Below are 55,579 nucleotides of genomic sequence, written 5' to 3' on the forward strand. Positions count from 1 at the left end.
CAGAAATAACATCATCATATTCTACGGACGGCAAATTTTCTTCACTAGTTTTAGCAACTCGTTTTACTAAAGAGTCAAACTTACGCTGTTCCCAATCGTCAGTAAAGCCCTTAAACCGCAGTTTTGGTTTTGTTTTACTCATGTGAACCTCCCGAAAGAAGTGCCTTCAAGGACTCGATAACCTCTTTGCTATCCTCAGTTACTGCTAGTTCATCGACTAGCTTAAGCAATTCAGCTTCTTCTTTTTGAATGTCCGCTTCAACATCAACGATATCTCGATTAACCTGAACCAAGTCAATTGGCTCTTCTTCCTCAAATGTATCTACATAACGTGGAATATTAAGGTTAAAGTCATTTTCACGAATTTCATCCATGGAAGCGACATGAGCATATTTTTCAACATCTTCACGTTTCAGATACGTTGAAACAATTTTTTCAATATCTTCCGCACGCAGTTTATTGCTGTTCTTTTGCTTTTCAAATCCCTTAGAAGCATCAATAAACAAGACATCATCGTTTTTACGGTTTTTTTCCAAGACCATAATGATTGTCGGAATACTCGTATTAGTAAAGATATTTGAAGGCAATCCAATCACCGCAGAAATATGGCGATTTTCCAACAAAGCTTGACGAATTCGTCCCTCTGCGGCACCACGGAACAAAATTCCATGAGGCAAGACGATGGCCATCCGCCCGTCAGAATTCAAGTGATATAGACTATGCAATAAAAATGCGTAATCAGCCTTTCCCTTTGGTGCCACACCATACTTAAAACGCGGATCGTCTTCTCGATTTTCAGCATCCCACTTTTGTGAATATGGGGGGTTAGCCATAACCGCATCAAACATACGTGGTGTATCAATACCATCGACCGCACCATCCGGCCAATCGCTTGCCAAAGTGTCACTATTTCGCAGGTTAATATCGTTATACTCAACCCCGTGCATCATTAAGTTCATCCGGGCCAAGTTATAAGTTGTTGTAATCAATTCTTGTCCATAATATTTAATGGCACCTTGAACACCCGCATTTTTCATATATGAAGCGGTGGTAATCAAAAGTGAACCAGATCCCATTGTTGGATCATACAAACTATAATTTTCTTTGTCTTCACGACCAGCTGTCAAAATCCGCGCCATAATATCTGAAACTTGGTGTGGCGTATAGAATTCTCCCGCCTTAGCCCCAGAATTTGCAGCAAACATTCCAATCAGGTATTCATACAGATCACCCAAAACGTCAGCATCAGCATCCAACTCAATTTCATCCATCAAGTTGATCCAATCAATCATCGTGGCTGTTCGCGTTTGAGTATTAGCGCCCAAACGAGATGAAGTTAAATCAAGATCTGAAAAGATACCTTCATAATCAGGTTTTGCTTCAGGGCTAATCCCTTGATTAAATCGATTCAAGGCATCAGATACCATCGTGATATTAAACTTATCAACATCAATGGCTTCCTTCCAGTCAGAAAACATGTCACCAGGCTGTAGCACGTAACCGAGCTTTGCCTGCATAAAACTAGCGGCTTTCTCACTATCTTGAGACCAGACACTCTCCCAAGTTTCATTTCCAAGAACAGAATCAAGCCAATTTTGTGCCTTTTCAGACAAGAACTTATAAAACATGATTCCAAAAATATAGTTTTTATATTCTGATGGCTCAATCTTTCCACGCGTTTCGTTCAAAGTTTTCCAAATTAATGCTTGTCGCTCTGCAGTTAATGCCATTTTTTTACTCCGATTTTTATTGTAGGGTCTTAAAGAATGCTAGCAATGACTCTTCAAAATCAGAAATTTTAAAGAATGACATTTGCTGTGCGGTCTCAATTTCGTTCATGCGTTGCTTTAGCTTAGGATTATCATTTAGTCCAACACCCGGTAAGTAGTCCTCATAACAGGCTAACAACGTGTTGCCCGGAATGCCCCAACCATCCCCCCAGCGCCGAATTGCTAACTCTTGATTTAAACTTCGAATATTTTGCCGAACCATTTCCAAGCTTTCAGTATCAAACGGCTCAGTATACTTACCCTGTTCAATACCATTAATAATTTCTTCCAGCTCAGCTTTATTATCGCCATCCAAAGCATTGATATGTTTTTCAATCTCTTGGCGAGTTTCCTGCTTATGGGTTGCCATATATTCGTTCAGCAATTCAACCAGACGATCATAATCGATAATGACGTGTTTATATAGGCCCATTGCAATATCCAAATCGGTTAAATCAGGGCGTTCTTTTTGTGGAATGAGCTTTATAGTATCGTACAAACGGGCCTGTAAAGAACTGAAATGATCGGTACCTGTCAAATTTATAGCAATTTCTTCGCCAGTTGGATCTTGGTTGTCATCAAGAACCGGAACGGTATCACCGATTTCATAACCTTGCTGTACCAACCTTTGAACTTTACGATTTACCTTTTCTGCGATATGAACAAACTCGATCTTTTCTTTCATCAAATCGGGGATCTGACTGAAATCATCACCTGCTAAAGCCTTCAAGATTTCTATTTTTGGAATCAATTTTTTGATTTCTTCAGCAATATCAGGTGCAAAAGGACCAGGAACAACTCTCCCTTTCTCTTTCCCACCTTGGGTATAGATTACCAAGGCCTCTTCGACCAATTTTTTCATTAACGTCCCGTTACGATAAAAACGAACTTTTCCATACGGCTTTGCATTTTGATCAATCGTACGGTTAGTACGGGACATGGCTTGGATTAATAGTCCTTCTTTTAAGACCTTATCCATGTAAATCGTGTTAACGTATTTAGAATCAAACCCCGTTAATAATTGATCCGAAACAATAATCAAGTCTAAACGTTGTGGTGTTTTTTCTTCCTGTTCAGGGGATAACTTTTGATTATATGGTTTCTTATGCGCAATTCGTTTTGTTAAATCGTTCAAATAAAAACGCTCAGAGTCCTTATCATTAAGAAAATTACGGGTATCATAAAATGTCGAATACTCACGCATTGCTTGTTTAAGTTCTTCTTGTAAGCCAGAAGAACCTTCCTCATTTGTTTCATCGCGCGAATAAGTAATAGCCACACGCAGTTCCGGTGCCAGCTCCTTAAACAGCTTATAGTAAGCCACCACTGCCTTTTTCCCAGAAACAGCAAAAATCCCATGGAATTGATTAGGTTTACGGATTCCCATTGCTACCGGTCCGGAATGATTTTTCCGCCAGTTATCTCGAATATCTTTAACGACCAGTTCCATATATGGGCGCGAATTATAAACTTCTTTTTCGAACTCTTTATCAGTAAGATGTTTAGCTTCAGCGTTCTTCTCAAAGTTTGACGTGTAATATGACACATCAAAACCAAGGACATTTTGATCACCAATTGCATCTTTAATTGTATACTGGTGCAATCGCTCACCAAATACATCAGCCGTAGTCTTATTATGACTAGTCTTAACACCATTCTCGACGTCACTATAAAAGTTTGGCGTTCCAGTAAAACCAAACCATGTCGTTTTTGGCATTGCTTTTTTAATTCGGTCAACTGCGTCACCGCTAGCTGAGCGATGAGCTTCATCCATCAGGATAACCATCCGCTCATCCGATTGAAGACCAGCTTTAATTGCTTTATCCAATCCTTGGACAGTAATTAAATAGATGTTAGAAGACTTATTTTTCTTCTTTAATGCACTCTTGAGTTCATGTCCCCTCACAACCTGGATCCGCTTTTCAAACGTTTTATAGGCAAATGATTTAAAGTTATCAGCTGTTTGGTTAACTAAATCCACACGGTCGACAATGAACAGGACATTTCGAACCCGAGGCATTGATGCCAATAATTGAGCAACTTTAAAAGAAGTGACAGTTTTACCACTACCTGTGGTATGCCAAACGTAACCCCCTTCTTTTTCGACAACACCATTGTTTTCCATCACTCGCATTCGATCCATAATGGCCCGAGTAGCCTGAATTTGATAAGAACGCATCACCATCAAATTATCGTTATCAGCATCAGGAATCATATTGGTTGTTACTAACCGATGCAAGGCTGGAATTCCCATAACTTCATGGGCAAAAACCATGGCATCCGTTACATCTTGTCCTTGTTCATCACGCCACCCAAAAACAAAAGACTTATTGTACTCGTCCGTGTTCTTTGGTCGAGCAAAGTAATGCGCAGAATGTTGCGACAAAATGAACATTACTTGTACGAAAGAAAAGAGACCAGTATACATACCGTCCATGTCATACTTACGAAACTGTTCAAAAGCTGCAAAGGCGTTGTCTCGCGATTCATCCTTCAATTCTGCTTGAGCCACTGGTAACCCATTAATCAAAAGAACAATATCAGTGCGTCGATTCTTAGCCAACGAATTTGTCAAATTAGGAAAAGTAATTTGATTGACAACCTCATATCGTGAACGTCCTCCAGCAATTTCATCTTCGTAAAAAATCTCAATTTCTAATTGCGTTCCATCATCACGAACCAAGGGTAAGGTACCCACACCTCCAGCCCCTGCTAACAATAGCTGAGCATCATAGGGCGTCTTGTTGTGGTTCAGTTCCAACTTTAAATGTTCAAATTCATTGTCGGTCAGTGGAACCCCAGCTAACTTAGTCCAGTTGTTTTCGTTTAGAATATTACGCCAATTTTCTTCCAATACATCTACCGTACGGTTGGACAAATCCTCACGGTAAACCCATCCTTTTGTACTAGTAAGTTTCTCAATCAGCGCCTTCTCAAATTTTGCTTCTGACATAGCTCTCTTCCCTTGCATTTTTTAGAATGAATTTGTCTTAAAAAGTGTTCTCTAGACAATTCTAGCAAGAATGTTTACATTATAAAAGAATATCTTTCACAAGATAAAAACAGACAATAAAAATCTAATTTACAAACAAAAAAGCGATGAAATCATCGCTTTTCATTTTCCTATGTAAAATAAGCATAATATGAAAGTTTAGAATGATGCTTGATAATTAGTTGGTGATAGAGTCAAGTTGCCAAAACTTTTCCCATCGATCTTAAAAAATTTCACATCACTTTCATTCATTTTTACCTTGTCAACATTATATAGACGATAAAGCACATAATTTTCTGGATGCGTTCTAGCAAAGTCAACTTCGTTACTACTAATGTAAAATGGTGTTTCTTCACCTTGCTTCGTAGTTTTTACTTCGATATACAGCTCATTACCGTCTTCATCAAAAGATAAAATGTCGTAGCCCAAACCATCGCCTTGGGTAACTGAAACATGTTCGATTTTCTCCACTAGTTCTGGATGGTCATGTAGTCTTTCCTTTTCAAATTTCAGCACCGCTTTTTCGCCAAAAAAGCCAAGTTCACTATTATTTTGCTGACCTTGTGCATAATCAAGTTTCCGCCCTTGCCTTTTGCTCACTCCTCTATTTGGTGTTTTTTCTTTTGTTGCTGGTGCTTCCGTTTCGACCAAATCAACTTCGGTCAGATCTTTAGCGGTTTTCTTATCAGCTTTATCTAAATACAAAGTCTGTCGATCGTTTACAGACAAAATATATTCAACACTTTGCTCAATATTTGTATCATCAATCAAACTGTTCTTGACCGCTTTCAGGCTAGCCAACATATCCGCCAAATCTTGCTTCATAATTTCATTAGATGGTAAATGTTTAGCCGAATATTCAATACTAAATATGTTTCCTAACTCATACCCAGTAACTAAAGTATTGGATTCAGAAGGACCTAACAAATTAATATCACTGTCTGTCATGTGTCCATTCTGAACTGTTAAAGTATTTTGGAAAATTTTTGCTACATCTTTAATTCTCTTTTTAGCGTTCCTTCCATAAGTTTCATGAAAAAAAAGTCCACCCTTGATTCAATGACAAGTAAACCCGACTCATATCCGATGAAAATAAATAAACAATATAAAATCCACGAACCGCCGACCGAGTAATGTCTGTATCAAACACTCCTATCCACGGTGCTGTTGCCCAGTTTCCCTTTCCAGCAGAACCAAAAGACACGATATTTTCTGTGAAAAGGCCTTCTGCATCTTCTGAAAAACCATTTCTCAAAAGCTTAGCTAACGCATTATTTTTAATTGGCTGCGATTTTTCGTCTAAATATTCATTGAGAACCGTTTCGATTGTATTCCGAATTGTCATAATATTTCCTATACAATTTTTTTATTCATTGTATAACAAATAAGAATGAGTGCAAACAATCCTATTCACTCCCTCACCTTTGCCTTCATGTACAGCACCAGTTTATTGGCATCCTCTGGGCTGAGGTAAGCAACTTCGTATGCTTTATCGTCGCGGTGGTACATGATTTGTTCTTGATCGATATACCATTTTTGAATATTTGGCAGTAAGTGATTTGTTAATTCTGAAAAGCCGAATTCATTATTTGTGGCCAATGCAATTTGAGTATGGAGGATGGCATGCTCAATTAAATTGCAATAGACCAATCGACGTCGCTCCTGTGGTGCAAAGGGATATTTGTCCTCGCGGATTGAGTCCGGACTATAGAGATTATGGTAACGATTCGCATCGATATGGTGGCAGTACAAGCCCTCATCGTAGCGAGAAAAGTCGCCATTCTTTAACTCATCGGATTTGCCTGCAATAAAGGCCTCGTATGACGTTTCAGAATAATAGTCATCCTTGGCTGGCCCATACTTCATCAGTAGGTCTGCCACCGTATCCGAATAGTTCTTGTTCAACAATTTGAGATAGTCTTTTACGGTCGTTGTCATCGTCTTTCTCCTTTATCCACCTAGCTTTCCTGCCCCTATCCTACTACTCTGGCACGCTTTTTTGTATTCCTTTCGTTTGAAAGTCTCACTTCCTAGTGAGACTTTTTTAGACCAATTTTTTGTCTTTGTTCGTTTTCATCAATTTTTAATCGATAGTTTTTGATTAAAATACGATTAGAAATAACAACTACTTTGCAATTAATTATTAATTTTCTCTTGACAGTCTCATTTTTATTATTTATGCTGTTCTCAACAAGTTGGCAATTGCCAATTCAATCACAAAAACGATGATCGGAAATTTTAGTTGGATTTGTTTTCACAGAAAAGCTGGATGTTAATTCGTGAGAACCGGCCAAACAAACCAACTAAATCGTGCCCGTGAGTTAGCTCTCGAACTGAGTAGAAAGCGTCGGTGTCAGGCCCGTTACCGCCACAAGTTTTTTTGACTTGGCAAGCTAGGAGTGTGTGAACCTCCTAGAAATTGAGGTGGTACCACGCGCAAACGTCCTCTTGTATCTTCGGATACGAGAGGACGTTTTTTTTGTGAAAAAGAAGGAGTAGGACAATGACAGACAATCAAACAGCATTTTTTCAAAATCAATTTTATGGCAAAAGTATTTTAAAAGAGACCGACTTAACCACTAGCGAGCTCAACTTCTTAGTTGATTACGGTCTGCATTTGAAGACATTAGCCAAGCAAAACATCCACACCAAACTGTTGGATGGCAAAAACATCGCCTTAGTCTTCGAGAAGAACTCAACACGAACCCGGTCAGCCTTCACCACGGCCGCCAATGAACTGGGTGCCCACCCCGTCTTTCTGGGCAAGGACGACATCCACCTCTTCCACAAGGAATCAGTCGAAGACACGGCTAAGGTACTGGGCGGCATGTATGACGCCATTGAATTCCGGGGTTACCGCCAATCTAGCGTGGAAGCGCTCGCCGAATACTCCGGCGTCCCCGTTTGGAACGGCTTGACCGATGACTGGCACCCAACCCAAACGATTCCGGACCTTATCACCATCAAGGAAAACTTTGGCAAATTAGCCGGTTTGAAAGTTGCCTACCTGGGTGATGGCCGTAATAACGTGGCCCACTCCCTCCTAGTTGGCTGCGCCATGGCTGGCGTTAATATCGCCATCGTTAGTCCCGCTAGTCTTCAACCTGATCCAGCAGTTGTCGCTACCGCGCAAGGCTACGCCAAGGAAACTGGGGCCACGATTACCATTACCGCCGACCAGGCGGCGGGCTTGAAGGATGCAAACGTCGTCACCACCGATGTGTGGGTTTCGATGGGTGAGGATAACTGGCAGGAACGAATCGAACTGCTCCTCCCTTACCAAGTCAACATGGATGCCTTGGCCATGACCGGTCACCTTGACGATGGCCAACTAATCGTCCTCCACTGCCTTCCCGCCTTCCATGATTTGCGGACAGAAGTTGGCAAGGAAGTCTACGTCAAATACGGCCTGAAGGAAATGGAAATTACCGATGAGGTTTTCCAAAGCAAATATGGACGCCAATTTGACGAAGCCGAAAACCGCAAGCACGGTATCAAAGCAATCATGGCCGCCACGCTTGGCAGCCAATTTATCCCCAAAATTTAATTTCACGAGAGCGGTCTGCTGCAAGACCGCTACCATCCCAATCATTCCAAACAATCCTCGAAAGGAAGTCCCGCTATGAACGCTGCCATCTCTGGTGTGACCGGCTATGCCGGCATGCAACTCTACGCCCTGCTCCAAGAACACCCCGAAATTGAAACCATCAACGTCTACCAACACGACTTAGAAGACGCCATCCCCCTCATCGAGTTGAATCCGCGCTTGCACCTCACTAGCCCCCAGCTCGCCTACCCTTACGACAGCCAGGCCATTATGGATGACAACGACTTGATCTTCTTTGCCACCCCAGCCGGTGTCACCAGCGAGCTAGCCGATCCGTATTTGGCAGCGGACTTCCCAGTGATTGACCTTTCCGGCGACTTTCGCCTGAAGGACCCGATTGAATACCAGAAGTGGTACAAGAAAACGCCGGCCGACCAGGCGGCCCTCTCAGCTGCTTACTACGGCCTGACCGACATCTATGAAAATCCCGGCGCCCGTTACGTGGCCAACCCCGGCTGCTATGCCACCGCGACCCTCCTCGGCTTGGCACCAGCGGTGATGTGCGACTTAATTGAGCCCGATAGTATTGTTGTCGATGCCAAATCCGGCCTATCCGGTGCCGGCAAAGCCCTAACTCAATCGGCTCACTTTAGCCAAGCCAATGAAAATCTTCAGGTTTACAAGGCCAACCAACACAAGCACATCCCCGAAATTTTAGCCGAACTAAAAAAGTGGAACCCCAAGGTTAAGCAGCTGCAATTCATGACGACCCTGGTTCCCATCGACCGCGGTATCATGTCGACCATCTACGCCAAGGTCAAGCCCGGCGTAACCTCTAATACGGTTCTGGCTCACTACCACGATTTGTATAAGGACAACCCTTTCATTGAAGTCACCGGTGAGACTTTGCCCGACATCAAAGCCGTCCTCGGCACTAATGATTGCAAGATTGGCCTGGTTCTCAATCCGACGACCGGCTACCTGATGATTGTTTCCGTCATTGACAACATGCTCAAGGGTGCCGCCGGCCAGGCCGTACAAAACATGAACCAACTCTTTAACTTCCCGGTCACAACTGGATTAGCCCTGACCCCCGTCGCTTTTTAAATACTTTATCAACTTGAATGTCTATATATAGGAGAAAACTGATGCAAGAAATTGACTTTACCTGGCCCGCCGGCTTCCAAACCGGGGCCACCCACGCCGGCTTTAAAGAAAACGACCAACTCGACATGGCTTGGTTAGTCTCAGACATGCCGGCTGCCGCTGCCGGTGTCTATACCAAGAACCAATTCCAGGCAGCCCCCGTCCAACATACCAAGCAAAAAAATCAACCAGGCGCACAGCCTGCAGGCCATCATCATCAACTCCGGTAACGCCAACTCCTTTACCGGCCAAGAAGGTCTCGACAACGCCGCCACGGCTAGTCAATTGGCTGCCAATCAGCTCGGCCTGGACGATAGCCTAGTCGCTGTCGCCTCCACCGGGGTGATTGGTAAGCAACTCGACATGGCCACTTACCAAACCGGGGTCGACCAACTCAGCCTCAATGCTGACTCAAAGATTGTCGAAGCCATCCTAACAACCGACTCTTGCCCCAAGCAAACCTGCGTTCAGGTCAACATTGACGGACAGCCGGTCACGATTACCGGCTTTGCCAAGGGTTCCGGGATGATTCACCCAAACATGGGGACAACTCTCGGCTTTGTCGCCACCGATGCTGCCATTGATGGTCAAACTTTGCAGGGTCTACTCTCCGACTCGATTCAATCTTCTTTCAATCAAATTACGGTTGATGGCTGCATGTCGACCAACGATATGGTGCTGGTCATGGCCAACGGCGCTTCCGGTAATACCACTTTGACGGCCGAGCATGCCGAACTGGCCGAATTTGCCACCGGTCTCCACCAGGTCTTGGTCAACTTGGCCAAGATGGTGGCTAAAGACGGCGAAGGCTCGAACAAATTTGTCGAGACGAAGGTCGTCAATGCGGCTAACACCAAGGAAGCCAACCAGGTCGCCCGGGGGATTGTCGGCTCCAATTTGATTAAGGCAATGCTCTTTGGCGAAGAGAATAACTGGGGCCGGATTGTCCAGGCAATCGGCCAAACCCAGGCCCAAGTCGACCCCAACCACCTGACCATTTGTCTTGGTGACCTGGTCTTGGTTCAGAACAGCCAAAAGGTGCTCGTCGATCAAGACCAGCTCCAACAACTTTTTGCCCAAGACCAAATTAAGATCACGGTCGACCTCAACGCCGGAACAGCGACTGGACTGGCCTGGGGCTGTGACCTGACCTACAAGTACGTTGAAATCAACGCCGCCTACGAGGGTTAAGCAGATGATCATCATTAAAGTCGGTGGCAATGCCATCAGTCAACTAGATGATTCCTTTTTTGAGCCAATTCAAGACTGGCTGGCGGCCGGTGAACAGGTCGTCATCATTCATGGTGGGGGTCAATTAATCACCGAAGCTAGTCAATTTTTTGACCTGCCCACCACGAAAATCGATGGTATCCGGGTAACACCGCCGGCAGTTTTGTCACTGACCGAACATTTATTGACCAACGTAATTCAAGATTACTTTGCCAAATTATTTGAAAAACATGGCATCTCCTGTCTCAAAGCCAACCAGGACCTACCAATGCTATTGGAGTGTGAATACCTAAACCAGGACCGCTTTGGCGAGGTTGGCCAGGTGACCGGCATTGACCAAAACTGCCTGAACCAGCTGCCCTCCGGTCAGGTGGTGCTGTTAAACTCCCTGGCCAAAACTAAGGAGGGTCAGGTTCTCAACGTCAACGCCGATGCGGCCGCCCAAGCCCTGGCAAGCTTGACGAATGCTGACCATTTAATCCTCTTAACGGACGTTCCCGGGGTCTTGGTCGACCAGCATTTGCTGGAGCGCTTGCAGCCAAAACTGGCTGCCCAATTAATCGCTGCTGACCAAATCACGGGTGGCATGCTACCAAAGGTTCATTCGGCCTTTGCAGCCCTCCACCACGGCGTTCAAAAAATCACGATTACCAACCAGCTTCAACAAAAAGGAACAGAACTTACATTATAGTAAAGAAAGTGAGCAAATTGATGACCGCAACCATGCATACTTATAATCAGTTTCCAATCGAAATTGTCGATGGTCATGACTTTCATTTGATTGACCAAAATAACAAGGCTTACGTTGATTTGACCAGTGGTATTGGCGTTTGTAACCTGGGCTACTCCAACCAACAAATTACCGCAGCCGTGACAAAGCAGGTGGGAAAAGTCTGGCATATTTCCAACTTATACCCCAATACCCTGGCCGAGGCAGTCGCCGAAGACCTCTGCCCCGACGGCTACCAGGCCTTCTTCTGTAATTCCGGGACCGAGGCCAATGAAGCCGCTATCAAATTAGCCCACAAGTCAACCAGCAAGGAAGAAATTCTGGCCTTTGACTACGGCTTTCACGGCCGGACTCTGGGTTCATTATCTGTGACTGGTTATCCCCATATTCAAGAAGGCTTTCAACCGCTGATGCCGGCCGTTGACCTCTTAGCCTATAACGACCCCGCCGCCCTCGCAGCGATTACAGAGAATACTGCCGCCGTGATGCTCGAAGTCATCCAGGGCGAGGGTGGTATCAACGTTGGGGACCAGGACTGGCTTTTGCAGGTCCAAAAAAAGTGCCAGGAGACCGGTACGTTGCTCATCATCGATGAGGTTCAAAGCGGCATGGGCCGAACTGGCTACCGCTTTGCCTACGAGCAGTTTGGCCTCGAACCAGACATTATCACCGTTGCTAAGGGCTTGGCCAATGGTCTGCCCGTTGGGGCCCTTTTGGCCAAAAACGCTGTCGCGGCTCACTTTCAACCTGGTGACCACGGTACGACCTTCGGTGGTAACAAGGTCGTGATGGCCTCCGCCAAAGAGGTCCTGGCCCAGCTCAACCCGGCCTTTTTAGCCGAAGTCCGCACCAAGGGCGACTGGCTCTTTGAGACCCTGCACGAAGAGCTCGATTCACTACCAGCCGTGGAAGAAGTGACTGGAACCGGCCTAATGGTCGGGATTCATTTGGCTGAGACCGTTCCAGTCGGCCACGTCATCAGTCTCCTGCACCGCCAGGGTATCTTGACTCTATCGGCTCGGGGCAACACTTTACGCCTTTTGCCACCATTGATCATCGACCAAGCAACATTGGCCGAAAGTGTCGCAGCCATCAAAAAAGTGATTGCTGATTTATCGGCCTAATTTTTTTGCAAGTCAGACGTTCAGCAAAAAAATTGTCATTTCTCCTTGGTCAGTGTTGCCATTTATGCTCAATCGGCATAAAAAATCACAAATTTTTTTGCAAAGGATTTTCTTTCATAAAAATTCTAAAAAGGCCAAATTTTGGCCTTTTTTAATAACACTTTTTCCATTTTTCTAATCGGTTTTATGTCAGATTTCCTAACAAAATTTATTTTCATCATTTTTTTCGGCTCTATCATAGACGAAATCGCAACAAAAACCAGACATAAATTAAATAACGATGAGAAACGTTCGTTCAATTTATGCCCACCGCAAAGGAGGAAATTCTATGGCAGATTCTAATTTGAACGCTTTGCAAACCGAAGTAAACCAAGACGGTACAAAGCGAACCCTTTCAAACCGCCATGTCCAAATGATGGCGATTGGTGGAACCATCGGAACCGGTCTCTTCCTGGGAGCCGGGTCAACCATTTCACAAACCGGTCCATCAATCATGCTGCTCTATGCCCTACTGGGATTAGTCTTCTTCTTTATGATGCGCGCGATTGGGGAAATGCTTTACTCGCAGCCTGATCAGCACACATTTGTCGGCTTTATTACCAAATACCTCGGCTTTGGTTCTGGTATTTTTGCCGGTTTAACCTATTGGCTGGCACTCATCTTTGCCTGCATGGCTGAATTAGCCGCCATTGCGACCTACGTAAAGTTCTGGTTTCCAAGCTGGAATTCAGCCGTGATTCAATTGGTCTTTATCGCCGTCTTGGCGCTGTTGAATGTCTTGGCTGCGAAAGCCTTCGGTGAAACCGAATTCTGGTTTGCCATGATTAAAATCATTGCCATCGCTGCTTTGATTGTCACTGGTATCTTCATGGTCCTGACCGGTTTCAAAAGTCCATCAGGTACTTCCGCTAGCTTTAGCAATGTCTTTCATAACTTCCAAATGTTCCCTCATGGCGTCCATGCCTTTATCGGTTCAATCCCACTGGTTTTCTTCTCCTTGGCTGGAATGGAATTCATCGGTATCACCATTGGTGAGACCAAGAGCCCTCGTAAAGTTTTGAAAAAAGCGGTCAACGAAATTGTTTATCGAATCTTACTTTTCTACATCGGGGCTCTCTTTGTTATCATGTCGATTACCCCTTGGACCAGCATCGTGCCGAACAACAGTCCTTTCGTTCAGGTCTTCAAACTAGCTGGTCTACCTGCAGCAGCCGCTATCATCAACTTTGTGGTTTTGACTTCTGCCGCTTCATCGCTCAATAGTTCGATCTTTTCAAGTGGTCGTCACTTATATCAAATCGCGACTGAACTCCAAGGATCAGCTAAGCCCCTGACCAAAATTGCTAAGAACGGCATTCCAATTCGAACAATCCTAACCACTGCCGTTCTTCTGATTATTGGACCCATCATTTCATCATTTCCTGCCGTCACGAACGCCTTTCAGTTCGTTAGTGGGGCTGCCAGTGACCTCTTCTTAGTGGTCTACACGCTGACATTATTTGCTCACCGGCAGTACCGCAAGTCAGCTGACTTCATCGAGTCCGGCTTCAAAATGCCGTTCTATTCGATTTCAAGTCCTCTGACCATCGGAGCCTTCGTCTTGGTCTTCTTGTCCCTCTTCACGAACTCCAATGACTTGATTCCCGCCCTGGGCGCGGTTGCTTGGATTGTCGTCTTTGGTGGCATTTGCTACTTTGTCTTCCATAAGCGGACTCTTGGCCAATCAGCCGATCCTTTCTTAGAACCATAAACTTGCATCTGGTCTTTATCACTCGCTTTCTTTCACCCACTCCTCTTTGCGAGTCATCGTCAACAGATGCTAGACTAATAGCCCCGGTAAATTCCTACTTTGCCGAGGCTATTTTTTTATAGGAAGTAAAGTTTAAAAACTGTTTAAATTCATTTTGTCTGGAAATGATTGTGGTAAACTGTCAAAGACGATGATTTTAGCCACCAAGACTAGTTCATTGCCGACAACTAAACAAAGACGATCAGAAAATTTATTTCAGGTCATTTTGTCTAGTTTTCATCAATAGCAGTCAACCCGCGCTTGGGTGACTGTCGTACTTTATCTACTAGGAGAAATCATGTTAGACATTTTTAGAGCGATCATAATTGGAATCGTTGAAGGAATCACTGAATTCCTCCCAATTAGTTCGACCGGCCACATCGACTTAGTGAGCCAATTCGTGCAAATTAGCCAAGGAAAGGCCTTTGAGGACATGTTTGAATACGTGATCCAATTTGGTGCCATCATGGCCGTAGTCATCCTCTACTTCAGCAAGCTGAACCCATTCAGTTTCAGGAAGTCGAGCCAAGAGAAAAAAGATACTTGGACCCTTTGGTTCAAGGTTATCGTGGCCTGCATCCCCTCAATCGTCATTGGTTTGCCACTGAACAACTTCATGGATGAGCACTTGCACAAGCCAGTCGTTGTGGCTTCTGCCTTGATCATCTATGGTATTTTCTTCATTATCATTGAAAATATTTACAAGAACAAGACACCAAAGGTAACGAGCCTTGCTTCAATTGGTTACAACACTGCCTTGTACATCGGTTTGTTCCAAGCCTTGTCAATCGTGCCTGGTACCAGCCGTTCTGGTGCGACTATCCTGGGAGCCATCATCTTGGGTGCTAGCCGCTATGTAGCCACAGAATTTAGTTTCTTCTTGGCCATCCCAACCATGTTTGGGGTAACCATCTTGAAGGTTGGTTCTTATTTGTTGAAGGGACACACTTTCACCGGCGAACAGTGGGCCGTCTTGGCTACCGGAACTTTTGTTTCCTTCATCATCGCCGTTGTTGCCATCAAGTGGTTGCTAAAGTTCGTTCAAACACACGACTTCAAGCCATTTGGTTGGTATCGAATCGTGGTCGGAATCATTGTCTTGATTGCCATGGTTTGGCTCTAATTTAATTCATTAAAAGCAGAAGACCGGCTGATGCCGGCCTTTTTTATTTGCATGATTCAAGCGAGTGACCGCCACTTAGTCGTGAGGTAAATTATGCTATAATGAAAACGGAAAAGGGATGCGACTCGTCTACTAGTCACATCCCCTAGCAAACCAGTAATGGTAGCTATCCTTTTTGGTGAAAGGGCAGCCATTTTTCCTTACTCAGAAGTGAAATGGCTGTCTTTCTTTATTTCTTTTTAGGCTTTAAATGCCGATGAATTCGTAGTAATAGATTTACTAGAATTTCAATCAGCTTCGCCCAATCTAAGAAGGACATTAGCTCTCCTGAATTCAAGGTTGGGAAAGTAAGACCTCGTTGCGTTTTTCGCATAGGCACCACCTCCCCTAATTTGATATTAAGGACAGCGACCGATTTCACTCGTTTGCTACCAGCAGCATAGCATTTTCAACCCGTGATTCTTATGACGGATTGGAATATTTTTAAACCACCTTCGGGTGGTTTTTTCGTCTAGGAAAAAGCACAGAAAAAAGCCCCGGAGCTGGAATCCGGGACTTTTTCGAAAATATAAGCAGATTAAAGTTAGCGCGGTTAACTATTCACTATTTGCTGGTAGCGCTTGCTCGTTAACCAGTATGTCAGCAAGTAAACCAGAATCACAATTCCAGTCACGGTCACCATGACCGGAATGAAGATTGAGGCATCAAACATCCCCAATGTTTTGAAAACAGTTTTCAAAATTGGGAAGGCAAAGAACGCATTTAAGACCAAGAGCAACAGTGGCAAGCCGAACAGCAAACGAATCTGTCGGTTAATCATTTGCTTGGTCTCGGCCAAACTCAGGCCAATCCGTTGCATCTTTTTGAAGTTTTGTCGGTCGACTAGCCCTTCAGCCACCTGCTTGTAGTAGACAATTAGGATGGTCGTAAAGGCCAAAACAATCGATGTCAAAACACCGACAAAGACCAAACTACCAAAGACAGTCTGAATACTCTTCACGGCATCGGCCCGATCGGTGATTTGAGCACCAGTTTCATCATTAGCCCAAGAAAGCTTTTGCAAATCTTGGCTGAAGGCAATTTCATTTTCCTTCGTGCCCCGAACATCATAGGCGTACAAATACGTCACGGCATCAGCCAGGTCACCAATTTGAATATTAACATTACCGGTGCTTTGGACATCCTTCAAAAAGTCAGTCAACTGACTGTCTTGGTTGACCACGACATAGTAATAACCTGGGCCAGAAGGGGCCGTCGAATCTGGGGCCTTAAAGTCATGGATTGCCTTCACTCGATAAGTCTTACCGGCAATTTGCAATTGCTTTGGCACCGACTTGTTGTGGGTAGCATAAACGCCGACCTCATCATTGGCCAAAGTGACCGTGCTGCCCTGCCACTTTTGCAAGCTGGCAGCCGTCATCATCCGCACCACTGGTTTGGATAAAATGTCACCAGTGCCGGTATAGCGGCTAATCTTCCCATTAGAGTCAATTTGCGACAAGATTGGTGTCGTTGCGGCCAGTTGGTGAACTTGACTCAAAGACAGGTCATGGGCAGCTGCCGTTTGCTGGACCTGAACGAGGTCAGTCGCTGACAACTGCTGGGCCTTACTAATCGTCGTATCATAAGGCAGGTACTGGCCAAATTTGCTTGTGACCTGCTGCATTGAAATCGCTGCCGTCAAGGCCACGACAATTGTGGTGAAGAGGATAGCGACCGAAGCCAACCCGGCTCCGTTATTTTTCACTCGGAATAACAAACCGGAAACCGGAATGAAGTGCTTATCCTGGTAGTAGTACTTCTGGTTTTTGCGCAACCGCTTCAAGAACCAGCCAATCCCAACAATCATCACCAGGTAGGTCCCAACAATCACCAGACCAACAGCCCAAATGAATGAGAACAAAGCATCAAGGCTGGGCTTGGTCATCAAGGCTAGCCAGTAACCCAAGAACAAAGTCACGAAGCCCAAAATTCCAAATAAAGCTCTGGCCTTTGGCTCCTTTGCAACCTTTTGATCTGACTTGGTCAAATCAATCAAGGACGTCCGGCCAATCTTCAACCATTCCACCACCGTCATTAAGAAGAACAAGGCGGCGTAAATCATGGCAACAATGATAATCGTTTGACCATCCATAGCGGCCTTGTAGTGCTGACCACCAGCCAAACTATTCAAGACCGGAAAGGCCAAGAACAGCGCAGCGTAAGCAGCTAACACACCAAGAACCACCGTCATCAACCACAAACCGATTGACTGCCAGGCGACGACCATAGCGGCTTGAAAACGAGACATGCCAAGCATCGAAAGTGTCCCAATTTGTCGTTGGCGCCGGCCGGCTACGAAGGAATTTGCATAGAAGATGAAGACTGCCCCGACCAAAAGCGACAGGACCAGTCCAAGGACCATCACCGCCTTGATGATTTTGCCGTATTCAGAGGGCGCAATACTATGATTATTGCGAATCGCAAAGAACATGGCGTTAACCATCAACAAGAAGGCGTTAGCAAAGATGAACAAACCGTAGTGACGGAGGTCCTTCTTCAGCGTTTGTAAGGCAAAACGTAGGCTCAACATCTTATTCACCTACTTTCGTCAACTCCGTCAGCTGTTGTGAAATCGCTGAAAGGTATTCTTCTTGAGACATTTCCCCGCGGTCGAGTTCTGTTTTAATGCGACCATCGCGGATAAAGAGAGTCTTTTTGGCATAAGAGGCCGACAATGAGGAGTGGGTAACCATCACGATGGTCTGTCCCGCAGCGTTCACCTCTTGGAAAATTTGCAACATTTCCTGGGCCGTCTTAGAATCCAAGGCCCCGGTTGGTTCATCGGCCAAAATCAAGGCTGGTTCGGTAATCAAGGCCCGGGCAGCCGTCACACGTTGGCGCTGCCCACCAGAAATTTGGCTCGGATACTTGTCTAACAATTCTTGGATGCCCAGACGCGGTGCCAAAGCGGCCAGGCGTTGGTCCATCACCTTTTTCTTAGCCTTGGTTAAGACCAAGGGCAGGTAAATGTTATCGCGATTATTGAAGATGTCTAAGAGATCAAAGGATTGAAAGATAAAGCCCAAATTTTCCCGGCGGAAGACTGCCTTTTTGCTATCGGATAGTTTGGTCGTTTCAACCCCGTTCAGCTTAATCGAACCGGCTGTGGGATTGTCCAAAGTCGCCATAATGTTCAGCAAAGTCGTTTTTCCAGCACCGGACTCACCCATGATGGCAACATAGTCACCCTCATTGATTGTCAGTGAAATGTCCTGAAGGACCTGCTTGTTTTGACTATCTGGGTAGGTCTTTTGAACGTGCTTTAGTTCTAATAATGTCATTGTACTTTTCCTTATTTGAAGGCGATATCGCCGTTCTTTGTTTTGATTTTCAATTTGGCATTGTCACCAAAGGTCATGGTGTACTGTCCCTTTAATGAAGCATCCCCATTCGTTGATTCCGCTTCACTGGCAGGCAACTGGCTTTGCGTGACATCAATATCACCCATTGTATTGTTGATAGTTCCGCCATCCGTGACTGTGACTTGGTTCAATGCAATATCGGCATTTTTATTATCGATTTGTACTTGCTTGGTACTGATTTGGTTCAAGCTGATGTTGCCGTTCTTCGACTGCAAGATCACATTTTGCAAATTAGCATTCGCCGGAATGGTAATTTCTAGCCGGGTCCCACCATTCTCGGAAGTGTGGGCTTCGGCTGGATCCTTATTGACCAGCAACTGGTTATTGACGACTTGACTGCGGAACAAGGGGGTTTTACTGCTATCAATTTCCCGAACCGAGTACTGGTCACCACTCTTAACAACGATGTCATAATTGGTGGTATTCACTTTGATGCCCTGAATGTTATCTGCCTCTAATTGGCTAGGCAAACCTGGCGTGAGATCGGCGGTGAAATCCTTCGTTCCCTGGACAAGCGAAACCCGTTTAAAATTAATCTCACCAGGTCGAGCCACAATGGCTGCAGCCGAGGCAATTACTGCCCCTAAAACGAGTAGAAAGGTTCCTAACTTTAAAGTTGTTTTCATGATTTTAAATCCTTTCCCACTGACGGACTAACCAACGGCTGAGCTCAACAACTCCGCGAATGACTTTGCGAGTCACGAACAAGATTGCCGGAATTGCTAACAACATCAAACCGATGAAGAAAATCCCCAAGCCGGTAAAGAACATGCCTGACCAAAATGTATGAAAAATGCTGAAGAGGCCGTAAATGAAGAATGCCACACCCGCCGCCGTTGCAAACAACAATAAAATGATGAAGACAAAGAGCAGCATGAAGAGGGTAAAGAATAGCCCACCAAAGAATGGTAGTGTCACCGGCAAAGATAATACAACCAGCACGGTAATCAAAATCTTAAAAGCGGTAGTGTGCTGGCTATATGGTGGCACTTGTTCCCCATTTTCCGTATAGTAGTCGTTCTTAACTTTTTCGCCTAGCTCTTCAGGAGTTCCCAAAGTAGTACTGGCTTCTTGGTCTGACAATCCCCCATCTTCGAGGTATTCCCGATAATATTCCAAAATGTCATTACGTTCCTGATCTGGCAGGCCCTTTAATTCTTTTTCTAGTTTCGTTAAATAGCTCATCTTACTCTCCCAAAATTTCATTCACCTGCTCAACAAAGGTTTCCCATTCTGCTTTTGCTTCAGTCAAATGGGCCCGTCCCTCATCCGTTAAGCAATAGTACTTGCGCGTCCGTTCATCAAAGATGGCCGAGCGCGTTGTCACGTAGCCCTTTTGTTCGAGCCGCCGTAATATCGGATAGGTTGTCGAGTCAGAGATTGGAATCACTGCTTGAATTTGTTTGGTTATGACATAACCGTATAATTCCTCTTTGCTGAGCGTCTGCAAGACGACGGCTTCGAGGACGAGATTAGGAATTTTAATTTTCATTACGATACTCCTTAACATCTAATACTATATGTCATATAATATGGTTTGTCAAATAGGTATAGATAAAAATATAAAAATTATTGTAAATTATTGAAGAATCAGCACTTGCCATGGATTAAAAGCGTTGATTTTGGAATTTTTCACAAAAAAAGGACTGCACTTCGCTGCAGCCTCCTAAATAAATGATGATCATTCTTATGCAAATGCGCCCGTTTGTCACCGATTAGAAAACGGTGCTATAATGAGGGCATAAAGAAAAGAGTCGGACTGGACTGACCGGCTCTTCCCAGCAAGTCACGCCAGTGATAGCTGTCTTTAGCTTCAAACAACCATTTCTGTGTGAGAATAGTGAATGGTTGTTTTTATTCCGACTTTTTCTTATCTCAATGAGGGATGTCAAACAAAAACCACCAACCGAATACGGTTGGTGGTTTTCTTTATTCAAAAGACTTTTTCTGATCTTCTGGTCGGCCAGCTGCTCCATAACGCAGAATCCATTGAAGGCCCTGAACTTGTTCCTTACTTAAGTCAGTTTTCATCTGACCCAGCTGAGTAAAAATCCAAGATATTACCATCAATAACACATCATCAGAAGCAGGTGTATTGATTTCACCACTTGCTCGTCCCTTTTGAATGAGCGTGGACATCACAGCCATCTGAGTATTATATAGATAATCATAAACAACCTTTGATTGCTTAATCACCCGTTGAAACTCGCGGAAAGTCGCTTCACCTAGAACCCGCTCGCAGTCTTCTCCTTCACGTTTGAAAGCCCTAATAATTGTGGCAAAAGTTGCTTCCGTTTCCTCCGCCATATCGACGATTGGCTTAAAACGATCACGGTAAAAGTTCAGCACCACTTCCTCAGTCAGTTCCTCTTTTGTCGGGAAATATTTATACATCGTGACAATCGAGATTCCTGCCTGCAAGCTGACATCTTTCATCCCAGTGTCATGAATACCTCGTTGTGTCATGAGTGTCGTTGCCGCTGCTAAGATTTTCTGGCGGTTTAATTGTTTTAATTCTTCTCTTTTCACACGAATGTCTCCTTGTTCGATAATTTATTTTATTATAGGTTGACATTGATTGCAATAAAAGGTTTAATATAGCTTAACAATATTTAAGTTTATTGTTGGAAGGAAGCTTATGTCATATTTAGAGTTAAAGAACATTAAAAAGTCTTATTTCCTGGGGAAAGAAGAATTCCCTGTTTTAAAGGGAATTAACCTCGACTTTGACCTCGGAGACTTCGTGTCTATCCTGGGTGAATCCGGAGGTGGAAAATCAACATTGATGAATATCATCGGTGGTCTGGATCGAAACTTCTCTGGTGAAGTTTTGGTGAAGGGTAACCTCTTGGACCACAAACAAGAAAAGGAATTAGACCGTTACCGTCGGGAAACGATTGGTTACATCTACCAATCCTATAACTTGGTGTCACATTTGTCCGTGCTCGACAACGTCTTAGTGTCATTAGACATGACGACCTTGAATAAGAAGCAGCGTGAAGCCCGCGCCAAGGAACTGTTGCAAAAGGTTGGCTTGGAAAAGCAAATTAAAAAGTACCCCAACCAATTGTCTGGTGGTCAAAAGCAACGTGTCGCCATCGCGCGTGCCCTTGCCTCTGATCCCAAGGTCATCATTGCCGATGAGCCAACTGGTGCCTTGGATGCTGAAAACACCCAAGAAGTTTTGGAGTTGTTAAACGACATCGCTAAGGAAGGCCGTTTGGTCATTACGGTTACCCACTCGCAGGCGGTCGCTGATGCCGGAACGCGGATTGTGCGTTTGGCCGATGGCCAGATTGAATCAGACGAACGAATCAAGCCCGCATTTGGAACGACTGACCAAGAAATGCTTGGTTCTCGTCCATTGCCATTGATGGCCAGTGTGCGAACTGCAGCTAAGCACTTCAAATACAATTTGAAGCACAACTCATTAATTATTTTGGGAACGGCTATTGGTTTGTTTGCCGTGGTCTTGTTCTCAGGTCTTGGAAACGGAATTTCAGGTTATATCGGTGATCAGATTGCCAAAGTAGCCAACCCACAATCCGTGACGGTTAGTCGTTATAGCAAGGAAACCGATGGCGAATCTGGTGCTGCTGCTTTGCTTGGTGGTGGTAATAAGCAAACCTTTACCGCTGATCAAATCAAGCAGATTAAAGACACAAAGCACGTGTCAAAGGTGGAAAACTCTTATAGCGCAACCAACGTCAACGCTACTGTCAATGGTAAGTCGGCAACGATTACTTCATTAACCAACTGGAGTTCAGAAAACACTACTGACAACATCGAAGCTGGTCACGCACCAAAGACCAATGAAGTGCTTTTGAATGAAACGACTGTGACAAAGCGTCTTGGCTACAGTAATTACAAGGATGCGATTGGTCAATTAATTACCATGACTTACATGGTCCAAAATGGCCAGTCAGCAACGAACGTGACAATTGACGCCAAGATTGCTGGAGTGATTAAGGCCAACAGCCAGGGTATTCCACAAGGAATTACCAGCACTCAGACCATGCAAAACGCCTTGGAAAAGGCCGGCTTGTCAACTGCCCCAAGTTCATTGAACTTGAAGGTTGATGACATGGATAACGTTAAGGCCACAACGAAGAAGATTGACCAAATTAAGGACAGCTCTTCAAACCGCCTTTACAAGACTTCTTCTGTGATGAGCATCATTGACCAAGCACAAACTTACGTCAACTTGGCTACTAACGTCTTGGCAACCATCGCCGGAATTTCATTGATTGTTTCAGCTTTGATGATCATCGTGACGATGTACATGTCTGTTTCTGCCCGTACCAAGGAAATCGGAATTCTCCGAGCTATCGGTGAATCTAAGAGCGACATTCAATGGTTATTCATTACTGAATCATTGATTACCGGTTTGCTTTCAGCAGTCTTTGCAACAGGATTAGCCTTCGTAGCTGAAGCTGCTGTCAATGCTGCCTTGAAGGGCACTGCCGATTATGCCTTCGTGCAAATTACTGCCGGCAACGTCATTACTGCCTTCGTCTTGGCAATCTTGATTTCATTGTTTGCCGCTATGCTCCCAGCCCGTCGTGCTTCAAAGCTCAACCCAATTGATGCTTTGGCAGCCGATTAAGTTTGGTAAATCAACAAATAATGATACAGTAAAAGCCGCCACCCATTCGGGTAGCGGCTTTTTATGTTCTCAAACATTTTTTGGAATTAGCTAACTTTTTTACCAACAAAAAAGCACCAACCGAAATCGGTTGATGCTTTTCTTTGTTCTCGTAAAACGATAATGTAAATATTAACGCTTTGAAAACTGTGAAGCCTTACGGGCCTTCTTCAAACCTGGCTTCTTACGTTCCTTCATACGAGCATCACGGGTCAAAAGACCAGCTTGCTTCAATGCAGAACGGAAGTCTGGGTCAACAGTGAGCAAGGCACGGGCAATACCGTGACGAGTGGCTCCGGCTTGACCAGAGAATCCACCACCATTAACGTTAACCAAAACGTCATAGTTACCCAAAGTATCAGTAGCGTTGAATGGTTGCAAAACAACTTCACGCAAGTTAGGGAAAGGAATGTAGTCTTCGATAGCCTTACCATTCATAGTGATGGCACCGTTACCGGGAACCAAACGGACCCGAGCAACTGAGTTCTTACGACGACCAGTTCCGGCATATTGTACTGCTGCAGTCATATTATCGGCACTCCTTTCTTAGACCAACTTGTTGATGTCAAGTACTTCAGGCTTCTGGGCAGCATGATTGTGATCTGCACCAGCGTACACGTGCAAGTTCAAACCTTGCTTGTGACCCAAAGATGTCTTTGGCAACATACCCTTGATTGACAATTCCAACAACTTTTCAGGATCATATTGACGGTAGTTACCGGCAGTACGTTCCTTCAAACCACCTGGGTGATCTGAGTGGTGGTAGTAAATCTTGTCTGTTGCTTTCTTACCAGTCAACTTTACTTCGCTAGCGTTGATGATGATGACGTTGTCACCCATGTCGACGTTAGGAGTGAAAGTTGGCTTGTTCTTACCGCGCAAAATAGAAGCAACTACAGTTGACAAACGTCCTAATACGACGTCCTTGGCATCAATGATGTACCACTTCTTTTCGATTTCGTTTGGCTTTGCTAAAAATGTTGTACGCATGGCGCGCTCCTTTGATTAGTTGTTTACATGTTAGGTCGTTCCTTACCTAACTTTTACAATAAGTTTCCGGGGCTTATCGTGAGGTAAACAATACCAACAACCATTGTATACGATGAATCCCGTCCTGTCAATTGTTTTCAATGATTTATCGACTTTGTTTAAACAAACATTTCATGATAAAAAATCACAAAAAATCGATTTTTTGGCCATCAATTTGAAAGGTCCCAATACCAATGAATTGACCTAATGTTACAAATATTAAATATTATGTGACAAATAAATTTCTATCGTGTTATAATTGATTCAAGGAGGTTTGCCTATGCTTCATTTTCGCGATATTTGGAAAATGAAACCCTTCTGGGTCTTCATTGCTCTGATGACTTTTATTTTTGTCGGAGCTAATGCATCAGTTGCTGATGATGATACACAGTCTGACGATACTTCAATTAGTCACCCTATCAAAAAGTATACTGATTCAAGATTAAAAACACTTAGCACAAAACAATCCACAAAAAATCAGGTCCATTCTTCTGTTTGGGAACGAGCTTTTGATTAAGGGGCTGGTTTCATTTGTTTTTGCTGGCTACCCGAATGCTGCCCGGTCTGCTTCTCAGGCTAACCGATGGATTCCTCTCCATCTCCAGCCACTTCTGCTTTGCAGACTGTCGCCCTAGCCACGACCCTACTTCTCCTCATTAGAACGTTCAACGTTTTTTAATGGCAGCGAAAATAAAAAAGGCCTCAACCATCATTTGGTTGGGGTTTTTTATTGCCCTTTTTATCAATCAAAAGTAACGGTTTCATCACCAGCATAAGCTGACAAACGGGCAGAATGTATCGTTAACTCCAACAAAACTTCCTGATCAGCATGTGGGTGGTTCTTAGCAAAAACCGGGTTCGTAAAGTATTCCTGAACATCAGCCCACTTTTTGTTTGAACGAGCCATGGTAGCCTGGTTACTTTCAATGCGAGCCCCATTTTCATTCAGGGGTGTCATAACCGCTACCTGGTCGTTAGCAGCCAAATCAACGAGCTTCGCTGCATCCGGTTGTGAAACCAAGTACCAAACGTTGGGCTTGGCTGGATCGGCTGCAAAGCCCATGATGCGCAAGCTGGGTTGGTTGTCTTTGGCAGTCGCGACAAAAACGAGGCCGCGAGCCGCTTGAATAAATTCTTCAAATAAAGTCATGTTGTCTCCCATCATTTGATTTCTGAACCACTTTGGTCAATTTCCTAGTCAACATTATACGCCACTTCATCCAAATATAAACCGGCGGCTGGCGCTGTATAACGCGCCTGTTCTCGGTCTTTAGCCGCAATCAAAGCCGGAATGGCATCAACTGGACGTCGGCCAGTCCCGATTTCTAGTAAGACACCGACCATGATGCGAATTTGATTATACAAAAAGGCATTCCCTTCGAAGGTGAAAACCAGTTCCTGCTCAGCCTCTTTGACTTCCAAATCCGCCCGAGTAATCGTGCGAATATTCGTTGTCGTTTGATTACCAGAAGCCGCAAAAGTGGTAAAGTCCTGCTCACCAATCAAATCAGGCAGCGCCTGCTTGATGCGCTCTGGGTCTAAATGCCAATGAAAGTGACCGGTGTAACGACGCTTAAAGGGGTCAACGTAATCCTGAGTCGAAACCCGGTAGTAATACCGCTTTGAATGTGACGAAAAGCGGGCATGAAAGTCTTCAGAAACTTGGTCGACTTTCTTAATCAAAATATCCCGGGGTAAAATCGTATTTAATCCCTTGCGGACACTTTCACCAGGAATATCAAAGGGGAGGTCGAAATGAATCACCTGACCGTTAGCATGGACCCCGGTGTCGGTTCTTGAGGAACCAACCACCTTAATGCGTTCAACCGGGTTCTTCCCCATTTGGTTGACGGCTTTGATTAGCTCACCTTGAACGGTACGGTGGCGTTCCACCCCATGTTTACTTTGTATTTGAAAACCAAGAAAATCGGAGCCGTCATAGGCAACGATTGCACGATAGCGTGGCATATGGGCCAGCCCCTTTCGTTATTAAAAGTGAATCAATAGCGTTCCGATGAAGAGAACGGTAAAGGCAATGGTCGCAATGGTTGCGAGGACATCTGCCTGTGTAAAGGACAAAACGCGGTAGCGAGTCCGATTGTCGGCACTCTCGAAGCCACGAACCTCCATGGCGTTGGCCAAGTCTAGGGCCCGTTGCAAGGCGCCGATAAAGAGTGGAATCAAGAGTGGTAAGACGGCCTTTGACCGCTGCCACAGTGACCCGGTGGACAATGACATCCCCCGCGACTTTTGTGCCTTCATCACCTTGTCCGTTTCCCCCATCAGCAATGGAACAAAACGAAGGGCAATCGACAGCATCAGCGCCAGCTCGGCTACTGGGACCTTAATCGCCTTCAGTGGTGCCAGCAATGATTCCAAGGCGCTGGCAATCGATGTTGGTGGTGTCGTGAGCGTCAACGCCGTTGACATCAAGACAATCAAAACAAAACGCACGATGACATAAAAGGCGTTCACAACACCTGGCACCGTAATCGTGATAAAGGACCAGTGCCACAAAACGGGCGTCCCACCGGTAAAGAGTAGCTGCAAGCAGACTGTAAAAAGAATCAGCCACAAGATTGGCTTAATCCCCCGCCAGTAAAGAGCAAGGCTTTGACCAGTTAAGACCAGTGTCAAGCCTAAGAAAGCGGCCGCCAGCAAATAAGCTGGCCACTGGTTGGCAAAGACCAGCAAAAAAACGTAAGCAACCGTCACTAAAATTTTGGTACGCGGATCTAATTTGTACAGCCAAGCCTTCCCAGGAATGAACTGACCAATCACAAGATTATTCATGAAGGTCACCTCCCCGGCTGTTACTAGTGAGCACTTGGTCGGCGCTTGATTGGCTTGCTTGTTGCGACTGCCAATCAGCCCCAGCCACATTAACAGGCTCCGTCACCTGTGACCAGTCGACTTGCTTGGCAATCTGCGCAGCGACATCCGCTACCGATGTGGGTAAGTGGTCAAAATGATACCCTTTTTCCTCTAAGTCCTTAGCAAAGGCCACCGGTGTTGGCAAATCCAAGGAATGATCCAAGAACCACTGGCGGCTTCGCTGGAACAGCTGGTCTGGCGCTTCGACTGCGGCCACTTGCCCGTCTTGCATGACAACAACCTGGTCAGCAAGAGCCAAAACCTGATCCATCTGGTGTGAAATCAAGACAACCGTCTTGCCCTCTGTTCGAAGGCTGCGTAAGAGGTCTAATAGTTCCAACTGCCCCTGCGGGTCCAAGCCCGCTGCCGGTTCGTCAAAGACCATTGCCTTAGGGTTCATCGCTAAGACACCGGCGAGGGCGACACGACGCATTTGCCCACCTGAAAGGTCAAATGGTGATCGTTGCCAAAATTCTTCGGCCAAACTGACCCGATTAAGGGCTTTCTTCGCCAGTTCTTCCGCCTCTTCTGCCGTTTTGCCAAAGTTTTTTGGGCCGTACATGACATCCTCTAAGACGGTCGCCGCAAAGAGTTGATTTTCTGGAAATTGGAAGACCATCCCCACCTGGGCGCGGACTGCCGGCAAGGCCTTTTCCTTGGTCTTGCTGGTGATGACTTGGTCACCAACCACGACTTGTCCCCCACTAGGTAAGAGCAAGGCGTTGAGGTTCTGAACCAAGGTCGATTTTCCAGAGCCGGTCTGGCCGACAATCGCCGTAATCCGACCGCTGGGTATCGTTAAGTTAATATCATCTAAAATTGTTGGTGATTGCTTCGCCCCACCGTAGTGGAAGGTTAAGCCTTCAATGTTGATAGCCATGCAGCCAACTCCTGCTTCGATAAGTACTGCTGGGGTGCCTTTGGGAGCGCCTCTTGTAATTGAGTTTCAAATGGTTGATCCAAGCCAAGTTGCTTGAGGGCCGCCCCTTGGACAAACAATGCCGCTGGTTTTTCATCAAGGGCAAGTTCGCCATCATTAATCACCACAATCCGGTCGGCCAAGGCCGCTTCATCCATATCATGGGTAATCATAATCAAAGTCAGCTGGTCTTGGTACTTAGCCTTTAATTCCTGCAAAGTGGCCAAAACGGCGCTTTTCCCGGCTGGATCAAGCATCGCCGTTGCCTCATCCAAAATGATGACCTTGGGCTTCAATGCCAAAACGGAAGCCAAGGCAACCCGCTGCTTTTGCCCACCGGATAAGGTATGTGGTTCGCGGTCAGCAAAGTCTGCCATCCCCACTTGTTGCAAGGCCGCTTCAATCAGCGCTGGCATTTCTGCTGATGGCACCTGGCGATTTTCCAAACCAAAGGCCACGTCATCGGCAACCGTTGCCCCGACAAATTGGTTATCAGGATTTTGGAAGACCATCCCCACCTGAGCGCGGACCGCCGCCAGGCTTGCCGGGGTTAGTTCTTGCCCAAAGACGGTAATGTCGCCAGACTGTGCCTCCAATAGGCCCAAAACTAGCTTTGCCAGCGTCGACTTACCAGAACCATTATGGCCAACAATTGAAAGCCATTGCCCCTCTGGCACCGTTAGCTGGAAGTCTTGGAAAAGTGGCTCACCTTCTTGGTAGCCATAATTTAAATTGTCGATTGTAATTGCGTTCATCATTACCAAATATTTTACCATATTTAACCGGTAAAACGGCGGCAGGGTCGGTCTGGTCTTGATTCTATACAAAAAAGAAGCGGCTATCCCGCTTCTTTTCTTTTAGCGATTTCGCTTGGAAAGCGCCGTGTTAATTTTTTCAATTTGCAAGACCTGTTTCGTCTTAATCACGATCCAAACCACCACGTAGCAGGAAAAGAACAAGAGCCAAAAGCGGTAATTGGCCAAATTACCATGAAAGGCATCCGTCCAATACTCCGTTAGCGAAACCAGAACCATCGTTCCCAACAGGTGCAAGACCAAGGCCAGCAAATATGATAACCGGTCAATATTAAATAGCAGACCCAAAATGCCAATAGCGGCGCTCATCACTAAAATCGCTACAATATCCTGGCTGCGGATGACGATGCCACCGCCAAAAAATAATAAGACGAGCAGATAGGTTAGCGAGCCATATTCCAAGCCGGTAATCGCCTTCAATAGTATTTGTCTCATGCTTCCCCCTATAGTCCCAGCTTTTCAGTCAAATTTTTAACATAACGTCGACTGACCGTACTTTTATTGCCTGCCGCCAGAATTGCCGTCATATTGCCGGAAAAACTATTCGACAACGATTGCAGCTGATCCAAGTTGATCACGGCGTGTTTGGAAATTTGCACAAAGTTATCCCGGTTGAGCCGTTCCAAAAAGTGCGCTAACCGTTCATTACTGACAATTTGCTGGTTGGCTGTTTGTATCAGTAATTCCGCTCCATTAACGTCCACTAAAATAATTTGCGCGACTTTAATCACGAGAATTTCATCGGCCGTTTTGACGGTAATGACGTCATTCATGGCCGACAACGTCTTTGCTGGTTGGTAGCGCTGCAAATAAGCCATGAGGTCATCAACAGCCGGGCCTTTTTGGGCGGCCGTGACCGTGACTTGCACAGCATCCGCCGGCAAATTTGGATTGTTCTCAAAGTTAATTTCCAAAGTCGCTGTCAACCTTCTTACCCATTTTTGCTGGTCTGCCGCTTTGCCAAAAGGGCTACCACCAGTGTTAATCCTATGATTAATACTAGCACAAATTCGTAACTTTGCGTCTTGGTCAGTAGTTCGGACCATTGGACCCGAACACCCATTTCCTGGTCAAAACTGTGTAAGCGAGTTACTTGGCCACTAAAGACCGATTTAAGTGTTGGGTCCATCAGCACTTGCCGGTAGAGCGAAGCCACGTAAAAACCAGGCGTAACCTTCATCAAGCTTTGGGCAAAGTCTGGCAAAGAGCCAACCGGGATGTAGTTTCCGACCAAAAAACCAACTGCCGTCCCGATTACTGTTCCTAATTTGCCAAGGGTATCGCTATTGTTTAGACGGTAAACCAGCAGGTAGTTCACTAAAGTCGCCAGCACCGCGCTGATCACCATCAGCCAAACCAGTTCACCCAGCTGGTTCCAAGGGAACGTCATTTGGTCTACCACCGCAAAGTAAGCCGCCATAATCACAAACATCATGACTTGCATGCAAAAACCAATCAAGGCCGCACTGACAATGTAACTTGCTTGCAGGGTAAACGGCTGGACATCCGTTAATTGTAGGTCCTCTAAGACGTGGTTCTCACGGTCGTGGATGAGCTGCGACAGGCTGGCAAAGGTCGTTGTAATCCCGGTAACAGCCAGCGTGCCACCAATCAACCAGGTATCTAGTAACTGGTTTTTTTGACTAATGCCGGTCCAATCGCTGCTGATTCCTTTTTTCAAGAAAATAATAAAGAGGAGAAAGGAAATTCCAGCGCCCATCAGCGACATCACCACCCCACTGCGGTTACGGAAATAAAGTAAGAGGTTTCTTTTAATTAATGCTAACATTTCAACGCATTTCCTTTCCTGTCAAGTTCACAAAAGCATCATCCATGCTGCCACCAACGTAGACAAAGTCTTCAATTTCTGCCTTAAATCGACTGAGCAGATCAATTACCTCTGCCGCCGTCAAATCACGAATCACAATTTCTTCAAGGTGGTTGGTCGACACAGTCAGTCCTGCTTGCCCTAATCGTTCGGCCAAAGTAAGATCTTTACCGGTGAGCGTCAATCGACTTTTGGCATACTCTTGCTTGATCGACTGGGCTGACCCTTCGGCAATAATCTGACCGTGGTCGACAATATAAACCTCATCCGCCTCTTCTGTTTCATCCAAATAATGAGTGGTTAAGATGATGGTTAATCCTCTTTTTTCCTGCAGGTCTTTTAGCAGGTCCCAGATCGCAAGCCGGGTTTGGATGTCGAGACCCGTCGTTGGCTCATCGAGAAATAAAATAGCCGGCTTGTTCAATAGGGCCCTGGCAATGTCGACTCGTCTCTTTTGACCTCCTGACAAGGTCTGGTAGCGTTGGTCAGTAAAATTAGTCAATCCCAAATCCTGAATTAGTGTCGTCACCCAGTCTGCAGTCACATGGTGGTATTGCTTGGCACGCAGGTTTAGATTTTCTCGCACCGTCAAATTACCATCAAGAACACTGGCCTGAAACACCACGCCAATTGTGGTCTTGGGGGCATAGGTGATTGTCCCACTCGTTGGCTTCAGTAGACCGGTTAGCATTCGCATCGTAGTCGACTTTCCCGCCCCATTAGGACCGAGAATTGCGGTCAGACTGCCCCGCTGTATTGCTAAATTAATTTTATTAACAGCTGTTTTTGCTGCAAAAGTTTTAGTTAAGTCCTTCGTCTGTAAAATCATCATTTGCCTCTCCTTTGTTGTTCTCATAGTAACAACTTTGTCAGAGCAAATCTCGGCTTTACCGCTATCCGGTTCAAATGCGCGGCTAAGCGGTTACGAATTTTTCTTTAAGTTATTTGGAAACGTTCCAATCAACACTGCGCTTTCCAAGAAAAACCTGTATAATGATATAAAATAGGATAAAAGGGACTTTTAATGCCAAAAAAAATTATTGCAATCGCCGGTGCGGGATTGGCCGGTGTCTACATTGCAAGCCGCCTGTCTAGAAAGTTGAGGCATACGGACTACCAAATTTTACTGTTTAATGATGGTAGCGAAGACATGACCTTACAAAGCGTCTTACCACAAATTGCCGTGGGGACCGTTAAATATCAGGCCGCTCTTTACAATTTAAAACAAATTCTCAAACATAAAAAGAATGTTGAGTTTATTAATCAAGAAGTTATTGACGTTGACTTTGATCGAAACATCTTAATGACTCGACTTAACGATTACCAATTTGATTATTTCGTGGCCGCCACCGGTTCTTTCGTGTCTGACCAAGGAATCCCTGGCGCCCTTCAACACGCCACCTTTTTTAATTCTTTTAAAGGGGCTATGTCAATTCGGAAAAAGTTAACCGACTTTGTTAACTTAGCTAAAAAAGATTCTAGTAAGCAATTAAATTTGGCAATTGTCGGTGGTGGCCCGAGCGGGGTCGAACTCGCTGCCGAATTAGCCAATTTTAAGAAGCACCAGCACATCAAGCCCACTCAGATTGCTGTGACATTAGTCAATGCCGATCAAGTCCTTCTACCTTCCCTCACGCAACCCGAAATCAGTCAAAAAGCAAAAGACTTTTTGACTCAAAATGGTATTGAAATCATTAACGACGTGCGTGTGATTGGGGTTAATGACAGCCAGCTAACCTTAGAAAATGGTCAACGAATTTTGACAGACCAAGTTTATTGGGCAGCAGGTTTACAAGGACAACCAATAGCTAATCATTGGGGGCTTGCGATTAACGAGGACGGGCAAATTACCGTTGACGAGCATTTCCATATTTTGACTGAAAACGGCAACCCGCTGACGAATGCCTTTGCGGCTGGTAACATTGCCGCCTTTACACGCAATAACAAAGAAGGCTTGCCTCAACTAGCCTTAGCGATACAGTATGCCGGTAATATTATCGTTAATCAAATGCTTTACCACTTTGATGAGGCCGATTCTGCCGGTAAAAACGCCAAAGAGAAGTCATCACCACGCTATTTTGTCAGCTTGGGTAAGTCGAGTCGAATGGTGTCTCAAATGCTTATGGTCATAACGGTACCTTTGGTCTCACCGCCCGTTTAGCCAAGCATTATTTGAATCTTTCCTTTTTTATCAAGATTCGTTCCGCTTATGGTTTTTTCCGCTATTTGCGCTACGGAATTCCATTCAAATAAGCAACTAATAGCAAACAAAAAAGCCCGAAACCTTAATGGTTTCGGGCTTTGTGATTAAACTGAAATTAGTCAACTAACTCCAAGATAACCATTTGTGCAGCGTCTCCACGACGTTGAACAGTCTTTAAGATGCGAGTGTAACCACCATTACGTTCTGCAAAACGTGGTGCCACTTCTTCAAACAACTTTTGCAAAGCAGTTTGTACGCGAATGTTGTCGCCATCTTCCTTAACGTCAGCAACTTCGTTACGCACGAACTTAGCAGCCTTACGACGGGCAGCCAAGTCAGCATGCTTACCGAGCGTGATCATCTTGTCAGCTGTCTTGCGAACTTCTTTGGCACGGGCTTCAGTAGTTTGAATCCGACCATTAATCAACAAGTCAGTTGTCAAGTCACGCAACATTGCCTTACGTTGTGATGATGTACGGCCTAGCTTACGGTATGACATCGGTTAATCCTCCTTTTTCTAAACTTTTGATGAATATTAATCTTCTTGACGGAAACCGATACCCATTTCGGTCAATTTTTCTTGAATTTCGTCTAATGACTTACGTCCTAAGTTACGAACTTTCATCATATCGGCTTCTGAACGGGCAGTCAACTCTTCAATCGTGTTGATACCTGCGCGCTTCAAGCTGTTATATGAGCGAACTGACAAATCTAAGTCTTCGATTGGAGCAGCATCAGCGGCTGTGTTAGCTGCTGGTTCGCTTTCAACCATGACCTTAGTGTCTTGGGCAACGGGGGAAATATCCGTGAACAAGTTCAAGTGTTCTGTTAGAATCTTTGAACCAAGACTCAAAGCATCGCTTGGCTTGATTGAACCGTTAGTCCAAACTTCCATGGTCAGCTTATCGTAATCGTCGCGAGAACCAACACGCTTGTTTTCAACGTGGTAGTTAACTCGTTCGATTGGTGTATAAATCGAATCAACCGTTAAAACACCGATTGGCATTTCATCACGTAATTGCTTGTTTTCTTCAGCTGAAGAGTAACCCCGACCCTTCACAGCAGTAACAGTCATGTGCAATGCCTTTCCAGCTGCCAAGGTTGCAATATGCAAGTCCGGATTCAAGACTTCAATGTCAGCAGAACCCATAAGGTCTGCTGCCGTTACGTCCTTTGGTCCTTGAACATCAATTTCCAAAGCGTGCTCTTCCGCTGAGTCCGTAGCAAAAACAACTTTTTTCAAGTTCAAAATCAACTGTGTCACATCTTCTACGACACCGTCAACGGTTGAGAATTCGTGAACAACACCGTCGATTTGAACTGTGTTTACTGCTACGCCGGGAAGCGATGATAACAAAACACGACGAAGGGAGTTACCCAAAGTCGTACCGTAACCACGCTCCAGAGGTTCTACGATGAACTTACCGTAGTTGGCATCCTCTTCGATGTTATGAATATCTGGCTTTTCAAATTCAATCATCTGTTAACTCTAACCCCCTCTTTCAAAGCAAGCGCAATGAAAATCAATTAAACACGACGACGCTTTGGTGGGCGTGATCCGTTATGGGGAACTGGGGTAACATCCTTGATTGACGTTACTTCAAGACCAGCTGCGGCCAATGCACGAATTGCTGATTCACGACCTGAACCAGGGCCCTTAACCGTAACAGCAACTGTACGCATGTTAACTTCCAATGCGGACTTTGCAGCTGCTTCCGCTGCTTGTTGTGCAGCGAATGGCGTTGACTTACGTGATCCCTTGAATCCAAGGGCACCAGCTGATGACCAGGCAACAGCGTTACCTTGGGCATCGGTAATCATGACGATAGTGTTATTGAAAGTAGCGTGGATATGAGCCACACCAGATTCAATGTTCTTTTTAACGCGACGCTTGCGCGTAGTACGAACTGCCATAATTTTTGCCTCCTTTTCAATACTTTTATAATTTCTCGGGTTAGTGATGACTAACCAACATTACACAACTTTGGTTGTGATAATCATTTTTCCACAATCTGTGGCTCTTTTAGAAAAGGACAGCAGTCTTGCGACAAAATGCCGTTTTCTGTTTAAAGAGATTGGCAAAAAGTGTTTTACTTCTTCTTACCAGCAATTGCCGTAGCTGGGCCTTTGCGAGTACGGGCGTTGTTCTTCGTGTGTTGTCCACGAACGGGCAATCCCTTACGGTGACGAATACCACGGTATGAGGCGATTTCTTGCAATCCCTTGATATCAAGTGATACCTTACGACGCAAGTCACCTTCCAACTGCAAGTTCAATGCTGCGATTGCTTCACGGATTTGATCTTCTTGATCAACCGTCAAATCACGAACACGAACGTCTTCAGAAACCTTAGCAGTAGCCAAGATCTTTTGGGCAGTTGTATTACCGATTCCGTAGATGTATGTTAAACCAATGACAATTCGCTTGTCACGTGGCAAATCAATACCTTCAATACGAGCCATAACAATTTACCTCCTTTTAATATTTTGAAAGAACTTTTAAGTTCATTTTCAAGCTGTTTTAGTGTTTGATAAGAAATTACTTACCTGCGCGTTGCTTGTGCTTAGGGTTAGCTGGGCAAATGATCATTGTCCGGCCGTTACGCTTAATCACACGGCAAGATTCGCACATTTTTTTAACTGATGGACGTACCTTCATAATCTATTCCTCCTATTCGGTTAACTGATTATTGTAGACCGCTCCTTTTAACGGAAACGGTAAGTAATACGACCCTTTGTCAAGTCGTAAGGCGACATTTCAACTGTGACGCGGTCACCAGGCAAGATCCGAATGTAATTCTTACGAATCTTCCCGGAGACGTGCGCTAAGATGACAGCACCATTTTCAAGTTCGACTTGGAACATTGCATTTGGCATCGTTTCTTTAACTTTGCCTTCAATTTCAATGACATCGTTGGCCACGCAGATTACCTCCTATGTAACCATATTCAACATAATTGATAAGTGCTTAACCTATACAATTATACCAGAATTTCCTTGCTATATCAAGAAGAATCGCTTAGTCCAAGGCATCCAAGACTGTTTTTACATCACTGTAAATTCGGTCTAATTCACCATTTCCATCAATAGTGTGCAAAACACCATGATTTTCATAGTAATCAACCAAAGGCAAGTTCGCCTTCTTATTTACTTCCAAACGGTGTGCGATAACATCTTTGGTGTCATCGGCCCGTCCCCGGTTCATTAACCGGTCAACCAAAACTTGGTCAGGAACTTGGAAGTACAAGGTAGCCGAAACCTTATCGTTACGGTCGGCTAAAAATTGGTCCAAGAACTTAGCCTGTTCCTCGTTACGAGGATAGCCGTCAAGCATGAAGCCATTTTCGACGACATCACTTTGCGCCAAACGGTCTGCGACCATCGCGTTTGTGATTTCATCAGGTACCAAGTTACCAGCATCCATGAAGGCTTTTGCTTTTTGTCCAAGCTCAGTTTCTTCTTTCATGTTGGCCCGGAAGATATCACCAGTACTAATGTGAACCATTGGATAATCAGCAATGATCTTCTCGGCTTGAGTTCCCTTACCTGCACCAGGCAAGCCTAACAAAATTAAGTTTTTAGTCATGATTGGACTCCTTTTACCAGCTTAACGGATGAAACCAACGTAGTTCTTCTTTTGCAACAAACCATCAATTTGACGAATCAAATCAAGGGTAACCCCGATGGCAATGAGCAAAGAAGTTCCACCTAGTCCAATTTTTTCGTTGAGTCCCCAAAGGTCAGATGCAATCAATGGAACCAAGGCAACAAAACCAAGGTACAAAGCACCAACAAACGACAAGCGTAGGAGTAACTTTGTCACAAACTTTTGTGTTTCAGTTCCAGGACGAACATCGACGATGTAGGCCCCTTGCTTTTGCAGGTTTTCAGCCAACTTTTCTGGGTTGACCTGAACAAATGCGTAGAAGTACGTAAAGAGGATAATCAACACAGTGTAGAAAATCGCTCCGGTGGTTGTTTGCATCGAGAAAATCTGTTGCAAAACTTTAAACCATCCGACATTACTGTACTTACTTTGGAAAGCAAAGAGGATTGTCTGAGGTGTTGAGATCAATGACGAAGCAAAGATCACAGGGATAACCCCAGAAACGTTCAACTTCAATGGCAAGTAAGCTTCTGCTCCATAAGAGGAAGCTGACCGCGTATATTGAATTTGTAGACGACGGCTGGCTTCATAGAACCAGGTTGTGATTCCAATTACCAAAACGATTGCCGCCAACAATACCGCTATAAAAATCCAGCCGGTTACCTTGTCAGAACCACTCGTTTGTAGGACGTTTTCCTTGAAAATTTCCCACAAACCAGATGGCATTTGAGAAATAATTCCTGAGAAGATAATCATAGAAACACCGTTTCCAAGACCCTTTTCAGTAATCATCTCTCCCAACCACATGGCAAAGAAAGTTCCAATAGTCATGACCGACCCAATCAGTAGGAAGGAGGTCACGTTATTGGTGTGCTTCACCAAACCATAGGCGGCTAAGGAGTTGAAACCAGCTGTAATACCAACTGATTGCAAAAAGGCAAAGATAATGGTCAAATATCGCGTTGCTTGATTCAGCTTACGACGACCAACTTCACCTTGTTTACTCCATTCAACAAAACGTGGCACGATATCTAATTGCAGCAACTGCACAACAATTTGCGCAGTAACATATGGTGACACACCCATCGCGAAAAGCGAGAAGTTTAGTAAGCCACCACCCGAGAAAATATTCAAAATATTCAACAAGCCTGAACCGGAAACCGAATTCAAGGCAGCAGGATTTACACCTGGAACGGTGATATGAGTCCCAATGCGGTAAACAAAGAGAATCAAAATCGTCCAAAGCATCTTCTTACGAATATCCTTTTGTCGGATTGCATTAAATAGCGTGCGCCACATTTAGATCACCTCGGTTGTACCACCAGCTTGTTCGATGGCCTTAACTGCAGCAGCAGAGAACTTGTGGGCCTTAATCGTCAACTTCTTTTCCAATTGACCATTACCCAAGACCTTGATACCGTCTTTTTGGTTCTTTACTACACCGTTTTCAATCAACAAAGCAGGTGTTACTTCAGTGCCGTTATCGAAGTTGTTCAACTTGTCCAAGTTAACAACTGCGAATTCCTTGCGTGAGATGTTAGTAAATCCACGCTTTGGAATACGACGGTACAAAGGCATTTGACCACCTTCGAAACCAAGACGTGTCTTACCACGGGCTTTTTGTCCCTTTTGGCCTCGACCAGCAGTCTTACCGTTTCCAGATGAAGTTCCACGTCCAACACGGTTACGTGATTGGCGTGAACCCAAAGCAGGTTGCAATTCGTTCAAATTCATCGTTTGGTCCCTCCTTTTTCTAAATTTTTTTACTTTACTTCTTCAACAGCAACCAAGTGAGCAATATGGAAGATTGCACCACGTGTAGCTGCGTTATCAGGCTTCACCACTGAGCTTGACACACGGTTAAGTCCAAGTGACTTAACAATGGCACGTTGCTTAGGCAAGCGATGAGCCGCACTCTTAATCAAAGTGATTTTCAAATCAGCCATGTTATCGCTCCTTATTCAGCCAAGTGTTCCAATGAAACACCACGTAACTTTGCCACTTGTTCAGCATCCTTCAAGCTGTTCAATGCATCAAAAGTTGCACGAACAACGTTGACAGGAGTTGATGAACCCAATGACTTAGCAGTCACATCGTTAATACCAGCCAATTCCATTACGGAACGAGTGGCACCACCAGCGGCAACCCCGGCACCTTCTTTAGCAGGCTTAACCAAGATCTTACCACCAGCCCATTCACCAAGAACTTCGTGAGGAATAGTAGTACCAACAGTTGGTACAGTGATCAAGTTACGCTTTGCGTCTTCAACGGCCTTACGGATAGCTTCAGGCACTTCTTGCGCCTTACCAGTTCCAAAACCTACGTGACCTTGCTTATCTCCAACGACAACCAAAGCACCGAAGCGCAAACGACGTCCACCCTTAACAACCTTGGTAACACGGTTAATTGCAACAACGTTTTCTTCTAATTCGCCTAATTCCTTAGGGTTTACGAATTCAGTCATTTGTATTATTCCTCCTTTCCTTAGAACTTCAAGCCGTTTTCACGAGCAGCGTCGGCCAAAGCCTTCACACGTCCGTGATAAACATAACCACCACGATCAAAGACAACTTCTTCAATCTTAGCAGCCTTAGCGTTCTTAGCGATCAATTCGCCAACCTTAACGGCTTGTTCAACTTTAGTACCGGTAACATCGGCACTTTGTGATGAGGCACTTGCTAGCGTTACACCCGCTACGTCATCAATTAATTGAGCGTAGATGTTTACATTAGAACGGAAAACGTTCAAACGTGGGCGAGCAGCAGTACCAGAAATCTTTCCACGGACACGCTTGTGGCGTTGTACGCGAAGCTTATTCTTATCTGGTTTCGTAATCATAGCTGTGCTTTCCTTTTCTTTAAGTGGCTAAACCACTTTCAAATAATCTTTGTTTAAATATAAGACGGTGAATGTAGGCAAAAGCTTACTTACCAGTCTTACCTTCCTTACGACGGACAACTTCGCCTTCGTAACGAATTCCCTTACCCTTATATGGTTCGGGTGGGCGAATTGCGCGAACTTCCGCAGCAAAATCACCAACGGCTTGCTTTGAGATTCCAGAAATCTTGATAGTCAAGGCATCAGGAACTTCAACAGTCAAACCTTCGCGATCTTCAAAGTCAACTGGGTGTGAATAACCAACTGACAAAGTCAACTTTGAACCAGACTTAGCGGCACGGTAACCAACACCGACCATCTTCAAAGTCTTTGAGAAGCCATCTGTAACTCCTTCAACCATGTTTGAGAAGTTAGCAGTAGTAGTTCCGTGCAAAGCACGGTGCTTCTTGTCTTCAGCTGCACGAGTAAATGATACTTCAGTACCATCCATGTGCATCGTAATTTCAGGGTTGATTGTGTAGTTCAATTCACCCTTAGGTCCCTTAACAGTCACAAATTGACCGTCTTGCTTGACTTCAACGCCAGCAGGGATCGTAACGATCTTATTTCCAATACGGCTCATGGTAAGTCTCCTTTCTTAGATATATTACCAAACGTAAGCCAGCACTTCGCCACCGACTTGCTTAGCACGTGCTACCTTATCAGTTACAACACCGTTTGACGTTGAAACGATAGCAATACCAAGGCCATTCAAGACCTTAGGCATGTCTTCAGCCTTAGCATACTTACGCAAACCAGGCTTTGACACACGCTTAATACCAGTGATGACACGCTCTTGATCTTCTCCGTACTTCAAGAATACGCGGATTACACCTTGCTTGTTGTCTTCCAAGTATTCTACATCACGGATGAAACCTTCTTGCTTCAAGATCTCGGCAATGCTCTTCTTCATTTTTGATGCTGGGATTTCAACTGAAGCGTGACGCGCCATATTGGCGTTACGGATTCGAGTCAAAAAATCAGCGATTGGATCAGTCATAGACATCTATCGATATCCTCCTTTTATATTTTGAACGTCATCAAGAATTTGACACGCTCTTAATTGTTGCTGACCAATGTCAACAACAATTAAAAACGCGTCACTCAATTGAGTGACCACATTTTTAAATTACTTACTTAGCAAAAGGCATGCCCAAGCCAGAAAGCAATTCGAAACCTTCTTCGTCGCTTGAAGCAGTCGTTACAATAACGATGTCCAAACCACGAACGCGGTTAACCTTGTCAAAGTCGATTTCAGGGAAAATCAACTGTTCACGGATTCCCAAAGTGTAGTTTCCGCGACCATCAAAGGCCTTACCAGAAACACCATGGAAGTCACGAACTCGAGGCAAAGAGATGTTAATCAACTTGTCCAAGAATTCAAACATTCGTTCTCCACGCAAAGTAACCTTTGTACCGATAGCCATTCCTTCACGAAGACGGAATCCGGCGATTGACTTCTTTGCACGAGTGATCACTGGTTGTTGACCAGCAATCATCTTCAATTCTTCAACCGCTTCATCGAGGTTCTTTGAGTTTGAAACCGCATCACCAACACCCATGTTCAAAACGATCTTTTCGATCTTTGGGGCTTGCATTGGTGAAGTAAAGTTAAACTTCTTGATCAAAGCAGGTTGAACTTCATTAACATATTTTTCTTTTAATTCATTTGCCATGATAATGATTTCTACCTTTCAAAATAGATTATAGCTTTTTTAGCCTAGCACTTTGCCAGACTTCTTAGCAAAACGTACCTTCTTACCATCTTCAAACTTGAAGCCAACCTTGGTTGGTTCGTTAGTAGATGGGTCAATCAATTGTACGTTTGATGCATGGATAGGTGCTTCGATATCGATAACACCACCCTGTGGGTATTCGTTAGAAGGCTTTTGATGCTTCTTAACGAGGTTTACGCCTTCGACAACGACACGGTTCTTAGCAGCAACAGTCTTAGTAACTGTTCCTTCCTTACCCTTGTCCTTACCAGCGATGACGCGAACCTTATCACCTGTTTTTACAAACATGATTGGCTCCTCCTAGTAGTATTAAAGCACTTCTGGTGCCAATGAAACGATTCGCGTAAAGTTGTTGTCACGCAATTCACGTGCAACAGGGCCAAAAATACGCGTTCCAACTGGTGACTTGTCATCCTTTACGATAACAGCAGCGTTTTCATCGAAGTTGATGTATGAACCGTCAGTCCGACGTACGTCAGATACAGTTCGCACGATGACAGCCTTAACGACGTCACCCTTCTTAACGTTACCACCAGGGATAGCTTGCTTAACAGTTGCGACAATCATGTCACCAATGCCAGCAACCTTACGGCCAGAACCACCGAGCACTTTAATCGTCAAGATTTCACGTGCGCCAGAGTTATCAGCCACTTTCAAACGACTCTCTTGTTGAATCATGGTTCATCCTCCTTGTTAGCAATAGTTTACGACGATTGGATTAAAGTCCGATTAGAGGATAACTGCCTCTTCGACAACCTTTACCAAACGGAAGTGCTTCGTTGCAGACAAAGGACGAGTTTCCATGATTTCAACAATATCGTTCATCTTAGCGACGTTGTTTTCGTCATGGGCCTTGAACTTCTTAGTATAGCGAACTCGCTTACCGTAAACTGGATGGTTGACATAAGTATCAACGGCAACAGTGATAGTCTTTTCCATCTTGTCGGAAACGACGCGACCACGGTAAGTCTTACGAGCGTTACGTTCTTCACTCATTTTTCAGCTTCTTCCTTTCGTCTTATTTGTTGGCTTGTGCCAATTGTTGTGCACGAATGACAGTCTTCACACGTGCGATGTCCTTACGAACTTTTGAAATACGGGCCGTGTTTTCTAATTGACCAGTAGCCAATTGAAAACGAAGGTTGAACAATTCTTCCTTGAATTCGGCTTCGCGCTTTTGCAAATCCGCAAGTGACAAAGCTTTTAATTCATTTGCTTTCGTCATTATTCAGCCTCCCGAGCAATAATCTTTGTACGTACAGGCAACTTGTGTTGGGCAAGACGCAAAGCTTCAAGGGCAACAGGCTTAGCCACGCCACCAACTTCAAACATTACCTTACCACGCTTAACAGGAGCAACCCAACCTTCGGGAGCACCCTTACCGTTACCCATTCGAACACCAACACCCTTAGATGTATATGACTTGTGAGGGAAGATCTTAATCCAAACCTTACCACCACGCTTCATATAACGGGTCATTGCAATACGGGCAGCTTCAATTTGACGGTTGGTAATCCAGCTTGAAGTTGTTGCTTGCAAGCCATAATCACCAAAAGCCACCGTCTTTCCACCCTTAGCTTCACCACGCATGTGGCCACGGTGTACACGACGGAATTTAACACGCTTTGGTACTAACATGTCTGCTTCCCTCCTTACTTGTTCTTTTTCTTTGGCAACACATCACCGCGGTAGATCCAAGTCTTGATACCCAAGTTACCGTAAGCAGTAGCTGCTTCGTCCCATGAATAATCAATATCTGCGCGAAGAGTGTGCAATGGAACTGTTCCTTCAGTATATTGTTCGATACGTGACATATCTGCCCCGTTCAAACGACCTGAAACAACAATCTTGATTCCCTTAGCACCGGCACGGCGGGCACGTTGAATAGCACCACGCATTGCACGACGGAAAGCGATACGACGTTCCAAATCACCTGCAACTTGCAAGCCCACCAAGTGAGCTGACAAATCAGGCTTCTTGATTTCAACAATATTGATAAACACGCGCTTGTGGCGACCGCGTTCGTCAACATTTGTCAACTTAGCTAATTGAGTCCGCAACTTTTCAACTTCGGAACCACCCTTACCAATAACCATTCCTGGCTTGGCAGTGTGCAAAGTCAAATCGATACGTGACTTCGTTGAGCGTTCAATTTCTACACGATCAACTGAAGCGTCCGTCAAGTTTTCTTCGATGTACTTACGAATACGCAAGTCTTCAAGAAGTTGGTTAGAAAAGTCTGCCTTGTCAGCAAACCACTTCGCATCCCAGTCACGGATGACACCGACACGGAAGCCAGTTGGGTTAATCTTTTGACCCATTACTTTTCCTCCTTCTCAGCAACCACAATGGTAATGTGGCTTGTGCGCTTGTTAATTGCAGAAGCAGATCCCTTTGCACGAGGACGGAAACGCTTAAGCGTTGGTCCTTCGTTGGCAAATGCTTCCTTAACGATCAAATCTTCACGGTCAAGTGAAAAGTTGTTTTCAGCGTTTGCAACTGCTGAGTTCAAAACCTTATAAATATCTTCTGTAGAAGTATTAGGTAGGAACTTCAAAATTGCGAATGCTTCGTTGACATTCTTCCGACGAATTGTGTCAAGAACTAAGCGCGCCTTACGAGGGGCAACGCGAACGATCTTGGCGGTCGCCCGAGCTGATGTTACTTGTTCAGCCATTTTTCATTTCCTCCTTACTTAGTTTTCTTATCGTCGTTCTTGTGTCCCTTGAACGTACGAGTTGGCACGAATTCACCAAGCTTGTGTCCAACCATGTCGTCTTGGACATAAACTGGAACGTGCTTGCGGCCGTCATAGACAGCAATTGTAAATCCGATAAAACTTGGGAAGATTGTTGAACGACGTGACCATGTCTTGATCACTGACTTCTTTTCTTGGTCCGCTTGGGCCTCAATCTTCTTAAGCAAGTGTGGGTCCGCAAATGGTCCCTTTTTCAAACTACGAGCCATTAGTTATCTCCTTCCCTTACTTACTCTTCCGACCACGAACGATGAACTTAGTTGAGTTCTTCTTCTTATCGCGAGTCTTCTTACCAGCAGTCTTCTTACCCCATGGAGAAAGTGGACTTGGACGACCAACAGGGGCCTTTCCTTCACCACCACCGTGAGGGTGATCGTTAGGGTTCATTACAGAACCACGAACGTGTGGGCGCTTTCCACGCCAACGGTTACGTCCGGCCTTACCCCAGTTGATCAATGAGTGTTCTGAGTTACCAACTTCACCAACAGTGGCGCGGTTAGTGCTCAAAACCAAACGTACTTCACCTGAAGTCAAACGAACGATTGTGTACTTACCATCACGTCCCAAAATTTGAGCAGATGCTCCAGCAGAACGTGCCAATTGGCCACCCTTACCGTTCTTCAATTCGATGTTGTGAATCAAAGTACCTTCAGGAATAGCGCTCAATGGCAAGGCATTACCGACCTTGATATCGGCATCAGGACCAGATTGAACCTTATCGCCAACCTTAAGTCCCTTAGGCGCCAAGATGTAAGCCTTGATACCATCTTCATATACCAACAAAGCAATGTTTGCTGTACGATTTGGATCGTATTCGATAGCCTTAACCGTAGCGAACTTGTCGTCCTTTGTACGCTTAAAGTCGATAATACGATAGGCTTGCTTGTGCCCACCAGCCTTGTGGCGAACTGTCATACGACCAGATGCGTTACGTGCACCAGTCTTTGACTTCTTTGCCAACAAACTCTTTTCGGGCGTCGTCTTCGTGATTTCTGCAAAATCAGAAGTCGTCATGTTACGACGTCCGTTTGAGGTTGGCTTGTATTTCTTGATAGCCAATGTCTTATCCTCCTATTAAAAATTAACCTTCGTTAAAGATTTGAATATCTTTTGAGTCAGCCTTCAAAGTAACGATTGCCTTCTTCATCTTACGAGTGAATCCAACATAACGTCCTTGACGCTTCTTCTTACCGCGAACATTTGCGGTGTTCAAACGTGCAACTTGTACATCGAAGATTTCTTCGATAGCGCGCTTGATTTCTGGCTTAGTTGCCCGAACGTCAACTTCAAATACGTAACGCTTCATTTCTGTTTGCGCCATTGAAGCTTCGGTAATGATTGGGCGGCGGATAATATCGCGTGCATCCATTAGGCGAGACCTCCTTGGATTTCTTCGATCGCTGCTTGAACAACCACCAGCTTGTCGGCGTTAACAACGTCCAAGACGTTGATACCGTTTGTTGTCATCACTTGAACGTTTGCCAAGTTACGAGCTGACAACAAAGCGTTTTGGTTACCTTCATCAACGATTACCAAAGCCTTTGAATCAACAGCCAAGTTTGCCAAAACTTCCTTGAAGTTCTTTGTCTTAGCTTCATCAAATGCCAAAGCATCTACAACGACCAACTTGTTATCAGCCAACTTTTGTGACAAAGCTGACTTCAAGGCTAATTGATAAGCCTTCTTGTTGATTCGGTATGAGTATGAACGAGGGGTTGGACCGAACACGATTCCACCACCACGCCATTGTGGGGCGCGGATAGAACCTTGACGGGCACGACCAGTTCCCTTTTGCTTCCATGGCTTACGACCACCACCAGAAACAGCGGAACGGTTCTTAACCGCGTGCGTTCCTTGACGCATTGATGCGCGTTGCATCAAAACTGCGTCAGTAATCACAGCATTGTTAGGTTCAACAGCGAAAACTGCTTCGTTTAAGTCCAAATCAGCAGCCTTAGAACCATCTTGCTTTAATACAGCAACTTTTGTCATGATTGATTGTTCTCCTTTCTATAAAGTTTTAAGCTTCTTCAGCCTGAGCATCAGCAGCTGGCTTTGCGCCGGCCATCTTGATTTCAGGGTGCTTAGCATTTGTCTTAACAGTAGACTTGATAGTCAAAAGTGACTTGTTTGCTCCAGGAACGTTCCCCTTCAACAACAACAAGTTGTTTTCAACATCAACGTGAACAATCGCAATGTTTTGCATTGTCCGCTTCTGGTTACCCATACGACCAGGCAAGAGCTTACCCTTGAATACCCGGTTGATGATGGCACCCATTGAACCTGGGCGACGGTGGTAACGAGAACCGTGACTCATAGGACCACGTGATTGACCCAAGCGCTTGATAGCACCTTGGAAACCGTGTCCCTTAGTAATACCGGTAACATCAACATATTCACCGGCTTGGAAAGTGTCAACAGCAATTGCATCCCCAACGCCGTATTCGCCTTCCGCATCACGGACTTCACGAATGTAGCGCTTAGGGGCTGTGTTGGCTTTTGCAACGTGGCCTTGTTCAGGTTTGTTTGACAAAATCTCGCGCTTGTCTTGGTAACCCAACTGCAAAGCGTTGTATCCATCAGTTGCTTGCGTCTTAACTTGCAAAACAACGTTTGGGGTAGCTTCAACAGCAGTCACGGCGATCAATTCACCAGATTCAGTAAAAACCTGAGTCATACCGACTTTACGGCCTAAGATACCTTTAGTCATGACTAATCTCCTTCATTTCATCGCTAAATATTTTTATTCAGCGGGGTGGTACTTAAATTAGAGCTTGATTTCGATTGCAACACCTGCTGGCAATTCAAGCTTACGCAATGCGTCAACTGTCTTGTCAGTAGGGTTCACAATGTCGACCAAACGCTTGTGAGTTCGCATTTCGAACTGTTCACGAGCATCCTTGTACTTGTGGGGTGAACTAAGCACCGTGTACAATGTCCGTTCAGTAGGCAAAGGAATTGGACCGGCGATTTCTGCGCCAGTACGCTTTGCTGTTTCAACAATCTTGTCTGCTGATTGGTCCAAGATACGGTGTTCGTATGCCTTCAAGCGGATACGGATCTTCTTTTGTGCCATTTTCGTGCCTCCTCGTTGATTTTGTAAATCAGCTAACTCCGATCAAAAACCGACAACACCTTGCAGTGTTTTGCGCGCCCATGGCAACGCGGCCGCGCGTGTCGCAACCTTAATCATCATCGCTAAACGTTGATACACCAGTCTTTTTGAGGGGTTTGCATCGGCAACCCCAAAAGGCGTACTTGAATATAATAGCAGAAAAACCCCTGCATAGCAAGGGTTTTTCGGGTTTTTTTGAGATTTTTTCAGAAGAGATTTATCCCAAACAATCTCAATTAAAATGTCTTTTTTCTATTGTTTAATTATAACAAAATTTAAATATTCATTCGACCTGCAACTATTTATACAAATCAAGGTCAAAAATTATCTTGAAATCTTAAATTCCAAAAAGGCATCATTGTAGCGTTGCGTCCATTCCTGGTTAAAGGTCTGATAGACTTGCAACCGGTCAAGGGTTGCCGCTGAAGGATAAAAGGCCGGATCCGACTTTTCATCAGCCGGTAGCAAGGCATAGGCGCCCTTATTTGCTGTAGCATAACCCACGTACTCGGCGTTTTGCTTAGCGTTTTCAGGCTTGTTCAGGAAATTAATCAGTGCATAGGCCGCATCCTTGTGCTTAGCATTTTTAGGAATGACTAAGTTATCAAACCATTCGTTTGAGCCATCCTTTGGTACTAAGTAAGCCAAGTCTGAATTTTGGGCCATGGCCTGAGCGGCTTCGCCGGAGTAGGTCACCCCAAGCGTTGCTTCCCCTTGTGCCATGTAAATCTTTAGCTCATCGGCAACAATGGCTTTCACATTTGGCATCAGCGTATCAAGCTTGCCCTTCGCCGCCGCCAAATCAGCCACGTTTTGATCGTTCACCGACTTTCCTTGAGAAATCAGCGTCATCCCTAAAATGTCTCGGGCCGAGTCAACCAACAAGATTTGCTTCTTAAACTGTGGCGACCAAAGCTTTGACCACGTATCAATCTGGTCGGCACTCACCTTCTTCTTATTGTAAAGAATTCCCAAAGTTCCCCAGAAATATGGAACGGAATACTTATTATTTTTATCAAAAGTTTGGTTTAAGAAGCGCGAATCGATATTATTCATTCCCGTGATCTTACTCTTATCAAGCGGGGATAAGAGCCCCTCTTCCGCCATCTTATCCACCATGTAATCAGAAGGAACCGTCAAATCATAGTTTGTTCCCCCCTGCTTAATCTTGGTGTACATGGCTTCGTTGGAATCAAAGGTCTGGTAATTAACCTTATAACCGGTTTCTTTAGTGAACTTCGTTAGCAAATTCGGATCGATATAATCGCCCCAGTTATAGAAGTTTAAGACTTTCGCCCCCGTCACTTCATCTTTACGCGAATTGTCAAAGGCCGTTTTAATACCGACAAGAGCAGCAACCGCAACTAAGATAGCCAAAATACTTAAAAGAACTTTTTTCATTTGACCTTCTCCCTTAACTCCGGTGCCTTTTGCCGCCGGTTCAGCTGGTTAATAAAGTAATAACCGACCGCAATTAATAGTGAGAATAAGAAAATCAAGGCAGACAAAGCATTAATTTCTAAGGAAACGCCCTGTCGTGCCCGCGAATAGATTTCAACCGCAAGCGTTGAGAAACCGTTCCCGGTGACAAAGAAGGTCACGGCAAAGTCGTCCAACGAATAGGTCAACGCCATAAAGAAGCCAGCAATAATTCCCGGGGTAATCACCGGAATGGTGACTTGTCCCAAAACCTGAGTTGGCCGAGCGCCCAAATCTTGCGCAGCCAAGATCAAGTCCGGATTCATCTCCTGCAACCGTGGCAAAACCATCAAGACCACAATTGGAATTGAAAAGGCCACGTGCGCCAGCAAGACCGTCACGAACCCCAAAGATAATTTGAGGGTGGTAAATAAAATCAAAAATGCCGCCCCAATAATGACATCCGGTGAAACTAACAGCACGTTATTCAAAGAGAGCAAAGCGCCCTTGACTGCGCGCCGGTGAACTCGAAAGATAGCCAAGGCGCCCAAGGTGCCAATAATTGTTGCCAACAGTGATGATAGCAACGCCACAATCCCCGTTTGGAAAACAATATCAATCAATCGGGTATCTTCCCAGAGCTCATTGTAGTGTTTGAATGAAAAACCAGCAAAGCCTTGCATGGTCGTCCCTGAGTTAAAGGAATAGACCACTAAATAGATAATTGGTAGGTACAAAATAATAAACATCAGTACCAGATAAGGAGTCCGTAATTTTTTCATGACCGGCCCCCTTTCTTCTTATCTTGGGTCAAAAGCATGGTAATCACCATCGCCACAATTAAAATCACACCAATTGTTGAACCAAAGGCCCAATTTTGTGTCACCAAGAAATGTTCCTCGATGGCCGTTCCCAACGTGATGACACGGTTTCCACCAATCAAACGAGTAATCATGAACAATGACAAGCTGGGGATAAAGACGGCTTGGATACCAGCCTTTACCCCGGGCATTGATAGTGGCCAAATAACCTTTTTCAATGTTTGCCAGCTGTTGGCACCTAAATCTTGGCTTGCCGCAGTCAAAAGCGGATCAATTTCATTCAGTGCATTAAAAATTGGCAAAATCATGAATGGCAGTTCCACGTAGGCCGCCACCAAGAGAAAAGACCAGTCCGTAAATAAGAGCTGAATTGGGTGAAAGCCAACTGCAGTCAAAGTTGAATTGACTAGACCACCCTGGCCCAGTAAACCAATAAAGGCATAGGTCTTCAACAACAAATTAATCCAGGTTGGCAAAATGACCATCAAAAGCCAAAATTGCTTATTCTTCAAGGTCGTCAAAAAATAAGCGGTTGGGTAGGCAAAAATCAAAGTGATGACCGTAATCAAAAAGGCGTACCAAATTGAATTAAAGGTCATAGCCAAATAGGAACCGGAGGTGAAAAAGTCCTGGTAATTAGCCAAGGTAAATTGATGGCTTTGATTTTGTAATGACTGAACGAGCAGCAAAAGCAGTGGAGCTACCACAAAAGCAACTAACCAGACACCGTAAATGCCCATGTAAAAGGAGGTAAATCCCTTCTTTTGTTTTTTAAAGGACATTGCCATTAGTCATGCCCTCCACTTCCGTCTTGGTCATCTCGGGCTGCCTGCAACGCCGCTTCGGCCTCTTCTTCATCATAGGACTCTAACCGGGCATCAAAAGCAGCTTCACTTTCGTTATAGCGCATGATGTGGATGTCTTCTGGATCAAAGGTCAGGCCAACGCGGGCCCCAATTGTGGCCGGGTTGGTGGCCTGTACCTGCCAGCTGTTCAAATCATCATCGACGGCAACAATTTCATAATAATCACCACGGAAGGATTGGTCCTTAATGGTTACGACCAACTTACCGTTGTCGATATCCGTCAAATCCAAATCTTCTGGTCGCAAAACGACTTCGACTTGCTCATTGGGCCGCATCCCTGCATCGACATTTTCAAAGTCTTTCCCAACAAAGTGAACCAAATAGTCTTCCTTCATGATGCCGGGGACAATGTTGGTTTCACCGATAAAGTCCGCCACGAAATGGTTAATTGGCTCATCGTAAATGTCTTCAGGCGTCCCGTTTTGCTGAATCAGACCATCGTTCATGACAAAAATCCAGTCAGACATCGCCAACGCTTCTTCCTGATCATGAGTCACAAAGACGAAGGTAATTCCTAATCGCTTTTGAATATTGCGCAGTTCTTGTTGCATATCCTTCCGTAACTTGTAATCCAAGGCCGACAACGGCTCATCAAGCAACAGGACTTCCGGATCATTTGCCAAAGCTCGGGCGATGGCCACTCGCTGTTGTTGTCCACCCGACAGCTCAGTGATTTCTCGTTTTTCAAAACCAGCTAGCTTAACCAGGGCCAACATTTCTTTGACCTTTTCTTTAATTTCGCCTTCTGGCAGCTTCTTGAGCCGTGGCCCGAAGGCAACGTTATCATAGACGTTCATATTTGGGAAAAGTGAATAATTCTGGAAAACGGTGTTCACTCGGCGCTTTTCAGCCGGAACATCGTTAATAACTTTCCCCTCAAAGTAAATTTTTCCCGAATCCGCTTGTAGCTGTCCTGAAATCAACTTCAAAATCGTTGATTTCCCTGAACCAGAAGGACCAAGCAAGGTGTAAAATTTTCCCGCTTCCAGTGCCAGGTCAATTTTCTTCAAGACTTCTGCGTCACCAAATGACAGGGCAACCTGCGAAAATTCAAGGATTGGCGTTTCTTCTACCATAATAGTTCTCCAAGTATCATTTAAAATGCATTTCATTACTTATTTTACAGCATTTATCGCCAAGTTCAGCGCTTTCGATCAATAAAAAACGCAAATTACATTTTTAGTATCTGTTATTGAATAGTTTAATATCGATTTTGGTATCGTTACAACCGTGTCTTGAATTTTTTGTTGCTTTTTCTTGACTGCAATTCATCGACATCCACCATTAATCGCGACAAAAATTGCCAAATGAGCAAGGTCAACCACACAATTCCCATCACCGTCCGTCCCTGCAAACTAATTAAAGTCCAAACAACATACTTCCACTTGGATTTGACCAGGAGTGTCGGCAAAATATAAACAAAAACCAAAAATACGCACACAAAAAAACCAGGCTACTAAGTAACCTGGTTTTCGGCGTTAAAGTAAAGAGCAATTAAGCTTCCTTACCATTTGCCTTAATGATTTCTTCTTGAACGTTCTTAGGAACGGCTTGATAGTGGTCGAAGACCATTTGGAAAGTACCACGTCCTTGCGTAGCTGAACGCAAAGTCGTTGCATAACCGAACATTTCTGACAATGGCACCTGAGCCTTAACAGCCAAAACAGGTCCACGGTTTTCTTGTCCTTCAATCAAACCACGACGTGCAGAAACGTGTCCCATCACATCACCAAGGTTTTCTTCAGGAACAACGATATCAACAGCCATGATTGGTTCCAAAATAACGGCACCGGCAGTCTTTGCAGCTTCCTTCAAAGCCAATGAAGCGGCAATCTTAAAGGCAGCTTCAGAAGAATCGACATCGTGATATGATCCATCATACAACTTGGCCTTCAAGTCAACCAATGGGAAGCCTGCCAAAGGACCAGCATTCAATGCATCCTTCAAACCTGCTTCAACAGAAGGGATGTATTCACGAGGAACAACACCACCGACGATGGCATCTTCGAATTCGAAGCCAGCACCTTCTTCGTTTGGTGAGAATTCAATCCAAACATCACCATACTGTCCCTTACCACCAGACTGACGCTTGAAGAATCCACGAGCTTGAACAGTCTTCGTAAATGCTTCACGGTAAGCAACTTGTGGGGCACCAACAGTGGCTTCAACGTTGAATTCACGCTTCATACGATCAACCATGATGTCCAACTGTAATTCACCCATTCCGGCGATCAAAGTATCACCAGTTTCCTGGTTCGTTGTAGCACGGAATGAAGGATCTTCTTCAGCCAACTTCTGCAAAGCAGTAGCCAACTTGTCTTGATCGGCCTTTGTCTTTGGTTCGATGGCCAATTCGATAACTGGTTCTGGGAATTCCATTGATTCCAAAACCAATGGGTGATCAACAGCAGTCAAAGAGTCACCAGTAGTAGTGTTCTTCAAACCGATCGCAGCAGCGATATCACCTGAGAAGACTTCTTCGATTTCAGTACGTGAAGTGGCGTGCATTTGGAGCAAACGACCAACACGTTCACGAGTATCTGAAGAAGTGTTTTGTACGTATGAACCTGATTGCAAAGTACCAGTATACACACGCATAAATGTCAAACGTCCAACGAATGGATCAGTCATAATCTTGAAGGCCAAAGCCGCGAATGGCTTTGAGTCATCAGCAATCAAATCAACTTCTTCGTCAGTCTTAGGATCAGTTGCCACGTATGGGCGAACTTCTAGAGGACCTGGCAAGTAGTCAACAACGGCATCCAACATCATTTGAACACCCTTATCCTTGTAGGCTGAACCAGCCAAAACAGGATAGAATTCCAAAGCCAACGTTGCACGACGGATAGCTGCCTTCAATTCATCGATAGAAATTTCTTCACCTTCAAGGTACTTTTCCATCAATTCTTCATCAACATCAGCAACCGCTTCGATCAAAGTTTCGCGCTTTGTCTTCACGATGTCTTGGTAGTCAGCTGGGATTTCGCGTGGTTCCCAAGTTGAACCCAAGTCATCAGTTGGGTAGTAAGCCTTTTGTTCGATCAAGTCGATAACGGCTTCGAAGTCATCTTCAGCACCGATTGGCCATTGGATAGCTTCTGCGTTAACTTGCAAACGTTCGTGCATTGAGTTAACTGACATTTCAAAGTCAGCACCCAACTTGTCCATCTTGTTAACAAAGACGATACGAGGAACGTTATAAGTAGTAGCTTGATGCCAAACAGTTTCTGTCTGTGGTTCCACACCGGCAGCACCATCCAACACGGCTACGGCACCATCCAAGACACGCAAGGCACGTTCAACTTCGATAGTGAAGTCCACGTGACCTGGAGTATCGATAATGTTAACACGGAATGGGTTCTTTTCGTATTGGTCAAAGAATCCACGCCAAACCGCAGTAGTAGCGGCTGATTGAATCGTGATTCCACGTTCCTTTTCTTGGTCCATGAAATCCATTTGTGAAGCACCATCGTGTGTTTCACCAATTTTGTGAATCTTACCAGTATAGTACAAGATTCGTTCAGTTGTAGTCGTCTTACCGGCATCGATGTGGGCCATGATTCCGATGTTACGAGTATGATCAAGCGGGTATTCACGCTTTGCCATGATGATCTCCTAATTTTTTATCCTAGTTGCGACAAAAAGCGAGCAAGATTTGTTCGCTTTTTTAAAAATTATGAGCCTATTAGTAGGCCAGTAAGGTTGAGCCAAAACTCAGCCTTACATGAATCCTACCAACGGTAGTGAGCGAAGGCACGGTTGGCTTCAGCCATCTTGTGTGTGTCTTCACGCTTCTTAACAGAAGCACCGTTTTCGTTGGCTGCGTCAATAATTTCCTTAGCCAAACGTTCTTCCATTGTGTGTTCGTTACGCAAACGAGCGTAATTTACCAACCAACGCAAGCCCAAAGTAGTCCGACGGTCTGGACGAACTTCGATTGGCACTTGGTAGTTAGATCCACCAACACGGCGAGCCTTAACTTCCAAAACTGGCATGATGTTTTCCATTGCTTGTTCGAAAACTTCCAATGGTTCGTTACCAGTAGTTTCCTTGATACGGTCAAAGGCTGCATACAAGATAGTTGATGCAGTTCCGCGCTTTCCGTCGACCATCAACTTGTTGATCAAACGTGAAACGAGCTTTGAATTGTAAATTGGGTCAGGCAAAACTTCCTGACGCTTCGTATAACCTTTACGTGGCATGAGTTTTCCTTTCCTGCTTACTTCTTAGGAGCTTTCGTTCCATACTTTGAACGTGAAGTCATACGGCCGTCAACACCGGCAGTATCCAAGGCTCCACGAATAACGTGATAACGCACACCAGGCAAATCCTTAACACGACCACCACGGATCAAAACAACCGAGTGTTCTTGCAAGTTGTGACCAATACCTGGGATGTAAGCAGTAACTTCGTACAAGTTTGACAAACGTACACGAGCGTACTTACGCAAGGCAGAGTTAGGCTTCTTAGGTGTCAAAGTTCCGACACGAGTAGCAACTCCACGCTTTTGTGGGGCAACATTGTTTGTTGCTTTCTTCTTCATTGAGTTGTAGCCGAAGTTCAAGGCTGGTGACTTTGACTTAGTCGCTTGAGACTTACGTGACTTACGAACCAATTGGTTAATTGTAGGCATCCTACTATTCTCCTTAGTTTCTTTGTTTCACAGTTCCAGGTGTGTCATTTTTGTCAATAAACAAAAGTGCTCCTGGAAGCCCTGCTTAGACTTGCCTTTACACAGGCCTTTTGCGGGTTTTGACCGCACAAAAGGACAAATGACTTAAAAGCACGTTGAATATAATAACAGGTTTAGGGTTAAAGTCAAGGGCTTTTTTAAGATTTTTTTCTATGAAAAAACGAGTCTGACGGGCTTTTTCGTCTAATCAGTTATGAATACTATTTTACTATATTTTATCAACCTAATCCTGACTTCTTTGCTAATTTGCTTAGCGGACCGATCTGCTCTTAACCGGCCGCTTTGGACTAGCAGGTCGTATTGTTTTCATTGCCAACAGCAACTACGCTGGTTTGAATTAATTCCTATTTTCTCCGTTTTATTTCTGCACGGCAGATGCCGATCTTGCCAAACGTCTTATGCAAATCCTTTTCGTCTCGCTTTCTTTGAAGCAGCCGTGCCGGCTTTCGCAACCTACCTGACCACGATTGGATTATGGGGTGCGACCATCACTTTTTACCTGTTATTCTTTTTAGCGAGTG

The 55,579-nt window shown here is 44.8% G+C and carries 67 protein-coding genes and 1 pseudogene (1 of these 68 cut by a window edge); 11 read left to right on the top strand and 57 right to left on the bottom strand.

Annotated features, from left to right (window positions below):
• Positions 1–134 precede the first annotated feature (134 nt).
• The 5 genes from BLW39_RS05855 to BLW39_RS05875 form a co-directional block, all read right to left on the bottom strand.
• Positions 135–1,730, bottom strand: coding sequence for a type I restriction-modification system subunit M (locus tag BLW39_RS05855; RefSeq protein ID WP_059378018.1), 1,596 nt, complete (start codon positions 1,728–1,730; stop codon positions 135–137).
• A 16-nt stretch (positions 1,731–1,746) separates the two neighbouring features.
• Positions 1,747–4,722: a type I restriction endonuclease subunit R gene (locus BLW39_RS05860; RefSeq protein ID WP_059378011.1), complete on the bottom strand. Its 2,976-nt coding sequence runs from the start codon at positions 4,720–4,722 to the stop codon at positions 1,747–1,749.
• A 198-nt stretch (positions 4,723–4,920) separates the two neighbouring features.
• Complete coding sequence (locus tag BLW39_RS05865) at positions 4,921–5,817, bottom strand: MrcB family domain-containing protein (RefSeq protein WP_275936411.1); 897 nt, start codon at positions 5,815–5,817, stop codon at positions 4,921–4,923.
• On the bottom strand, positions 5,792–6,106 hold the full coding sequence (locus BLW39_RS07160; RefSeq protein WP_059377999.1) for an MrcB family domain-containing protein: 315 nt from the start codon (positions 6,104–6,106) through the stop codon (positions 5,792–5,794). Before BLW39_RS07160 ends, BLW39_RS05865 begins: the two co-directional genes overlap by 26 nt.
• A gap of 65 nt (positions 6,107–6,171) precedes the next feature.
• The gene (locus tag BLW39_RS05875) at positions 6,172–6,699 is read right to left on the bottom strand and encodes an SAV1803-related protein (RefSeq protein WP_059377994.1); all 528 of its coding nucleotides are present in this window, start codon (positions 6,697–6,699) and stop codon (positions 6,172–6,174) included.
• Between the two features lie 565 nt (positions 6,700–7,264).
• On the opposite strand from BLW39_RS05875, the gene argF reads away from it, so the two are divergent.
• The 7 genes and pseudogenes from argF to BLW39_RS05910 all read left to right on the top strand — a co-directional run bounded on the left by argF (position 7,265) and on the right by BLW39_RS05910 (position 15,450).
• Positions 7,265–8,308: an ornithine carbamoyltransferase gene (gene argF / locus BLW39_RS05880; RefSeq protein WP_059377987.1), complete on the top strand. Its 1,044-nt coding sequence runs from the start codon at positions 7,265–7,267 to the stop codon at positions 8,306–8,308.
• A gap of 75 nt (positions 8,309–8,383) precedes the next feature.
• On the top strand, positions 8,384–9,415 hold the full coding sequence (gene argC / locus BLW39_RS05885; protein ID WP_059377984.1) for an N-acetyl-gamma-glutamyl-phosphate reductase: 1,032 nt from the start codon (positions 8,384–8,386) through the stop codon (positions 9,413–9,415).
• Between the two features lie 17 nt (positions 9,416–9,432).
• Positions 9,433–10,645, top strand: a pseudogene (gene argJ, locus BLW39_RS05890) (bifunctional glutamate N-acetyltransferase/amino-acid acetyltransferase ArgJ).
• A 4-nt stretch (positions 10,646–10,649) separates the two neighbouring features.
• On the top strand, positions 10,650–11,375 hold the full coding sequence (argB, locus tag BLW39_RS05895) for an acetylglutamate kinase (RefSeq protein WP_059377978.1): 726 nt from the start codon (positions 10,650–10,652) through the stop codon (positions 11,373–11,375).
• Positions 11,376–11,395: 20 nt separating this feature from the next.
• Entirely contained in the window at positions 11,396–12,538 is a 1,143-nt protein-coding gene (locus BLW39_RS05900) for an acetylornithine transaminase (protein WP_059377973.1), read from the top strand.
• Between the two features lie 328 nt (positions 12,539–12,866).
• Positions 12,867–14,288 (top strand): amino acid permease, encoded by a 1,422-nt coding sequence (locus BLW39_RS05905; RefSeq protein ID WP_409360006.1) that lies wholly within the window; start codon positions 12,867–12,869, stop codon positions 14,286–14,288.
• A gap of 337 nt (positions 14,289–14,625) precedes the next feature.
• On the top strand, positions 14,626–15,450 hold the full coding sequence (locus BLW39_RS05910) for an undecaprenyl-diphosphate phosphatase (RefSeq protein ID WP_059377968.1): 825 nt from the start codon (positions 14,626–14,628) through the stop codon (positions 15,448–15,450).
• A 592-nt stretch (positions 15,451–16,042) separates the two neighbouring features.
• On the opposite strand, the gene BLW39_RS05915 is transcribed toward BLW39_RS05910, so the two are convergent.
• The 6 genes from BLW39_RS05915 to BLW39_RS05940 form a co-directional block, all read right to left on the bottom strand.
• Positions 16,043–18,022 (bottom strand): FtsX-like permease family protein, encoded by a 1,980-nt coding sequence (locus tag BLW39_RS05915; protein ID WP_059377966.1) that lies wholly within the window; start codon positions 18,020–18,022, stop codon positions 16,043–16,045.
• A 1-nt stretch (position 18,023) separates the two neighbouring features.
• Entirely contained in the window at positions 18,024–18,773 is a 750-nt protein-coding gene (locus BLW39_RS05920) for an ABC transporter ATP-binding protein (protein WP_059377962.1), read from the bottom strand.
• A gap of 11 nt (positions 18,774–18,784) precedes the next feature.
• Positions 18,785–19,480: a DUF4097 family beta strand repeat-containing protein gene (locus tag BLW39_RS05925; RefSeq protein WP_059377959.1), complete on the bottom strand. Its 696-nt coding sequence runs from the start codon at positions 19,478–19,480 to the stop codon at positions 18,785–18,787.
• A 4-nt stretch (positions 19,481–19,484) separates the two neighbouring features.
• Positions 19,485–20,039 (bottom strand): DUF1700 domain-containing protein, encoded by a 555-nt coding sequence (locus tag BLW39_RS05930; protein ID WP_059377954.1) that lies wholly within the window; start codon positions 20,037–20,039, stop codon positions 19,485–19,487.
• A gap of 1 nt (position 20,040) precedes the next feature.
• On the bottom strand, positions 20,041–20,346 hold the full coding sequence (locus tag BLW39_RS05935; protein WP_059377947.1) for a PadR family transcriptional regulator: 306 nt from the start codon (positions 20,344–20,346) through the stop codon (positions 20,041–20,043).
• A 437-nt stretch (positions 20,347–20,783) separates the two neighbouring features.
• Positions 20,784–21,383, bottom strand: a complete 600-nt coding sequence (locus tag BLW39_RS05940; protein ID WP_059377939.1) for a TetR/AcrR family transcriptional regulator — start codon at positions 21,381–21,383, stop codon at positions 20,784–20,786.
• A gap of 109 nt (positions 21,384–21,492) precedes the next feature.
• Here BLW39_RS05940 and BLW39_RS05945 point away from each other — a divergent pair, with 109 nt between their 5' ends.
• Positions 21,493–23,460, top strand: coding sequence for an ABC transporter ATP-binding protein/permease (locus BLW39_RS05945; protein WP_059377933.1), 1,968 nt, complete (start codon positions 21,493–21,495; stop codon positions 23,458–23,460).
• Positions 23,461–23,631: 171 nt separating this feature from the next.
• Here BLW39_RS05945 and rpsI read toward each other — a convergent pair whose 3' ends face one another.
• A complete protein-coding gene (gene rpsI, locus BLW39_RS05950) occupies positions 23,632–24,027 on the bottom strand; it encodes a 30S ribosomal protein S9 (protein ID WP_059377925.1) in 396 nt (131 codons plus the stop codon).
• An 18-nt stretch (positions 24,028–24,045) separates the two neighbouring features.
• Positions 24,046–24,489, bottom strand: coding sequence for a 50S ribosomal protein L13 (gene rplM / locus BLW39_RS05955; RefSeq protein WP_059377917.1), 444 nt, complete (start codon positions 24,487–24,489; stop codon positions 24,046–24,048).
• A gap of 319 nt (positions 24,490–24,808) precedes the next feature.
• On the opposite strand from rplM, the gene BLW39_RS05960 reads away from it, so the two are divergent.
• A complete protein-coding gene (locus BLW39_RS05960) occupies positions 24,809–25,045 on the top strand; it encodes a hypothetical protein (protein WP_059377907.1) in 237 nt (78 codons plus the stop codon).
• Between the two features lie 225 nt (positions 25,046–25,270).
• Here BLW39_RS05960 and BLW39_RS05965 read toward each other — a convergent pair whose 3' ends face one another.
• From BLW39_RS05965 to BLW39_RS06005, 9 genes are all read right to left on the bottom strand, one after another.
• A complete protein-coding gene (locus BLW39_RS05965; RefSeq protein WP_059378066.1) occupies positions 25,271–25,678 on the bottom strand; it encodes a pyridoxamine 5'-phosphate oxidase family protein in 408 nt (135 codons plus the stop codon).
• Between the two features lie 44 nt (positions 25,679–25,722).
• Positions 25,723–26,496, bottom strand: a complete 774-nt coding sequence (gene truA, locus BLW39_RS05970) for a tRNA pseudouridine(38-40) synthase TruA (RefSeq protein ID WP_059377904.1) — start codon at positions 26,494–26,496, stop codon at positions 25,723–25,725.
• A gap of 21 nt (positions 26,497–26,517) precedes the next feature.
• Positions 26,518–27,321, bottom strand: coding sequence for an energy-coupling factor transporter transmembrane component T family protein (locus tag BLW39_RS05975; RefSeq protein WP_059378064.1), 804 nt, complete (start codon positions 27,319–27,321; stop codon positions 26,518–26,520).
• Positions 27,314–28,282 carry an energy-coupling factor transporter ATPase gene (locus tag BLW39_RS05980; RefSeq protein WP_074717851.1) on the bottom strand — a complete coding sequence of 323 codons (969 nt, stop codon included), beginning with the start codon at positions 28,280–28,282 and terminating at the stop codon, positions 27,314–27,316. Before BLW39_RS05980 ends, BLW39_RS05975 begins: the two co-directional genes overlap by 8 nt.
• Entirely contained in the window at positions 28,258–29,079 is an 822-nt protein-coding gene (locus tag BLW39_RS05985; RefSeq protein ID WP_059377902.1) for an energy-coupling factor transporter ATPase, read from the bottom strand. Before BLW39_RS05985 ends, BLW39_RS05980 begins: the two co-directional genes overlap by 25 nt.
• Before the next feature lie 99 nt (positions 29,080–29,178).
• Positions 29,179–29,571, bottom strand: coding sequence for a DUF3021 family protein (locus BLW39_RS05990; RefSeq protein ID WP_059377899.1), 393 nt, complete (start codon positions 29,569–29,571; stop codon positions 29,179–29,181).
• An 8-nt stretch (positions 29,572–29,579) separates the two neighbouring features.
• The gene (locus BLW39_RS05995) at positions 29,580–30,062 is read right to left on the bottom strand and encodes a LytTR family DNA-binding domain-containing protein (protein ID WP_059377895.1); all 483 of its coding nucleotides are present in this window, start codon (positions 30,060–30,062) and stop codon (positions 29,580–29,582) included.
• Between the two features lie 5 nt (positions 30,063–30,067).
• Positions 30,068–30,925 carry an ABC transporter permease gene (locus BLW39_RS06000; protein WP_059377891.1) on the bottom strand — a complete coding sequence of 286 codons (858 nt, stop codon included), beginning with the start codon at positions 30,923–30,925 and terminating at the stop codon, positions 30,068–30,070.
• Position 30,926: 1 nt separating this feature from the next.
• Positions 30,927–31,793, bottom strand: coding sequence for an ABC transporter ATP-binding protein (locus BLW39_RS06005; RefSeq protein ID WP_059378063.1), 867 nt, complete (start codon positions 31,791–31,793; stop codon positions 30,927–30,929).
• 195 nt (positions 31,794–31,988) lie between these two features.
• On the opposite strand from BLW39_RS06005, the gene BLW39_RS06010 reads away from it, so the two are divergent.
• Positions 31,989–33,125, top strand: a complete 1,137-nt coding sequence (locus BLW39_RS06010; protein WP_059377890.1) for an NAD(P)/FAD-dependent oxidoreductase — start codon at positions 31,989–31,991, stop codon at positions 33,123–33,125.
• 157 nt (positions 33,126–33,282) lie between these two features.
• Here the strand turns inward: BLW39_RS06010 and rplQ are convergent, their stop codons facing one another.
• The 35 genes from rplQ to rpsL form a co-directional block, all read right to left on the bottom strand.
• Entirely contained in the window at positions 33,283–33,666 is a 384-nt protein-coding gene (gene rplQ, locus BLW39_RS06015) for a 50S ribosomal protein L17 (RefSeq protein WP_047975003.1), read from the bottom strand.
• Between the two features lie 36 nt (positions 33,667–33,702).
• Entirely contained in the window at positions 33,703–34,647 is a 945-nt protein-coding gene (locus BLW39_RS06020) for a DNA-directed RNA polymerase subunit alpha (protein WP_059377884.1), read from the bottom strand.
• A 47-nt stretch (positions 34,648–34,694) separates the two neighbouring features.
• Positions 34,695–35,081, bottom strand: a complete 387-nt coding sequence (gene rpsK / locus BLW39_RS06025; protein WP_047975005.1) for a 30S ribosomal protein S11 — start codon at positions 35,079–35,081, stop codon at positions 34,695–34,697.
• Positions 35,082–35,257: 176 nt separating this feature from the next.
• Entirely contained in the window at positions 35,258–35,629 is a 372-nt protein-coding gene (gene rpsM, locus BLW39_RS06030; protein WP_047975006.1) for a 30S ribosomal protein S13, read from the bottom strand.
• 76 nt (positions 35,630–35,705) lie between these two features.
• A complete protein-coding gene (gene rpmJ, locus BLW39_RS06035) occupies positions 35,706–35,825 on the bottom strand; it encodes a 50S ribosomal protein L36 (RefSeq protein WP_074717856.1) in 120 nt (39 codons plus the stop codon).
• A 47-nt stretch (positions 35,826–35,872) separates the two neighbouring features.
• Positions 35,873–36,088: a translation initiation factor IF-1 gene (infA, locus tag BLW39_RS06040; RefSeq protein WP_010691205.1), complete on the bottom strand. Its 216-nt coding sequence runs from the start codon at positions 36,086–36,088 to the stop codon at positions 35,873–35,875.
• Positions 36,089–36,185: 97 nt separating this feature from the next.
• On the bottom strand, positions 36,186–36,752 hold the full coding sequence (locus BLW39_RS06045) for an adenylate kinase (protein WP_059377875.1): 567 nt from the start codon (positions 36,750–36,752) through the stop codon (positions 36,186–36,188).
• 21 nt (positions 36,753–36,773) lie between these two features.
• On the bottom strand, positions 36,774–38,072 hold the full coding sequence (gene secY, locus BLW39_RS06050) for a preprotein translocase subunit SecY (RefSeq protein ID WP_059377865.1): 1,299 nt from the start codon (positions 38,070–38,072) through the stop codon (positions 36,774–36,776).
• Positions 38,073–38,507 carry a 50S ribosomal protein L15 gene (gene rplO, locus BLW39_RS06055; protein ID WP_059377860.1) on the bottom strand — a complete coding sequence of 145 codons (435 nt, stop codon included), beginning with the start codon at positions 38,505–38,507 and terminating at the stop codon, positions 38,073–38,075.
• A 29-nt stretch (positions 38,508–38,536) separates the two neighbouring features.
• Positions 38,537–38,719, bottom strand: a complete 183-nt coding sequence (rpmD, locus tag BLW39_RS06060) for a 50S ribosomal protein L30 (protein WP_047975010.1) — start codon at positions 38,717–38,719, stop codon at positions 38,537–38,539.
• 11 nt (positions 38,720–38,730) lie between these two features.
• Positions 38,731–39,237 (bottom strand): 30S ribosomal protein S5, encoded by a 507-nt coding sequence (rpsE, locus tag BLW39_RS06065; RefSeq protein ID WP_059377854.1) that lies wholly within the window; start codon positions 39,235–39,237, stop codon positions 38,731–38,733.
• Positions 39,238–39,257: 20 nt separating this feature from the next.
• On the bottom strand, positions 39,258–39,611 hold the full coding sequence (rplR, locus tag BLW39_RS06070) for a 50S ribosomal protein L18 (protein WP_059377850.1): 354 nt from the start codon (positions 39,609–39,611) through the stop codon (positions 39,258–39,260).
• Positions 39,612–39,696: 85 nt separating this feature from the next.
• Positions 39,697–40,233 carry a 50S ribosomal protein L6 gene (gene rplF, locus BLW39_RS06075; protein ID WP_059377843.1) on the bottom strand — a complete coding sequence of 179 codons (537 nt, stop codon included), beginning with the start codon at positions 40,231–40,233 and terminating at the stop codon, positions 39,697–39,699.
• A gap of 24 nt (positions 40,234–40,257) precedes the next feature.
• Positions 40,258–40,656 (bottom strand): 30S ribosomal protein S8, encoded by a 399-nt coding sequence (gene rpsH, locus BLW39_RS06080; RefSeq protein WP_059377840.1) that lies wholly within the window; start codon positions 40,654–40,656, stop codon positions 40,258–40,260.
• A 127-nt stretch (positions 40,657–40,783) separates the two neighbouring features.
• Positions 40,784–41,326: a 50S ribosomal protein L5 gene (gene rplE, locus BLW39_RS06085; protein WP_059377838.1), complete on the bottom strand. Its 543-nt coding sequence runs from the start codon at positions 41,324–41,326 to the stop codon at positions 40,784–40,786.
• Between the two features lie 39 nt (positions 41,327–41,365).
• The gene (gene rplX, locus BLW39_RS06090) at positions 41,366–41,674 is read right to left on the bottom strand and encodes a 50S ribosomal protein L24 (RefSeq protein WP_059377835.1); all 309 of its coding nucleotides are present in this window, start codon (positions 41,672–41,674) and stop codon (positions 41,366–41,368) included.
• Between the two features lie 21 nt (positions 41,675–41,695).
• Positions 41,696–42,064: a 50S ribosomal protein L14 gene (gene rplN / locus BLW39_RS06095; protein WP_047975017.1), complete on the bottom strand. Its 369-nt coding sequence runs from the start codon at positions 42,062–42,064 to the stop codon at positions 41,696–41,698.
• A 51-nt stretch (positions 42,065–42,115) separates the two neighbouring features.
• Complete coding sequence (rpsQ, locus tag BLW39_RS06100) at positions 42,116–42,382, bottom strand: 30S ribosomal protein S17 (RefSeq protein ID WP_059377831.1); 267 nt, start codon at positions 42,380–42,382, stop codon at positions 42,116–42,118.
• A gap of 22 nt (positions 42,383–42,404) precedes the next feature.
• Positions 42,405–42,611: a 50S ribosomal protein L29 gene (gene rpmC / locus BLW39_RS06105; RefSeq protein ID WP_059377827.1), complete on the bottom strand. Its 207-nt coding sequence runs from the start codon at positions 42,609–42,611 to the stop codon at positions 42,405–42,407.
• Positions 42,611–43,024 (bottom strand): 50S ribosomal protein L16, encoded by a 414-nt coding sequence (rplP, locus tag BLW39_RS06110; protein ID WP_047975020.1) that lies wholly within the window; start codon positions 43,022–43,024, stop codon positions 42,611–42,613. The genes rpmC and rplP overlap by 1 nt, the downstream gene beginning before the upstream one ends.
• A gap of 14 nt (positions 43,025–43,038) precedes the next feature.
• Positions 43,039–43,707, bottom strand: coding sequence for a 30S ribosomal protein S3 (gene rpsC / locus BLW39_RS06115; RefSeq protein WP_047975021.1), 669 nt, complete (start codon positions 43,705–43,707; stop codon positions 43,039–43,041).
• Positions 43,707–44,063, bottom strand: coding sequence for a 50S ribosomal protein L22 (gene rplV / locus BLW39_RS06120; RefSeq protein WP_010691186.1), 357 nt, complete (start codon positions 44,061–44,063; stop codon positions 43,707–43,709). Before rplV ends, rpsC begins: the two co-directional genes overlap by 1 nt.
• A 14-nt stretch (positions 44,064–44,077) precedes the next feature.
• Entirely contained in the window at positions 44,078–44,353 is a 276-nt protein-coding gene (gene rpsS, locus BLW39_RS06125) for a 30S ribosomal protein S19 (protein WP_047975022.1), read from the bottom strand.
• 16 nt (positions 44,354–44,369) lie between these two features.
• Positions 44,370–45,203, bottom strand: coding sequence for a 50S ribosomal protein L2 (rplB, locus tag BLW39_RS06130; protein WP_059377824.1), 834 nt, complete (start codon positions 45,201–45,203; stop codon positions 44,370–44,372).
• A 22-nt stretch (positions 45,204–45,225) separates the two neighbouring features.
• A complete protein-coding gene (gene rplW, locus BLW39_RS06135; protein ID WP_047975024.1) occupies positions 45,226–45,513 on the bottom strand; it encodes a 50S ribosomal protein L23 in 288 nt (95 codons plus the stop codon).
• Positions 45,513–46,136, bottom strand: coding sequence for a 50S ribosomal protein L4 (gene rplD, locus BLW39_RS06140; RefSeq protein ID WP_047975025.1), 624 nt, complete (start codon positions 46,134–46,136; stop codon positions 45,513–45,515). Before rplD ends, rplW begins: the two co-directional genes overlap by 1 nt.
• Before the next feature lie 28 nt (positions 46,137–46,164).
• A complete protein-coding gene (gene rplC / locus BLW39_RS06145) occupies positions 46,165–46,854 on the bottom strand; it encodes a 50S ribosomal protein L3 (RefSeq protein ID WP_059377821.1) in 690 nt (229 codons plus the stop codon).
• A gap of 57 nt (positions 46,855–46,911) precedes the next feature.
• The gene (gene rpsJ, locus BLW39_RS06150; protein ID WP_047975027.1) at positions 46,912–47,220 is read right to left on the bottom strand and encodes a 30S ribosomal protein S10; all 309 of its coding nucleotides are present in this window, start codon (positions 47,218–47,220) and stop codon (positions 46,912–46,914) included.
• Between the two features lie 363 nt (positions 47,221–47,583).
• Positions 47,584–48,660, bottom strand: a complete 1,077-nt coding sequence (locus BLW39_RS06155; protein WP_059377817.1) for an ABC transporter substrate-binding protein — start codon at positions 48,658–48,660, stop codon at positions 47,584–47,586.
• Positions 48,657–49,460: an ABC transporter permease gene (locus BLW39_RS06160; RefSeq protein WP_059377814.1), complete on the bottom strand. Its 804-nt coding sequence runs from the start codon at positions 49,458–49,460 to the stop codon at positions 48,657–48,659. Before BLW39_RS06160 ends, BLW39_RS06155 begins: the two co-directional genes overlap by 4 nt.
• The gene (locus BLW39_RS06165; RefSeq protein ID WP_114666320.1) at positions 49,457–50,281 is read right to left on the bottom strand and encodes an ABC transporter permease; all 825 of its coding nucleotides are present in this window, start codon (positions 50,279–50,281) and stop codon (positions 49,457–49,459) included. Before BLW39_RS06165 ends, BLW39_RS06160 begins: the two co-directional genes overlap by 4 nt.
• Before the next feature lie 5 nt (positions 50,282–50,286).
• On the bottom strand, positions 50,287–51,441 hold the full coding sequence (locus tag BLW39_RS06170; protein ID WP_082138827.1) for an ABC transporter ATP-binding protein: 1,155 nt from the start codon (positions 51,439–51,441) through the stop codon (positions 50,287–50,289).
• Positions 51,442–51,859: 418 nt separating this feature from the next.
• A complete protein-coding gene (gene fusA, locus BLW39_RS06180; protein ID WP_059377805.1) occupies positions 51,860–53,971 on the bottom strand; it encodes an elongation factor G in 2,112 nt (703 codons plus the stop codon).
• A gap of 125 nt (positions 53,972–54,096) precedes the next feature.
• The gene (rpsG, locus tag BLW39_RS06185) at positions 54,097–54,567 is read right to left on the bottom strand and encodes a 30S ribosomal protein S7 (RefSeq protein WP_047975033.1); all 471 of its coding nucleotides are present in this window, start codon (positions 54,565–54,567) and stop codon (positions 54,097–54,099) included.
• A gap of 17 nt (positions 54,568–54,584) precedes the next feature.
• Positions 54,585–54,998 carry a 30S ribosomal protein S12 gene (gene rpsL / locus BLW39_RS06190; RefSeq protein ID WP_047975034.1) on the bottom strand — a complete coding sequence of 138 codons (414 nt, stop codon included), beginning with the start codon at positions 54,996–54,998 and terminating at the stop codon, positions 54,585–54,587.
• A 253-nt stretch (positions 54,999–55,251) separates the two neighbouring features.
• Between rpsL and BLW39_RS07195 the strand changes: the two genes are divergently transcribed.
• Positions 55,252–55,579, top strand: partial view of a prepilin peptidase gene (locus BLW39_RS07195; protein WP_074717859.1) — the beginning only. 329 nt of this gene lie beyond the right edge of the window; 328 of the gene's 657 nt are visible here — the first part of the coding sequence; it begins with the start codon at positions 55,252–55,254; its stop codon lies beyond the right edge, outside the window.

The organism is Fructobacillus pseudoficulneus (assembly GCF_900108455.1).
Lineage (GTDB): Bacteria > Bacillota > Bacilli > Lactobacillales > Lactobacillaceae > Fructobacillus > Fructobacillus pseudoficulneus.

What these genes read in the sequence shown, in the direction of transcription:
- BLW39_RS05855 (WP_059378018.1), bottom strand. Translation starts at nt 1,730, where the DNA reads ATGGCATTAACTGCAGAGCGACAAGCATTAATTTGGAAAACTTTGAAC.
- BLW39_RS05860 (WP_059378011.1), bottom strand. Translation starts at nt 4,722, where the DNA reads ATGTCAGAAGCAAAATTTGAGAAGGCGCTGATTGAGAAACTTACTAGT.
- BLW39_RS07160 (WP_059377999.1), bottom strand. Translation starts at nt 6,106, where the DNA reads ATGACAATTCGGAATACAATCGAAACGGTTCTCAATGAATATTTAGAC.
- BLW39_RS05875 (WP_059377994.1), bottom strand. Translation starts at nt 6,699, where the DNA reads ATGACAACGACCGTAAAAGACTATCTCAAATTGTTGAACAAGAACTAT.
- argF (WP_059377987.1), top strand. Translation starts at nt 7,265, where the DNA reads ATGACAGACAATCAAACAGCATTTTTTCAAAATCAATTTTATGGCAAA.
- argC (WP_059377984.1), top strand. Translation starts at nt 8,384, where the DNA reads ATGAACGCTGCCATCTCTGGTGTGACCGGCTATGCCGGCATGCAACTC.
- argB (WP_059377978.1), top strand. Translation starts at nt 10,650, where the DNA reads ATGATCATCATTAAAGTCGGTGGCAATGCCATCAGTCAACTAGATGAT.
- BLW39_RS05900 (WP_059377973.1), top strand. Translation starts at nt 11,396, where the DNA reads ATGACCGCAACCATGCATACTTATAATCAGTTTCCAATCGAAATTGTC.
- BLW39_RS05905 (WP_409360006.1), top strand. Translation starts at nt 12,867, where the DNA reads ATGGCAGATTCTAATTTGAACGCTTTGCAAACCGAAGTAAACCAAGAC.
- BLW39_RS05910 (WP_059377968.1), top strand. Translation starts at nt 14,626, where the DNA reads ATGTTAGACATTTTTAGAGCGATCATAATTGGAATCGTTGAAGGAATC.
- BLW39_RS05915 (WP_059377966.1), bottom strand. Translation starts at nt 18,022, where the DNA reads ATGTTGAGCCTACGTTTTGCCTTACAAACGCTGAAGAAGGACCTCCGT.
- BLW39_RS05920 (WP_059377962.1), bottom strand. Translation starts at nt 18,773, where the DNA reads ATGACATTATTAGAACTAAAGCACGTTCAAAAGACCTACCCAGATAGT.
- BLW39_RS05925 (WP_059377959.1), bottom strand. Translation starts at nt 19,480, where the DNA reads ATGAAAACAACTTTAAAGTTAGGAACCTTTCTACTCGTTTTAGGGGCA.
- BLW39_RS05930 (WP_059377954.1), bottom strand. Translation starts at nt 20,039, where the DNA reads ATGAGCTATTTAACGAAACTAGAAAAAGAATTAAAGGGCCTGCCAGAT.
- BLW39_RS05935 (WP_059377947.1), bottom strand. Translation starts at nt 20,346, where the DNA reads ATGAAAATTAAAATTCCTAATCTCGTCCTCGAAGCCGTCGTCTTGCAG.
- BLW39_RS05945 (WP_059377933.1), top strand. Translation starts at nt 21,493, where the DNA reads ATGTCATATTTAGAGTTAAAGAACATTAAAAAGTCTTATTTCCTGGGG.
- rpsI (WP_059377925.1), bottom strand. Translation starts at nt 24,027, where the DNA reads ATGACTGCAGCAGTACAATATGCCGGAACTGGTCGTCGTAAGAACTCA.
- rplM (WP_059377917.1), bottom strand. Translation starts at nt 24,489, where the DNA reads ATGCGTACAACATTTTTAGCAAAGCCAAACGAAATCGAAAAGAAGTGG.
- BLW39_RS05960 (WP_059377907.1), top strand. Translation starts at nt 24,809, where the DNA reads ATGCTTCATTTTCGCGATATTTGGAAAATGAAACCCTTCTGGGTCTTC.
- BLW39_RS05965 (WP_059378066.1), bottom strand. Translation starts at nt 25,678, where the DNA reads ATGACTTTATTTGAAGAATTTATTCAAGCGGCTCGCGGCCTCGTTTTT.
- truA (WP_059377904.1), bottom strand. Translation starts at nt 26,496, where the DNA reads ATGCCACGCTATCGTGCAATCGTTGCCTATGACGGCTCCGATTTTCTT.
- BLW39_RS05975 (WP_059378064.1), bottom strand. Translation starts at nt 27,321, where the DNA reads ATGAATAATCTTGTGATTGGTCAGTTCATTCCTGGGAAGGCTTGGCTG.
- BLW39_RS05980 (WP_074717851.1), bottom strand. Translation starts at nt 28,282, where the DNA reads ATGGCTATCAACATTGAAGGCTTAACCTTCCACTACGGTGGGGCGAAG.
- BLW39_RS05985 (WP_059377902.1), bottom strand. Translation starts at nt 29,079, where the DNA reads ATGATGAACGCAATTACAATCGACAATTTAAATTATGGCTACCAAGAA.
- BLW39_RS05990 (WP_059377899.1), bottom strand. Translation starts at nt 29,571, where the DNA reads ATGAGACAAATACTATTGAAGGCGATTACCGGCTTGGAATATGGCTCG.
- BLW39_RS06000 (WP_059377891.1), bottom strand. Translation starts at nt 30,925, where the DNA reads ATGTTAGCATTAATTAAAAGAAACCTCTTACTTTATTTCCGTAACCGC.
- BLW39_RS06005 (WP_059378063.1), bottom strand. Translation starts at nt 31,793, where the DNA reads ATGATTTTACAGACGAAGGACTTAACTAAAACTTTTGCAGCAAAAACA.
- BLW39_RS06010 (WP_059377890.1), top strand. Translation starts at nt 31,989, where the DNA reads ATGCCAAAAAAAATTATTGCAATCGCCGGTGCGGGATTGGCCGGTGTC.
- rplQ (WP_047975003.1), bottom strand. Translation starts at nt 33,666, where the DNA reads ATGTCATACCGTAAGCTAGGCCGTACATCATCACAACGTAAGGCAATG.
- BLW39_RS06020 (WP_059377884.1), bottom strand. Translation starts at nt 34,647, where the DNA reads ATGATTGAATTTGAAAAGCCAGATATTCATAACATCGAAGAGGATGCC.
- rpsK (WP_047975005.1), bottom strand. Translation starts at nt 35,081, where the DNA reads ATGGCAGTTCGTACTACGCGCAAGCGTCGCGTTAAAAAGAACATTGAA.
- rpsM (WP_047975006.1), bottom strand. Translation starts at nt 35,629, where the DNA reads ATGGCTCGTATTGAAGGTATTGATTTGCCACGTGACAAGCGAATTGTC.
- rpmJ (WP_074717856.1), bottom strand. Translation starts at nt 35,825, where the DNA reads ATGAAGGTACGTCCATCAGTTAAAAAAATGTGCGAATCTTGCCGTGTG.
- BLW39_RS06045 (WP_059377875.1), bottom strand. Translation starts at nt 36,752, where the DNA reads ATGACTAAAAACTTAATTTTGTTAGGCTTGCCTGGTGCAGGTAAGGGA.
- secY (WP_059377865.1), bottom strand. Translation starts at nt 38,072, where the DNA reads ATGTGGCGCACGCTATTTAATGCAATCCGACAAAAGGATATTCGTAAG.
- rplO (WP_059377860.1), bottom strand. Translation starts at nt 38,507, where the DNA reads ATGAATTTGAACGAATTGCAACCTGCTTTGGGTTCACGCCAATCACGT.
- rpmD (WP_047975010.1), bottom strand. Translation starts at nt 38,719, where the DNA reads ATGGCTGATTTGAAAATCACTTTGATTAAGAGTGCGGCTCATCGCTTG.
- rpsE (WP_059377854.1), bottom strand. Translation starts at nt 39,237, where the DNA reads ATGACTGAATTCGTAAACCCTAAGGAATTAGGCGAATTAGAAGAAAAC.
- rplR (WP_059377850.1), bottom strand. Translation starts at nt 39,611, where the DNA reads ATGATTACGAAACCAGATAAGAATAAGCTTCGCGTACAACGCCACAAG.
- rplF (WP_059377843.1), bottom strand. Translation starts at nt 40,233, where the DNA reads ATGAGCCGTATTGGAAATAAGATCGTTACGATCCCTGCTGGCGTTGAA.
- rpsH (WP_059377840.1), bottom strand. Translation starts at nt 40,656, where the DNA reads ATGTCTATGACTGATCCAATCGCTGATTTTTTGACTCGAATCCGTAAC.
- rplE (WP_059377838.1), bottom strand. Translation starts at nt 41,326, where the DNA reads ATGGCAAATGAATTAAAAGAAAAATATGTTAATGAAGTTCAACCTGCT.
- rplX (WP_059377835.1), bottom strand. Translation starts at nt 41,674, where the DNA reads ATGTTTGTAAAAACAGGTGATAAGGTTCGCGTCATCGCTGGTAAGGAC.
- rplN (WP_047975017.1), bottom strand. Translation starts at nt 42,064, where the DNA reads ATGATTCAACAAGAGAGTCGTTTGAAAGTGGCTGATAACTCTGGCGCA.
- rpsQ (WP_059377831.1), bottom strand. Translation starts at nt 42,382, where the DNA reads ATGAGTGAAGAACGTAACGCTCGTAAGACTTACCGTGGTCGCGTCGTT.
- rpmC (WP_059377827.1), bottom strand. Translation starts at nt 42,611, where the DNA reads ATGACGAAAGCAAATGAATTAAAAGCTTTGTCACTTGCGGATTTGCAA.
- rplP (WP_047975020.1), bottom strand. Translation starts at nt 43,024, where the DNA reads ATGTTAGTACCAAAGCGTGTTAAATTCCGTCGTGTACACCGTGGCCAC.
- rpsC (WP_047975021.1), bottom strand. Translation starts at nt 43,707, where the DNA reads ATGGGTCAAAAGATTAACCCAACTGGCTTCCGTGTCGGTGTCATCCGT.
- rplV (WP_010691186.1), bottom strand. Translation starts at nt 44,063, where the DNA reads ATGGCTGAACAAGTAACATCAGCTCGGGCGACCGCCAAGATCGTTCGC.
- rpsS (WP_047975022.1), bottom strand. Translation starts at nt 44,353, where the DNA reads ATGGCTCGTAGTTTGAAAAAGGGACCATTTGCGGACCCACACTTGCTT.
- rplW (WP_047975024.1), bottom strand. Translation starts at nt 45,513, where the DNA reads ATGGATGCACGCGATATTATCCGCCGCCCAATCATTACCGAAGCTTCA.
- rplD (WP_047975025.1), bottom strand. Translation starts at nt 46,136, where the DNA reads ATGACAAAAGTTGCTGTATTAAAGCAAGATGGTTCTAAGGCTGCTGAT.
- rplC (WP_059377821.1), bottom strand. Translation starts at nt 46,854, where the DNA reads ATGACTAAAGGTATCTTAGGCCGTAAAGTCGGTATGACTCAGGTTTTT.
- rpsJ (WP_047975027.1), bottom strand. Translation starts at nt 47,220, where the DNA reads ATGGCACAAAAGAAGATCCGTATCCGCTTGAAGGCATACGAACACCGT.
- BLW39_RS06155 (WP_059377817.1), bottom strand. Translation starts at nt 48,660, where the DNA reads ATGAAAAAAGTTCTTTTAAGTATTTTGGCTATCTTAGTTGCGGTTGCT.
- BLW39_RS06160 (WP_059377814.1), bottom strand. Translation starts at nt 49,460, where the DNA reads ATGAAAAAATTACGGACTCCTTATCTGGTACTGATGTTTATTATTTTG.
- BLW39_RS06165 (WP_114666320.1), bottom strand. Translation starts at nt 50,281, where the DNA reads ATGTCCTTTAAAAAACAAAAGAAGGGATTTACCTCCTTTTACATGGGC.
- BLW39_RS06170 (WP_082138827.1), bottom strand. Translation starts at nt 51,441, where the DNA reads ATGGTAGAAGAAACGCCAATCCTTGAATTTTCGCAGGTTGCCCTGTCA.
- fusA (WP_059377805.1), bottom strand. Translation starts at nt 53,971, where the DNA reads ATGGCAAAGCGTGAATACCCGCTTGATCATACTCGTAACATCGGAATC.
- rpsG (WP_047975033.1), bottom strand. Translation starts at nt 54,567, where the DNA reads ATGCCACGTAAAGGTTATACGAAGCGTCAGGAAGTTTTGCCTGACCCA.
- rpsL (WP_047975034.1), bottom strand. Translation starts at nt 54,998, where the DNA reads ATGCCTACAATTAACCAATTGGTTCGTAAGTCACGTAAGTCTCAAGCG.